This window comes from Streptomyces sp. HSS9-12, assembly GCF_054963655.1.
In genome coordinates this window covers 1-56,593 of the sequence record NZ_JBUEGC010000007.1, presented here as the reverse complement: position 1 = coordinate 56,593, position 56,593 = coordinate 1, and the positions used below count along the sequence as shown (strand labels likewise).

The window sequence follows — 56,593 nt, the reverse complement described above, 5'->3', positions numbered from 1 at the left end:
CCACCGACCACCGGTCGATGGTCCTGGTGCGGTTCGGGTTCGATGCCGGCAAGGAAGCCCCACCGCTCACGGACATGGACACCATCACCGAGGGGATCAGGCCCTTCTCGGGGAGCGGGGGTGACGCCGGCACCGGCAGAGCGGTATGAGGCCCTGTGCCCCGTGCTTGGTCTCTGCCGCGGCGTCACCGGGGGGTGTCAAAGGAAGGTGCGTCCCTCGCCGCGGTACGTCGGCACCGTCTCCACGACCCGGTCACCCTCGATCAGGTGCAGCTCCTCGAACCGCTCGCACAGCTCGCCGGCCTTCGCGTGCCGGAACCACACCTTGTCGCCGATGCGCAGATCGTCGGCGGCGGAGCCCAGCAGCGGGGTCTGCACCTCGCCCGCACCCTCCTGCGGGTCGTAGCTCAGGCCCTGCGGAAGGTACGGCTCCGGCAGCCGGTCAGCGCCCGCCGCGCCCGACGCCGGATAGCCACCGCCGAGCACCGTCACCACTCCCGCCCGGCGTCCCCCACCGCGCTTCCACGGCGTCCCCGACTCCGGGCGGCGTACCACGGGCTGTGCGAACAGCGCGGACGGCCGGCCCCGGAACGAGGTGTAGTTGTCGAACAGCCGCGGCAGGAACAGGCCCGAGCCCGCGGCGATCTCCGTCACCACCTCCTCCGCGGCCGTGTGCTGCACGCTGCCTGTGCCGCCGCCGTTGACGAACTCCAGCTCCGGCGCCACGGCCCGTACAGCGCGTACCGCCTCCGCGCGCCGGGCGGCCAGTTGGCGCTTCGCCGTCGACTGCATCAGCCGGATCGCCCGTGAGCGCAGCGGCTGCCCCGCTATGGCGTCGCCGACCCCGGCGATATGGCCCTCGTATGCCATGATCCCGACGAGCCGGAAGCCCGGACGCTGCACGATCACGCGGGCCAGCGCGGCGAGTTGGGCGGGCAGGCGCAGCGGCGAGCGGCGCGCCCCGATCCGCAGCCGGCCGCGGAGCAGATACAGCGAGGTGTCGAGCTCCAGGCAGACCCGGACCTCCTCGGTCCCCCTGCGGGCGGCGTCGATGAGGTCGAGCTGGGCGGGATCGTCCACCATGACCGTCACGGCGGCGGCGAGCTTCGGGTCGGCGGTCAGCTCGCCGAACCGCTCCCGGTCCGCGGACGGGTATGCCAGCAGGACGTCGTCGAAACCCGAGCGGGCCAGCCACAGCGATTCGGCCAGTGTGAACGACATGACACCCGAGAAGCCGTCGCGCGCCAACACCCGCTCCAGCAGGGCCCGGCAACGCACCGACTTGCTCGCCACCCGGATCGGCTTGCCCTGTGCGCGCCGTAAGAGATCAGCGGCGTTGGCGTCGAAGGCACCGAGGTCCACCACGGCAAGCGGCGCGTCGAGGTGCGCGGTGGCCTGATCGAAGCGAGCCCGTTCGGCTGCGGCATCGGACATGGGCCCACCTTGCCAGAACGGCATTACCGCTGGGTAGAGGGCTGGTTGGGGCAAACCGGCCAGCTGTCCGGGTGGGTTGTCGCTCTCCCCGTACCAGCCCGTAGAGTGACGCGAACGCCGCGACCAGCCGGTCGTCGGCGCCATGTCCACATACCGGCCTGCCCGAAAAAGGCGATGGGCGGCACGGCGAGCATGACGCGAGGGGGGCGGATGAGCGCCGAAGCGCCGCGCGTGTCGGACGTACCAGCGGCCCGCCCCCCGGTCCCCCCGCCGCCTGCTCACCCGCCCATGCCCCTGCACCCGCCGGCGGCTGCGCCTCCCGCCCCGACCACCCCGCCGGCTCAGCCGCGCCCCCCGGCCGTACCGGCGCCGAACGCCGCAGGACCGAGCCGGCCAACGGGCCCGGCGCCGCGCACTGTTGACGCCATGGCCGCGTTCGGTGGCGGACCGGGCTCTCCGCTCAGCGCGGCGGCCGCACCGGGCAACGGCACGGCTTCGGGCGGGAGCCCTGAGAGGCCCCCGGCGGCGGGCGGTTCACCGCGTCCGGGCGGTTCCCGGGGTGCGGCCCCGGCATCCGATGCCTCCGCTGGAACGTCGGCCTCCGCGGCCGCCGGCCGTGTCAGGAGCGCAGGTGCATCGGGTGGCGGTACGGGCGCTCACGTCCCTCTTCCGCCGGCTGTGCCCGGCCGGCGTCCGACCCCGGTGACGGACCCCAAGACGATGCAGCTGACGCGGGGCCGCTCCGGCGGCTCCTCGGGGCCGTCCGCGCCAAGTACGGGCGCGCAGCCGCCCGTCGGCGGCTCGTGGGGACCGCCCGCGCCGGCCCCCGCCCCCTGGGCCCGGTTCGTCCCCGGGACCGCAGCCCGGCCCGGCCCGTCCCTGGGCTTCGGCGGGCAGATACGGCCGCCCGTGCGCGCCGCCGCCATCGCCGCCTGCCTCGTCCTCGGTCTGGGGCTCCTCGGCGGTGCCGCCGCGGGCAGCTGGCTCTCCGACGACTCCGACGACTCGCCCGCGGCCGGCGCCTCCTTCGGCGCGGCGCGCGATCTGTGGCACAGCATCCCCGTCGACAAGATCTTCCCTCCCACCCTGCGGGGCGAGGGCGCGGGCCCGGGCGGCGCCGACCGGACCTGGACGCGGATCGCCGTCGCGCCGGACAGCGGATGCCGCGACGCCTTCGACCCGCTGCTAACCAAGGCGCTCTCCCCGGTCGGCTGCAAGCGGCTGCTGCGCGCCACGTACATCGACGCGACGACGAGCAGCGTCACCACCGTCGGTCTGGTGGTCACCAAGGCCGACGTCACCAGGATGCGCGCGCTGCGCAAGCGATTCGCCACCGACGGTCTCGCCGAGCGCAGCGACCTCATGCCCCGGCCGTACGCCGCGGGCGGCACGGCCGCGGCCGGCTTCGGCACCGCACAGCGCGCGAGCTGGGTGGTGGATGTGCTGACCGATGTCCCGGCGGTCGTCTACGCCGTCACCGGCTTCGCCGACGGCCGCGCCGTCACCGCACCCGAGCCCGCGCAGCGGGCCATGGCCGACGGTGCCACCTCGGCCCCCGCGCAGGCCGGACTCGGCCATGACGCCCACGGCATCGCGGACCGTATCGAACGCGGCTTCCGCAAGGCCGTCGACGCGGCGGCGGAGGACGCGTCATGACCCTCGCTCCGCCGGTGCCCCGCCGCCGCGCCCGGACCCTCGTCGTCAGTGCCGCCGCTGCCGCCCTCGCCCTGATGCCGTCCCTGTCGACGCCTGCCCGCGCCGATGTCGCACGCAATCAGGAGTGGGCCCTGGACGCCCTCCACATTGAGCAGGCCTGGCAGACGACGAAGGGCAAGGGCATCACCGTCGCGGTCCTCGACACCGGGGTCGACGATCAGCACCCGGACCTGAAAGGCCAGGTCCTGGCCGGCAAGGACATGATCGGCTTCGGCGCGGGCCGTGGCGAGCGGGCCTGGGCGCGGCACGGTACCGCCATGGCCGGCATCATCGCGGGGCATGGCCACGGGCCCGGCGGGACCGACGGTGTACTCGGAGTCGCCCCGGAGGTGAAGATCCTTCCGGTGCGGGTGATCCTCGAGGACAGCGATCCCGCACGCAAGAAGGCCCGTACCTCCCGCGGCAACGCGCTCGCCGAAGGGATCCGCTGGGCCGCCGACCACGGCGCCGACGTCATCAACCTCTCGCTCGGCGACGACAGCAAGTCCGCCCACCCCGAGCGCATGGAGGACGCCGCGATCCAGTACGCCCTGGGCAAGGGCGCCGTGGTCGTCGCGTCGGCCGGCAACGGCGGCGAGGACGGCGACCGGGCGTCGTACCCGGCGGCGTACCCCGGCGTGATCGCGGTGACTGCCGTCGACCGCTACGGCAACCACGCTTCCTTCTCCACCCGCCGCTGGTACGCCACCGTGTCCGCACCCGGTGTCGACGTGGTCATCGCCGATCCCGACCGCCGCTACTACGAGGGCTGGGGCACCAGCGCGGCCGCGGCGTTCGTCTCGGGCTCCGTCGCCCTGGTACGCGCCGCGCACCCCGATCTCAGCCCCGTGCAGATCAAGAAGCTGCTCGCGGACACCGCCCGCGAAAAGCCGGACGGCGGGCGCAGCGACGAGCGGGGGGCCGGGCTGATCGACCCGCCGGCGGCCATCAAGGCGGCGGCGGTGCTGCGGCCACGGCCGCAGCGGCCGAGCCCGGCGCCGTACGAGCGTCGCTACTTCGGCGCGGGACCGACGGAGGGGGCTGGTGACGGGAGTGGCGCCGGCGTGCTCGCGCCCATCGCGGGCGTGGCCGGAGCGTTGCTGCTGGCCGCGGCGGTAGCCCTCTGGCGTGGCGGCCGCCGCCCCAGCCACCCGATTCACCCGCCCCGGCCGTTGTGACCGCGCCCCGGGCCGCGGGAGCCGTGCGGAAGGCGCGTAAAACCGGCGGGCAGCGCCGGTCCGGGCGCGGACATCGGGCCGTACCCGCAGGCCGATACCCTCGTCGGGTGGCGCTCAAGAACATCCCGGATCCCGGCTTCTCCGACGACGACGGCTCCGCCGACCCCCAACTCGCGGCGGCGCTCGCCGCGTACGGCGACGACCGCTCCGCCGAGCCGCAGGTTCTGCAAGCCCTGGCCGGCGCGCGCCTGCTCGTACCCGTGGTCGCCGTGCTCGGCGAGGAAGAGACCGGCGCCGACGGACTGCGCCGGGAGAAGAGCAGCGACATGGCCGTGCCGACCCTGCGGGCGCCCGGCGGGCGACGGGCCCTGCCGGCCTTCACCTCCACCGCGTCCCTCGCCCGTTGGGACCCGGAGGCCCGGCCCGTGGCGGTGCCGCTGCACCAGGCCCTGCAAGCCGCCGCCCATGAGAAGGCCGACACCGTCGTCATCGATCTGGCCGGACCCGTGCCGTACGAGCTGAGGGGCCCGGCGCTGCTGGCCCTCGCCGAGGGGCGTGAGAGCGCCGATCCGCTGGCCGCCCCGGCCGTCGGCCAAGCCGTACGAGAGGTGCTGGCCGAGGAGGCCGGTGTCGTACGGGCCCATCTCGTCCCCGGCGGCGACGCAGACGGCATCCTCGCTCTCGCCCTCGCTCCCGGCGCCGCGGCCCGCGAGGTGGCTCAGCGTGTGGCGACGGCACTGGCCGCCGACGAGGTGCTGCGGGCCCGCCTCATCAACGGACTCGATCTCGCGCTGCTCCCCGAGGGCACCGCGGTCCCGGGGGAGCCCATCTACGCCCGACGGGCGTAACGCCCTCGTCCGCCCCACAATGCAAGGAGACGCGATCTTTGCAAGGAGGGCGGCATGGAGGCGGACGACAGCAGGCCGGCCGGGACCGAGCGCAGGCCCGGGACCCTCACGATCGGGTCGACGACGGTCGAGACGCGCACAGTCGCCTCCGAGTTCCTCGGGGTCGCGCTGCTCGTGTTCTTCGCGGTCGGCTCCGCGGTCATGGGCGCCGAGTACATCGGCACGGTGGGCATCTCCCTGGCCTTCGGCTTCACGCTGCTGGCGCTCGCCTATGCCCTGGGGCCGGTCTCCGGCTGCCATCTCAACCCGGCGGTCACCCTGGGCATGCTGCTCGCCCGCCGTATCCCGGTGCGCACGGCCGTCGAGTACTGGGTCGCGCAGCTGCTCGGCGGCATCGTGGGCGCCGCGCTGCTGGCGCTCGTGGCCGAGCAGATCCCCGGGCTGACCAGGAGCGGGGCGTTCGGAAGCAACGGATTCGGCAGCCGCTCAGCGGTCGGCATCAACACCTTCGGCGCGTTCGTCGCCGAGATCCTGCTGACCTTCCTGCTGGTCTACGTCTATCTCGCGGTGACCGAGGGGTTCGCGGTGGTCGGATTCGCCGGGTTGGCGATCGGCCTGGCCTACGCGGTGGTCAACCTGATCGGCATCCCGCTCACGGGCGCCTCGGTGAACCCGGCGCGCAGCCTCGGTCCGGCGATCCTCGCGGCGCACGGCGCGCTCTCGCAGCTGTGGCTGTTTCTGATCGCGCCGCTGGTCGGCGGGGTGCTCGCCGCGGCGGTGCACCGGGTCACGCACCCCGCCCTGGCGGCCGTGGCGGCGGAGGCGGGAGAGCCGGGCGCAATGGGGGAGCCGGGGCGGCCCACCTCCGCTTGAGATCTGCCCCGCCTGACCGCCCGGCCTGTCCGGGCGGTCAGCCGTAGACAGGCCCGGTGAGCTGCTCGCCCGGCCCCTGGCCGGGCTCGTCCGGCACCACCGAGGCCTCACGGAACGCCAGTTGCAGCGCCTTCAGCCCGTCCCGCAGCGGCGCCGCGTGGTATGACCCGATCTCGGTCGCGCTCGCGGTGACCAGGCCGGCCAGCGCGGTGATCAGCTTGCGGGCCTCGTCGAGGTCCTTGTGCTCATCGCCGCCCTCGGCCAGTCCCACCTTGACCGCGGCCGCGCTCATCAGGTGCACCGCGAGCGTCGTGATCACCTCGACCGCGGGGACGTCAGCGATGTCACGGGTCATGGTGGTGAAGTCGGGCGCAGTTCCCTCGGTCCCGGGCGCCGGCTGCTGCTCAGTGGGGTCGCTCATGGCTGGAGTTCTCTTTCGGGTGGACGGTTCACCTCAGCCTATGGCCCTCGTACGGACGTGTGGGGACCGGGCCCGGACGCTGCTATGCTTGGTGAACGACCGGCCGGAGATCCATCTCGACGATATTCAGCAACGATATCCAGCTCGACGATGGGGACCGGCCCACAAGTGGAGGCTCCGATCTCCCACCTGGCCGATTCACAGAGTCGGCGGGTCACCGGTCAGGCAGTGCGTGCCGGAGTGCGAGACATCGTACGGACGGCAGCACCGCCCGATGCGCCCCGCGGGGATCCGCGGCGGTGCTCCCGGTTACGAGGAGCCCCGCCTGTGTCCCGTTCGGGGCGTTTTCCACGTCCGGGTGCGGCGGTCACAAGGAAACAGACGTTACGCGGCTGTCCGCCAGACATTCGCGTGGTGCTACCGAGGAGGCCTCATCAGCGCCGAGCCCCGCATCAACGACCGGATCCGAGTCCCAGAGGTGCGACTCGTCGGTCCCAGTGGCGAGCAGGTCGGCATCGTGCCGCTTGCCAAGGCACTGGAGCTTGCCCAGGAGTACGACCTCGACCTGGTCGAGGTCGCGGCGAACGCCCGTCCGCCGGTGTGCAAGCTCATGGACTACGGCAAGTTCAAGTACGAGTCGGCCATGAAGGCCCGTGAGGCGCGCAAGAACCAGGCGCACACGGTCATCAAGGAGATGAAGCTCCGGCCGAAGATCGACCCGCACGACTATGACACCAAGAAGGGTCACGTCGTCCGGTTCCTCAAGCAGGGCGACAAGGTCAAGATCACGATCATGTTCCGTGGTCGCGAGCAGTCCCGTCCCGAGCTGGGCTACCGACTGCTGCAGCGGCTGGCGGAGGACGTCCAGGAGCTCGGCTTCGTGGAATCCAACCCGAAGCAGGACGGCCGCAACATGATCATGGTCCTCGGTCCGCACAAGAAGAAGACCGAGGCGATGGCCGAAGCCCGCGAGGCTGCCGCCGCCCGCAAGGCGGGGCGCCACGGCCAGTCCGCGACCGCGGACTCCGGGCAGGCCGCCGAGGCGTGACCGGGCCACGGGCTCCGGTTCCTTCGGGAGAAGGAGCCCGACCGGGGCAGCCGCCCCGGGACACCAACCGAACCAACTGACGCTTCCGCACGCCGGTGCACAACTCGCCGGACCGGAAGCGCCACTGACGAGGAGAGAACGGCGCTATGCCGAAGAACAAGACGCACAGCGGTGCCAGCAAGCGCTTCAAGATCACCGGCTCCGGCAAGGTGCTCCGTGAGCGCGCCGGCAAGCGCCACCTGCTCGAGCACAAGCCGTCCCGGCTGACGCGTCGCCTCACCGGCAACGCCGAGATGGCCCCGGGCGACGCCAAGAAGATCAAGAAGCTTCTCGGCAAGTGACGTGAGCGCCCCGATCGATCCGGGGCGCAAGTCGAGACCGGGACCTATTCGCATCCGGGCCGTGTGAGCATCCCGCGGCCCCGTACAAGGAGTTAACAAGTGGCACGCGTCAAGCGGGCGGTCAACGCCCACAAGAAGCGCCGGGCAATCCTCGAGCAGGCCAGCGGTTACCGCGGCCAGCGTTCCCGCCTGTACCGCAAGGCGAAGGAGCAGGTCACCCACTCCCTCGTCTACAACTACAACGACCGCAAGAAGCGCAAGGGCGACTTCCGTCAGCTGTGGATCCAGCGGATCAACGCCGCCGCCCGCGCCAACGGCCTCACCTACAACCGCTTCATCCAGGGCCTGAAGGCTGCCAACGTCGAGGTGGACCGCAAGATCCTGGCCGAGCTCGCGGTCAACGACGCCAACGCGTTCGCCGCGCTCGTCGAGGTGGCCCAGAAGGCGCTGCCGAGCGATGTCAACGCCCCGAAGGCCGCCGCCTGAGCAGCTGCCTGACAGCGTGAGCGGACCCGCAGGCCCCGCGGCCTGCGGGTCCGCCGCTTGTATGCCGCATCGCGAGTGAGCCGAAGGGCGTCCCCCAGAGCTTCGCCTGGTGGGGTACCCCCAGCGGGAGCCCGGAGGCGAACCGAGCGCCGCATCGCGAGTGAGCCAAAGGACCGCTGCTGCCGAAAGGGAGAGCGCGCGGAGGGCCCGAGGTACGAGGGCTCGAGCACGGTCGACCGTCGGGAGCAGGTCTAAGCGTCCCGAGGTGAACCGAGCGTCAAACAAAGGAAGTGAGACCGCCCCCCATGGGCACCCCCGAGCTGATCTCGCCGCGCTCTCCGCGCGTCGCCGCCGCCCGCCGGCTGGCCCGGCGCAACTTCCGCGTCAAGGAACGGCGGTTCCTCGCCGAGGGCCCCCAGGCCGTGCGCGAGGCGATCGAGCACCGCACCGGCGGCGAGCACACGCTGATCGAGCTCTTCGCGACCGCCGAGGCCGCCGAGCGGCACGCCGGCGTCATCGCCGCCGCCCGCGCCGCCGGTGTCCGCGTCCACACCGCCGCCGACGAGGTCATCGCCGACATCTCGCAGACCGTCACGCCGCAGGGGCTCGTCGGCGTCTGCCGGTTCCTCGACTCGCCGTTCCCGGACATCCTCGCGGCCCGCCCGCGGCTGGTCGCCGTCCTCGCCCACGTCCGCGACCCCGGCAACGCCGGCACCGTGCTGCGCTGCGCCGACGCCGCGGGCGCCGACGCGGTCGTCCTCACCGACGCCTCCGTGGACCTGTACAACCCCAAGTCCGTACGGGCCTCGGTCGGCAGCCTGTTCCACCTCCCCGTCGCCGTCGGCGTACCCGTCGAGCAAGCCGTACGGGGCCTGAAGGACGCCGGAGTACGGGTCGTCGCCGCCGACGGTGCGGGCGAGCGCAACCTCGACACCGAGCTCGACGAAGGGGTGCTGGGCCGCCCCACTGCCTGGATCTTCGGCAACGAGGCGTGGGGCCTGCCGGAGCAGACCCGCGCACTCGCGGACGCGGTGGTGCGCGTGCCCATCCACGGAAAGGCCGAAAGCCTCAACCTCGCCACGGCCGCTGCCGTGTGCCTGTACGCCTCGGCTCGTGCGCAGCGTGCACCCGGCGGGTGCCGCTGCGTCACCTTGAGCTAGTAGTGTTCGGCGGGGGCCGAGAGGGGGGTGCGGTATGGACGTCAGGGCGTCGGAATCGACATCCGCATCGAAGGTGAATCGATGTGCGGGGGGCGAGAGCGCACGCACGCCCACCGATGCCATGGCCGACCGAAGCCCTGGGCTCACCGCGCTCGGCATGCATCCCGACGAACTGCCCGACGGCCTGGTCATCGCCGACGAGACCGGCCGGATCGTCTGCTTCAACGCCGCGGCCACCCGGATCACCGCCATCGACTCCGCCGAAGCGCTCGGACAGCCGCTGGAGCAGGCGCTCCCGCTGGAGGACCTCGAGGGCCGCCGCTGGTGGGCCGTCACCGACCCGTACGGCGGGCTCGCCATCCGTGTAGGCCAGCCGGAGCGCAATCTGCTGCTCCCCGGGGGCCGCGAGGTGCTGGTCTCCGCCCGGTACGTCCGCCGCCGGCCCACCGGGCCCGTGCACCGGGTGGTCGTCTCGCTGCGCGGCACGGAGGCCCGGCGCCGTACGGAGCGCAGCCACGCCGAGCTGATCGCCACCGTCGCCCACGAGCTGCGTTCCCCCCTCACCTCCGTCAAGGGTTTCACCGCGACGCTGCTGGCCAAGTGGGAGCGGTTCACCGACGACCAGAAGCGGCTGATGCTGGAGACCGTCGACGCCGACGCCAACCGCGTCACCCGGCTCATCGCCGAGCTGCTCGACATCTCCCGGATCGACTCGGGCCGCCTGGAGATCCGCCGCCAGCCGGTGGACATGGCCGCGGCCGTCAAGCGGCACGTGGCCGCCCAGGCCGGCGCGGGGCACAGTGCGGGCCGCTTCGACATCCGGGCCGTGACGCCGCTGCCCGATCTGTGGGCCGACCCCGACAAGGTCGACCAGGTGCTGGCCAACCTGCTGGAAAACGCGGTGCGCCACGGCGAGGGAACTGTCACCATCGAGGTGGCACCCGCCACGACCAAGTCCCAGGCGGAGGGAACGGCAGTCACCGTGAGCGACGAGGGCCCCGGCATTCCGGAGGAGTCGATGAGCCGTGTCTTCACCCGCTTCTGGCGGGGCAGCAAGCGCGGCGGCACCGGCCTGGGCCTGTACATCGTCAAGGGCATCGTCGAGGCCCACGGCGGCACGATCGAGGTCGGCCGGGCCCCCAGTGGCGGCGCCCAGTTCCGATTTACCCTGCCCGTGGGCACCCCGGCCTTCATGGCCTGAGCGGCCCACGGGCTTCCTCGACCTCCCGCGCCCTTTAGACTCGAGCTTTGGCACCTTTGAGCCTTGTGATCGAGCGGTGCGGATGCTCGGCATCCTTGAAGGCCACACAGGAGCCGAGGCGGAGCGAAGCGCAGCCCTGGGGGCACCTCCCAGCGATAGCTGGGGGACAATCGGAAGCACGGGAAGAGATGTCGGGACCCAACAAGTCGTACGACCCGGTCGAGGTCGAGGCACTGAAACCGGAAGAGATCGCCCGGATGCGGGATGAGGCGCTCGCCGCCATCGCCGCCGCCGGCGACCTCGAGGCCCTGCGCGAGGTCAAGGTCGCGCACACCGGAGACCGCTCGCCGCTCGCTCTCGCCAACCGCGAGATCGGCGCCCTGCCTCCGCACGCCAAGGCCGACGCCGGCAAGCGCGTCGGCGGCGCCCGCGGCGAGGTCAGCCGCGCGCTCAAGGCCCGCCAGGAGGAGCTGGAGGCCGAGCGCGACGCACGCGTGCTGGTCGAGGAGGCAGTGGACGTCACCCTGCCGTACGACCGCACCCCGCCCGGCGCCCGGCACCCGCTGACGACGCTGATGGAGCGCATCGAGGACGTCTTCGTCGCCATGGGGTACGAGGTCGCGGAGGGCCCCGAGGTCGAGGCCGAGTGGTTCAACTTCGACGCCCTGAACATCGCGCCCGACCACCCTGCCCGCACCATGCAGGACACCTTCTTCGTGGCTGGCCCGAAGGGCGCTCGCACCGACGCCGGCTCGGGCGCTGGCGACTCCGGTGTCGTGCTGCGCACCCACACCTCGCCGGTGCAGATCCGCTCCCTGCTCGACCGCGAGCCGCCCGTCTACGTCATCTGCCCGGGCCGTGTCTACCGCACCGATGAGCTGGACGCCACCCATACCCCCGTCTTCCACCAGGTGGAGCTGCTCGCCGTCGACGAGGGCCTGACCATGGCGGATCTCAAGGGCACCCTGGACCACATGGTGCAGGCGCTGTTCGGCGAGGACATGCGCACCCGGCTGCGCCCCTCGTACTTCCCCTTCACCGAGCCGTCCGCCGAGATGGACATGGTGTGCTTCGCCTGCCGTGGCGAGTCCGTGGGCAACCCGGACCGCCCCTGCCGCACCTGCAGCAGCGAGGGCTGGATCGAGCTGGGTGGCTGCGGCATGGTCAATCCGCGGGTGCTGACCGCCTGCGGCGTCGACCCGGAGAAGTACAGCGGATTCGCCTTCGGGTTCGGCATCGAGCGGATGCTGATGTTCCGCCACAACGTCGAGGACATGCGAGACATGGTCGAGGGTGATGTGCGCTTCACCCGGCCGTTCGGGATGGAGATCTGATGCGGGTCCCGCTTTCGTGGCTGCGGGAGTACGTCGAGCTGCCGGCCGGTGAGTCCGGCCGTGACGTCGCGGCGAAGCTGATCGCCGCAGGGCTCGAGGTCGAGACCGTCGAGCAGCTCGGCGCCGACCTCAAAGGCCCCCTGGTCGTCGGCCATGTGCTGGCGATCGAGGAGTTGACGGGCTTCAAGAAGCCGATCCGGTACTGCCAGGTGGACGTCGGCATGGCCAACGGCACCGGGGAGCCGCAGAACATCATCTGCGGCGCCCGGAACTTCGCCGTCGGTGACAAGGTCGTCGTGGCCCTCCCCGGCGCCGTGCTCCCCGGCGACTTCGCGATCTCCGCGCGCAAGACCTACGGCAAGACCTCCGAGGGCATGATCTGTTCGGCCGCCGAACTGAACATGTCCGACGACCACGAGGGCATCATCGTGCTGCCGCCGGAGGCCGAGGTCGGCGCCGACGCCGTCGAACTGCTGGAGCTCGTCGACGAGGTGCTCGACATCGCCGTCACCCCGGACCGCGGCTACTGCCTGTCGGTGCGCGGCGTCGCCCGCGAGACCGCGACCGCCTACGGTCTGCCGCTGCGCGACCCGGCGCTGCTGGATGTGCCCGCGCCCAACAGCTACGGCTACCCCGTCGCCGTCGAGGACCCGGCCGGCTGCGACCGCTTCACCGCCCGTACGATCACGGGGCTCGACCCCATGGCGCGCTCCCCGATCTGGCTGCAGCGCCGCCTCCAGAAGGCGGGCATGCGCCCGATCTCGCTCGCGGTCGACGTCACCAACTATGTGATGCTCGAGCTCGGCCAGCCGCTGCACGCCTACGACCGGACCCGGCTCGACGGGCCGATCGGCGTCCGCCGTGCCAAGCCGGGGGAGAAGCTGATCACGCTCGACAGCGTGATGCGCGACCTCGACGCCGAGGACCTGGTGATCACCGACGACAACGGGCCCATCGGGCTCGCTGGTGTCATGGGCGGGGCCAACACCGAGATCGCCGACCCCGTCGCCGACCCCGAGACCGGTGCGGTCCAGGGCACGACCGAAATCGTCATCGAGGCCGCGCACTTCGACCCGACCGCGATCGCCCGCACCGCCCGCCGCCACAAGCTGTCCTCCGAGGCGTCCCGGCGCTTCGAGCGCGGCGTCGACCCGGAGGCCGCCGCCGCGGCGGCCCAGCGCACCGTCGACCTGCTGGTGCTGCTCGCGGGCGGCACCGCGGAGGCCGGCGTCACCGAGGTCGCCACGCCCAGCGCGCCGCGCACCATCACCATCCGCGCGGACCACCCGGACCGCGTCGCCGGTGTCGACTACGGCCGCGAGACCGTCGTCCGCCGCCTCCAGCAGATCGGCTGCGACGTCGCCGGCGCGGACGAGCTGGTCGTCACCCTGCCCAGCTGGCGGCCCGACCTCACCGACCCCAACGACCTCGCCGAAGAGGTCATCCGGCTCGAGGGGTATGACAACGTCCCCTCGTCCCTGCCGGAGCCGCCCGCCGGACGCGGCCTGACCGACCGGCAGCGGCTGCACCGCCGGGTGGGCCGCGCGCTCGCCGGCGCCGGCTACGTCGAGGCGCTCAACTACCCGTTCCTCGGCGAGGCCGTCTTCGACCAGCTCGGACTGGAGGCGGACGACCCGCGGCGCCGGGTGGTGCGCCTGGCCAACCCGCTGTCGGACACCGAGCCGGCGCTGCGTACGACACTGCTGCCCGGCCTGCTCGCCGCGCTGCGCCGCAACCACGGCCGCGGCGAACACGACCTCGCGCTCTTCGAGACGGGACTGGTGTTCCGGCCGGCCGGTGAGCAGAAGACGGCCGTCCGGCTGCCCGTCGACCGCCGGCCGACCGACGAGGAGATCGCCGAGCTGAACAGCGCGCTGCCCGCCCAGCCGCGCCGCGCCGCCGTCGTCCTCGCCGGACAGCGCGAGCAGGGCGGCTGGTGGGGCGAGGGCCGCCCCGCAACCTGGGCCGACGCCATAGAGGCGGGCCGTGCGGTCGCCCGCGAGGCCGGGGCTGAGCTGATCGTCCGCCAGGACCAGCACGCTCCCTGGCACCCGGGCCGCTGCGCCGCGCTGCTCGCTGCCGTCGACGGCGAGGAGGTGCTGGTCGGCCACGCCGGTGAGCTGCACCCGCGGGTCATCAAGGAGCTCGGGCTGCCGGAGCGCACCAGTGCGATGGAGATCGACCTGGACCGCCTTGAGGAGGCCGGCGGCGGGCCGGTGCAGGCCCCGCACGTGTCCACGTACCCGGTGGCCACCCAGGACGTGGCGCTCGTTGTGGACTCATCCGTCCCGGCGGCCGAGGTGGAGGCGGCGCTGCGCGCCGGTGCCGGTGAACTGCTGGAGTCGCTGCGGCTCTTCGATGTCTTCACCGGCGAGCAGATCGGCGAGGGCAAGAAGTCCCTGGCGTACGCGCTGCGTTTCCGCGCCCCGGACCGCACGCTGACGGTGGAGGAGGCGTCCGCCGCCCGCGATGCGGCGGTGGCGGCTGCCGCCGAACGCACCGGAGCGGTGCTGCGCGGAGCGTGACGCCGGGCGGGCTGGGCGCCCGCCGGCGTGACCTCGTGATGGGGCGCATCCCGGGATTCCCCGGGATGCGCCCCATCTTGCTTTGGGGGACCCGTGCTTCGTGCCGGCTGCTCTCGTCGAGACGGTGGCTGCGGCCGTTCAGGATCCGTACCCAGGCGCAGCCTGGTGCGCCAAGCGGCCGTTTCACTCGTTTCAGTGAAAGACACACGGTCCGTGTCCGGGTGAGTGCGGAGGGTCGCCAGAATCGAGCTGGTCGTCAAGGCCCGCAGCCCGCACATGACCATGGACCCTGCCGACCGCAACAGCCTGCCAGGGGGGTCGTCGGCATGATCCGTACTAGGCCGCGAGGTGAGGCGCGTACCAGCGCTTCCCGTATCTGGCAGTGGTTCGTCTTCGCCCTCCCCGTCCTATGGGTGCTGGGCGTCGTGCTCTGGCAGCTGTTCTGCCCCGCGACCACCCAGTTCGTCCAGCTGCTCGCCGCCGCACCCGCCATAGCGTGCGCCGGCAGCGGCCGCCGCCAGTGCGTCGTGCTGGGCGGACTCTGCGCCCTGTTCGCCCTCGTCCCGCTGGGCGTCGTCGATCGCGACCACGGCGCCGGAACCCGGATCGCCACCTCGTGCGTCATCGTCACCGTGGTCGCGGCCAGCTGTCTCACCTCGGGCCGCAGACTCCTGCTGCTCCGGGAACTGGAGCGGGTCCGCGAGGTGGCGGCCGCTACACAGGAGGTGCTGCTGCGCCCGCTCCCGCGGAAGTTGGACGGCCTGGCCGTGGCGGCGGGGCACCTGTCCGCGACCCGGGGCGCCTCCATGGGCGGCGATCTGTACGAGGCGCTGCCCACCCCGTACGGCGTGCGGTTCGTCATCGGAGACGTGCGCGGGCACGGGCTTTCGGCCATCGGCGCCGTCGCCGCGGTGCTCGGCAGCTTCCGGGAGGCCGCCCATGACGAGCCCGAACTCGCAGGCGTGCTACGGCGCTTGGAGCGGGCGCTGCAGCGGCATCTGCGGGAGCGGTCACGGCAAGAGCACCTGTCGGCGTCCTGCGGCCATCCGGAGAACCCGCACGGGGAGGAGTTCGTGACCGTCCTGCTGCTGGAAGTGCGCGAGGGCGGTGATGTCGCCGCACTCAACTGCGGGCATCCATGGCCGTATCACCTGTCCGCGCGGCCCGAAGGAGGGGCGCGGGCCGTCCCGGTCGCGGCCGACGATCCGCTGCCGCCGCTCGGACCGTTTCCGCTGCCCGCGAAGCTGCCGGAGGTGCACGGCCCGCGTCTGCTGCGCGGCGAAGCGCTCTGCCTGCACACCGATGGCGCGGAGGAGGCCCGCGACGCGGCGGGGGAGTTCTTCCCGCTGGCCCCCGCCCTCGCGGCCGCCGCATCCGGCAGCGCCGACGCGCACGGCGGCGTCATCCCTCAGGTGGTGGTCGACGGCGTGTACGCGGCTCTGCGGGACCACACCGGCGGCCGCTTCACCGACGATGTCGCGCTGGTGGTGCTTCGCAACGACCGGCAGCAGCTGCCCGGGCAGTCGGGCGGCCGCTCCCCGGAGTGCCATACCGCCGATTCGTCCTGCTCTTGGTAGGCATAGTGAGATATCGCCCGAGCCTGAGGAGAGCGCACACATGCCGACAGCGACCGGACACGGCAGCTTCCGCGCGCTCCCGGCGGCCGGGGCGGAACTGCTCGCCGTCATCGGACCGGGCGGTTCCGGGCGTAGCTCTCTGCTGCATGCCCTTGGCCAGCGGTGGGCTGGGCGGCCTGTCGTCAGCAGGGAGGCGTCCAGCGCCGACGCCAGGGGGAGCGTCGCTGTCGTCCGTACACCGCGCGAAGTCCCAGACCGTGCGGACCAGTTGTTGCTCGCACTGGCCGCCGCCCTCACCAAGGCCCCCCAAGCCGTCGTGGTCGACTCCGCTGACGACGGGCTCGACGCCGGCGGCCGCCGCCGGGTCTGGGCGCGGCTGCGCGGAGTCGCCGACTCCGGTACCACGGTCGTCGCCGCCTGCCGATCGGCCGAGACGGCCGGGGCGTACGCGCACCGGACCGTACTGCTGCCGCACCGCGGCGGACTGGGCGGCAACCCGCACCGCCCCGGCCACCACCACCCCTCCGGGCACCAACGCCCCCAGCGGAGCGCGCCGTTCGACCCCGGCGTGCCGAGCGGTCCATTACGTTGATTCCGCCGGGCACACTCGGAGGGCACGATGGAACCCAACACCCTGCTCGACGCCCTTCTCGACGAGGTGGGCTGTCAAGTCTCCGGTGGGCCATCTCGGCCGCCGCGGCAGCGGACGATGTCGCGGCGCGGGGCCGCGGTCTTCCCCCCTCCCGGACCGGCGGCCCACCGCCCCGTTCGCATGGTCATGGTGAACGGGGCGGCGCCGTGCACACCCGGCCCAGCCCGGTCGGGGCTACTCGTAGAGGTAGAAGCCGGAGCCGGTCTTGCGGCCCAGCCGGCCGGCGTCGACCATCCGCTGCAGCAGCGGGGGAGCGGCGTACAGCGGCTCCTTGAACTCCTCGTACATCGATTGGGCCACCGAGGCGACGGTGTCCAGGCCGATCAGATCGGAGAGCTTGAGCGGACCCATGGGGTGGGCGCAGCCCAGCTCCATGCCGTTGTCGATGTCCTCACGGCTGGCGATGCCCGACTCGAACATCCGGATCGCCGAGAGCAGATACGGGATGAGGAGGGCGTTGACGATGAAACCGGAGCGGTCCTGCGCCCGGATCGCGTGCTTGCCGAGCATGCTGGTGACCAGCGCCTCGGCTCGCTCGAGGGTCTTCTCGGATGTGGTCAGCGCCGGGATCAGCTCGACCAGCCGCTGCACCGGCGCCGGGTTGAAGAAGTGGATGCCGACGACCTGGTCGGGCCGGGAAGTGGCCACGGCCAGTTTGACCAGCGGGATGGAGGAGGTGTTGGAGGCGAGGACCGCGTCCGGGCGGGTCACGACCTGGTCCAGGATCTGGAAGATCTCGGTCTTGACCTGTTCGTTCTCGACGACGGCCTCGATGACCAGATCACGGTCGGCGAACTCCCCCAGGTCGGTGGTGAAGCTCAGCCGCTTCACCGTCGCGTCGCGCTCCTCTTCGGTGATCTTGCCGCGTTCGGCGGCCTTGTCCAGGGAGCTCGTCAAGCGGGTCCGGCCGAACTCCAGGGCCTCGCCGGTGGTCTCCGCGACCATGACCTCCAGGCCGGAACGGGCGCACACCTCGGCGATGCCGGCGCCCATCTGGCCGCAGCCCACCACTCCGACGCGTTCGATGTCGGTCACATCGTGCCTTTCGCTGTTCTTCGTCGACCGGCGGGCGGCCCCGTAGTGATCCGTCGCACCGCCTGCCTCGGCCACGACGTTACTCCGCGGTGCGGGATGGAGAAGGGGTCGGGGCGGGCATGCTGTGCCCAAACGGCGGGACGGGCTCACAGGGGAGGGGCGACAAATGAGACGTATCACCCGAAGAAGCTTCGCCGTGGGGGCGGCAGGGGCGCTGTCCGGGATGCTCGGGGCGGACACCGCGGTCGCGGACGGGGGACCGGACGGAGGCCGGTGCAGGCGGCAGTTCCGAGGCATGTGGCTGGCGACAGTGGCCAATCGCGACTGGCCCTCGAAGCCGGGACTTCCCGTCGCCCAGCAGCAGGCGGAGCTGACCGGCCTTCTCGACACCGCGGCCGACCGTCGGCTGAACGCGGTCGTGTTCCAGGTCCGGCCGACGGCGGACGCACTGTGGCCCTCGCCATACGAGCCCTGGGCGCAGTATCTGACCGGCGAGCAGGGCAAGGATCCGGGCTGGGACCCGCTCGGCTTCGCGGTGCGTGAGGCCCACCGGCGCGGGCTGGAACTGCACGCCTGGTTCAACCCGTACCGCATCGCCAACCACGCCGACCCCATGCGGCTGGTCCCCCAGCATCCCGCGCGCGTGCACCCGGACTGGGTCGTGCGGTACGGCGGCAAGCTCTACTACAACCCGGGGCTGCCTGAGGTGCGGCGCTTCGTGCAGCAGGCGATGCTCGACGCCGTGTACCGCTACGACGTCGACGCCGTGCACTGGGACGACTACTTCTACCCGTATCCGGTCGCCGGTCAGGTCTTCGACGACGACGCCGCGTACGCCGCCCATGGCGCGGGCTTTCCCGGCCGGGCCGCATGGCGACGGGACAACATCGACCGCCTGGTGCGCGAGGCGGCCGAGCGGGTCAGGAAGATCCGGCCGCGGGTGCGGTTCGGCATCAGCCCGTTCGCGGTCTGGCGCAACCGCGCCACCGACCCCATCGGCTCCGACACCCGCCCCGGTGTGCAGACCTACGACGACCTGTACGCCGACACCCGGCGGTGGGTGCGTGAGGCCTGGATCGACTACATCGTCCCGCAGGTCTACTGGAACATCGGATTCGCGGTCGCCGACTATGCCAAGCTCGTGCCCTGGTGGGCGGACGTCGTGGCCGGCACGGGAGTGGATCTCTACATCGGCGAGGCGCTGTACAAGGCGGGCGACCCGGCGCAGCCCGCCGCCTGGCAGGATCCGGCCGAGCTCTCCCGCCATCTCACGTTCGACCGGGACTTTCCGCAGGTGCGCGGCAATGTCTACTTCTCGGCGAAGGAAGTGGCCGTCGACCGGATCGGAGCCATGGCGCGGGTCGTGGCCGACCACTACCCGACTCGGGTGCGGCCGCCCCACGACCCGCGCGGTGCGTAATCGAGATACCTGACCGGAGTGCGCCCGGAGCTCTGCCTACTTGAAGCCTGGCTTTTCCTTGTGCCGCACCACCGAGTCGGGGCCGGGTGACACCACGGCCTCGTGTCCGTCGTCCTTGAAGCGCACGCGGTACGGCGGCTCGTCGTTGTCCCCCAAGACCTCGAGGATTTCTGCTTCCCGGTCGGCATGTCCGACGGTCCTGCCGTGGACCACCAGCTTGTCGCCCTTTTTCGCCTTCATCTGGGGTGACCTCCCCTTCGGGGATATTGCGCCTTTTCGCGGTGAACGCGGCGCTCCGTCCTCGTAAAAGTCTATGTCCGCACTGGGTTCGCGCACCCTGTGTGTATGTCCGGGTCAAGGTTCCGGTGCTCGCAACTGCTCCGCCAGCAGGTCGGTCCGGGTCCGCCAGACGGCCAGCGCGGTGGGGCGGGCGTCGGCAAGCTCATTGGGGCCCGTTTGGGTGAGCAGAAGGCGGGCGCCGTGGCCGGTTCCCGGCGACAGCTCCCACCGGACCTGGCCGCCTCGCCCCGTACCGTCGTCCGCGTGCCAGTCGTAAGCGAGCAGGTTCGGCGCCTGGACCTCGGTGATGGCACCGGCCGGAAGGCAGTCGCTGGCGAACGCGGACGGCACCGGGCCGCCCGGCCGCGGCTCGGCCGGCCCCGAGGAGCTCAGCAGGTCCCACACCGCCTCGACCGGCCGCGTCAGCTGCCGCTCGAAGCGTACGCGCCAGCCGTCCTCGGTCTCCTCGACGGCGCCCGCGCCGAGCCCGAACTCCTCGACGTACCGGTCGTGCAGCTCGGCCGACGGGGGTGAGATCTCGACCGGTGTGCCGGCCACCACCATCTCCAGCGCATCGAGGCAGACCTGCCAGCCGCTGGCATAGCTCGCTGCCGCCGGACGGTCGTCGAAGGTGTGGCTGAAGGTCAGCAGGCAGCCGTCGGCGTCATGGCGCAGCGCGAGCCGCACCAGGTCCTCGCTCTCGCGCGGCATTCCTTCCGGGGCAACCTCGCTGAAGGCGAAGAGCCGGGGCGGCTCGTAGGCGACGACCACCGCGTCCATGGTGGTTCCCCGCCCGGCGTCGAACAGGATCCGCCCGCCCACCCGCGGTTGCAGCTCCACGGCCCGGAAGGGGTACCACCGGCTGAGCAGGTCCGGGTCGGAGATCGCAGGCCAGACCTCCTCCGGCGGGTGCGGCAGTGTCCGTTCCAGCCGCAGCGCGGAACGCCCGTCCTCGGTGGTGCTCAAGGTCTCGTGCATGACTGCTCCTCGCGGTCGGTGCGTCCCGGCGGGCCCCGTACCCGTCAGGTGCCGTGAGGTGCGGGCATGAAACGTCATTGCATAAAGCTGCTATCGACCGTATAGTCATGCCATACCGGAGGAGGGTTTCGAGAGTGATACGAGCAGCAGTGGCGGGAGCAAGCGGATACGCGGGCGGAGAGCTGCTGCGTCTGCTCCTGGCGCACCCCGAGGTCCGGCTCGGCACACTGACGGGGAACTCCAACGCGGGCCAGCGGCTCGGCGCACTGCAGCCGCACCTGCTGCCGCTCGCCGACCAGGTGCTCGCGCCGACCACCGCCGATGCGCTCGCAGGCCACGACGTCGTGTTTCTCGCGCTGCCGCACGGGCAGTCCGCCGCCGTCGCCGAGGAGCTCGGCGATGACGTGCTGATCGTCGACTGCGGTGCGGACTTCCGGCTCAAGGACGCGGGGGACTGGGAGCGGTTCTACGGCTCCCCGCACGCGGGCACCTGGCCGTACGGCCTCCCCGAGCTGCCCGGGGCTCGCGATGCGCTGCAGGGGTCCAAGCGCATCGCGGTCCCAGGCTGCTACCCGACCGCCGTCAGCCTTGCGCTGTTCCCGGCGTACGCGGCCGGGCTCGCCGAGCCGGAGGCCGTGATCGTCGCCGCGTCCGGCACCTCGGGCGCCGGCAAGACGCCCAAGCCGCATCTGCTGGGCAGCGAGGTCATGGGCTCGATGAGCCCGTACGGTGTCGGCGGCGGCCACCGGCACACGCCCGAGATGGTGCAGAACCTGTCGGCCGTGGCCGGGGAGCGGGTCTCGGTGTCCTTCACCCCCACCCTCGCCCCGATGCCGCGCGGCATCCTGGCGACCTGCACGGCCAAGGCGAAGCCCTGGGTTACGGCGCCACAGGTGCGTGAGGCGTACGCGAAGGCGCTCGCCGCGGAACCGTTCATTCGTCTGTTGCCCGAGGGCCAGTGGCCGGCCACCGCCGCGGTGTACGGATCGAACGCCGCACAGCTCCAGGTCGCCTACGACGAGGCCGCCGGGCGCATCATCGCCATCAGCGCCATCGACAACCTCACCAAGGGCACCGCGGGTGCCGCGGTGCAGAGCATGAACGTCGCCCTCGGACTGCCCGAGGAGCTGGGACTGTCCACGGTCGGAGTCGCTCCGTGAGCAGGGGGGCACTCCCCCTGGCTTCGCCGGGGGAGGCCGCCCCCCTGGGCCTGACGGCCCGGGTGGTACCCCCAGGGGGAATGTGCACGGCCACCGGCCTGAAGACGACGATGACCGCGGATACGTGCTGCGCAAGCGGAGATGGCAGCAGCCTCAGTCCGAAGGCTGTGGGAGAGAACAAGGAGGCTCAGTGAGCGTCACGGCAGCACAGGGGTTCACGGCAGCGGGCATCGCCGCCGGGATCAAGGAGAACGGCAACCCGGATCTGGCGCTCGTCGTCAACAACGGGCCGCGCCTGGCGGCTGCGGGCGTCTTCACCTCCAACCGCGTCAAGGCCGCTCCGGTCCTGTGGTCCGAGCAGGTCCTCAAGGGCGGACAGGTCTCGGCCGTCGTGCTCAACTCCGGCGGTGCGAACGCCTGCACCGGCCCGCTCGGCTTCCAGGACACCCACGCCACCGCCGAGAAGGCCGCCGAGGTACTGGGGCACAACGCCGCCGAGATCGCTGTGGCGTCCACCGGCCTGATCGGCATACGCCTTCCGATGGACAAGCTTCTGCCAGGCGTCGAGAAGGCCGCGGCCGAACTCTCCGCACACGGCGGTGAGAAGGCCGCCATCGCCATCAAGACCACCGACACCGTGCACAAGACCGCCGTGGCACAGGGAGGGGGGTCCCCCCGGCCCGAGGCTGGGGGAGGCTGGACGGTCGGCGGCATGGCCAAGGGCGCGGGCATGCTCGCCCCCGGACTGGCCACCATGCTCGTCGTCCTGACCACCGACGCCGACGTCGAGGCCACGGATCTGGACCGGGCACTGCGCGCCGCGACCCGTACGACCTTCGACCGGGTCGACTCCGACGGCTGCATGTCCACCAATGACACCGTGCTGCTGCTCGCCTCCGGCGCTTCCGGGATCACCCCGGCGTACGAGGAGTTCGCCGAGGCGGTACGGACCGTCTGCGACGACCTGGCCCGCCAGCTGATCGGAGACGCCGAGGGCGCCTCCAAGGACATCCGCATCGAGGTGATCAACGCTGCGAGCGAGGACGACGCCGTCGAGGTCGGCCGCTCCATCGCCCGCAACAACCTCCTCAAGTGCGCGATTCACGGCGAGGACCCCAACTGGGGCCGGGTGCTCTCCGCGATCGGCACCACCTCCGCCGCCTTCGAGCCCGACCAGCTCAACGTCGCCATCAACGACGTCTGGGTGTGCAAGAACGGCTCGGTGGGCGAGGACCGGGAGCTGGTGGACATGCGCTACCGCGAGGTACGGATCACCGCCGACCTGGCCGCGGGCAGCGAATCCGCTGTCATCTGGGCCAATGACCTGACCGCCGACTACGTCCACGAGAACAGCGCATACAGCTCATGAGCACACGCAAGCACACCGCCCTACCGAAGGCCCAGACGTTGATCGAGGCGCTTCCGTGGCTGACCCGCCACCACGGCAAGACGGTCGTCATCAAGTTCGGCGGCAACGCCATGGTCGACGAGGAGCTGAAGGCCGCCTTCGCCCAGGACGTCGTCTTCCTGCGGCACGCCGGCCTCAAGCCCGTGGTCGTCCACGGCGGGGGCCCGCAGATCAGCGCCCAGCTCGACAGGCATGGCCTGGTCTCGGAGTTCAAGGCCGGGCTGCGTGTGACGACGCCCGAGGCCATGGACGTCGTACGGATGGTGCTGGCCGGCCAGGTGCAGCGGGAGCTGGTCAATCTGCTCAACCAGCACGGGCCGCTGGCGGTCGGCCTGACCGGCGAGGACGCCCACACCATCACCGCCACCCAGCATCTGCCGGTGATCGACGGGGAGGCCGTGGACATCGGCCGGGTGGGCGAGGTCACGGAGATAGACACCGGCGCCATCGAGGCGCTGCTGGCAGACGGCCGGATCCCGGTCATCTCCTCGATCGCACGCAGCGCCGACGACGGCCATGTCTACAACGTCAACGCGGACACGGCGGCGGCCGCACTCGCCGCGGCGCTGGGCGCGGAGACGCTGATGGTCCTCACGGATGTGGAGGGCCTGTACGAGGACTGGCCGAACAGCGACGACGTCATCAGCCGGCTCACCGCCAGCGAACTGGAGAAGCTGCTGCCGGATCTCTCCAGCGGCATGGTCCCCAAGATGCAGGGCTGCCTGTACGCCGTGCGCAATGGCGTCACCACCGCCCGCGTGATCGACGGGCGGGTCCAGCACTCGATTCTGCTGGAGATCTTCACGGACGAGGGGATCGGCACGATGGTCGTGCCGGACGCGAAGGGGGACGTATGAGCAACCAGGAGCTGACCTCGCGCTGGCAGGGCGCCATGATGAACAACTTCGGCACCCCGCGGATCCCGCTCGTCCGGGGCGAGGGCGCCAAGGTGTGGGACGCGGACGGGAAGAGTTACGTCGACTTCCTGGGCGGTATCGCGGTCAACGCCCTCGGCCATGCCCACCCTGCCGTCATCGAGGCCGTCACCGCCCAGCTGGCCACGCTCGGCCACGTCTCCAACCTCTTCATCGCCGAGCCGACCGTCGCCCTCGCCGAACGTATCCTCCAGCTCCTCGGGCGCCCCGGCCGTGTCTACTTCTCCAACTCCGGTGCCGAGGCCGTCGAGGCAGCCTTCAAGATCGGCAGGCTCACGGGCCGTACGCACATGGTGGCCACCCTCGGCGGCTTCCACGGCCGCACCATGGGCGCCCTGGCCCTGACCGGCCAGCCGAAGAAGCAGGACCCCTTCCTGCCGCTGCCGGGCGAGGTCACGCATGTTCCGTTCGGAGATGTGGACGCGCTGCGCGCCGCCGTCACGACCGACACGGCGCTGGTGGTCGTCGAGCCGATCCAGGGCGAGAACGGCGTGGTCGTGCCCCCGCCGGGCTACCTCCAGGCGGCACGGGAGATCACCAGCGCCACCGGCACCCTCCTCGTACTCGACGAGATCCAGACGGGCATCGGGCGCACCGGTCACTGGATCGAGTCCCAGGCGCAGGGCGTTGAGGCCGACATCGTCACCCTTGCCAAGGGCCTGGGCGGCGGCCTTCCCATCGGCGCGACCGTCGCCTTCGGCCCGGCCGCCGAGCTGCTCGTCCCCGGCGCGCATGGCTCGACCTTCAGCGGCAACCCGGTGGTGTGCGCCGCGTCCCTCGCCGTTCTCGACACCATCGCCGCCGACGGGATCCTCGATCACGTCAAGCGCCAGGGTGAGAAGCTTCGGCACGGCATCGAGTCCATCGGGCACCCGCTGGTGGATCATGTGCGCGGCGCCGGCCTGCTGCTGGGTATCGTGCTCACCGAGCCCCTCTCGCCGCGGGTGCAGCAGGCGGCTCAGGACGCGGGATTCCTGGTGAACGCCGCCGTGCCGGACGTGGTGCGGCTCGCTCCGCCGCTGATCATCGGTGATGACGAGGTGGAATCGTTCCTCCGGGCGTTCCCGGCCGTCCTCGAGGCCGCAGATGGGAAACGACGATCCGGAGAATGACGACGATGATGCAGGACGCCGCCGAGCACGGCGGCCCGGCCGTGCCGCACACTCGTACCGCCCGCCACCGCCGGATTGTCGACATCCTCAACCGGCAGCCGGTGCGGTCGCAGAGCCAGCTGGCGAAGCTGCTCTCCGACGATGGGCTCTCCGTCACCCAGGCGACGCTCTCCCGGGACCTCGACGAGCTGGGTGCGGTGAAGATCCGCAACACCGGTGGCGAACTGATCTACGCGGTCCCGTCCGAGGGCGGGGACCGTACGCCCCGGGCACCCCTGGGCGAGTCGGCGAGCGAGGCCCGGATGGCCCGGCTGGCCGGTGAACTGCTCATCTCGGCCGAGGCGTCGGCGAATCTGGTCGTCCTGCGGACCCCGCCCGGCGCCGCGCAGTTCTTCGCATCGGCCATCGACGCGGCGGAGGTGCACGAGATCATCGGGACCATCGCCGGGGACGACACCCTGCTGCTGATCAGCCGGGATCCGCACGGCGGCCAGGCGCTGGCCGACCACCTGCTGCGGCTGGCACAGAAGTCCCGCTGAGACTCACGAAAACGCCGAAACGGAGGCGGGGGCGCGAAGGCGCTCCCGCCGCTGGCATCTGTGCCGCCTCACGCCCCCCAAGCGGGATTGACGAAACATACGGCGGAGTGCATAGTTATACCCATCAGCGTGTGCATCGTAAGGAGAGACCTGTGACCGAGCGCGTCGTACTCGCCTACTCGGGCGGCCTGGACACCTCCGTCTGCATCGGCTGGATCGCCGAGGAGACGGGCGCCGAGGTCATCGCCGTTGCCGTGGACGTCGGCCAGGGCGGCGAGGACCTGGACGTCATCCGCAAGCGCGCGCTCGCCTGCGGTGCCGTCGAGGCGGAGGTCGCCGACGCCAAGGACGAGTTCGCCGACGAGTACTGCCTCCCGGCGATCAAGGCCAATGCTCTGTACATGGACCGCTATCCGCTGGTCTCGGCGCTCTCCCGGCCGGCGATCGTCAAGCACCTCGTCGCCGCCGCCAAGAAGCACGGCGCCACCACCGTCGCCCACGGCTGCACCGGCAAGGGCAACGACCAGGTGCGGTTCGAGGCCGGTATCTCCTCCCTCGCCCCCGACCTGAAGTGCATCGCCCCGGTCCGGGACTACGCGATGACCCGGGACAAGGCCATCGCCTTCGCCGAGAAGGCGAACCTCCCGATCGCGACCACCAAGAAGTCCCCGTACTCCATCGACCAGAACGTCTTCGGGCGGGCGGTCGAGACCGGCTTCCTCGAGGACATCTGGAACGGTCCGATCGAGGACATCTACGAGTACACCGAGAACCCGGCCACCCCGCGGGACGCCGACGAGGTGATCATCACCTTCAAGGCAGGCGTTCCGGTCGCCATCGACGGCAAGCCGGTCACCGTCCTGCAGGCCATCCAGCAGCTGAACGAGCGGGCGGGCGCCCAGGGCATCGGCCGGATCGACATGGTCGAGGACCGGCTGGTCGGCATCAAGTCCCGCGAGGTGTACGAGGCTCCCGGCGCCATCGCGCTGATCAGCGCCCACCAGGAGCTGGAGAGCGTCACCGTCGAGCGCGAGCTGGCCCGCTACAAGCGGCAGGTCGAGCAGCGGTGGGGCGAGCTGGTCTACGACGGCCTGTGGTTCTCGCCGCTCAAGCGGGCCCTGGACGGCTTCATCAACGAGGCCAACCAGCACGTCTCCGGCGACATCCGGATGACTCTGCACGGCGGCCGGGCCGTGGTCACCGGTCGGCGCTCGGAGGAGTCGCTGTACGACTTCAACCTCGCGACATACGACACGGGGGACACGTTCGACCAGTCGCTGTCGAAGGGGTTCATCGAGATCTTCGGCATGTCGAGCAAGATTGCCGCCAAGCGCGACCTGGCGTAACGCGCCACCCGGCCCTGGCCGGGTAGCCTTCCCCTCCCTGTCTTCCCCAGCGGGGGAGGGCGGGGAGGGGCATCTCAACAACCCATGAGGAGCACAGCAAGTGAGCAACGGCAGCAGCGACGACGTCCGGCTGTGGGGCGGCCGCTTCGCCGACGGACCGTCCGAGGCGCTGGCCAAGCTGTCGGCGTCGGTCCACTTCGACTGGCGGCTCGCGCCGTACGACATCGCCGGCTCCCGGGCGCACGCGCGCGTGCTGCACCAGGCCGGGCTCCTCACCGCCGACGAGCTGGAGCGGATGCTGGCCGGGCTCGACCAGCTGGAGTCCGACGTCGCCGACGGCTCGTTCACCGGCACCATCGCCGACGAGGACGTGCACACCGCGCTCGAGCGGGGGCTGCTGGAGCGGCTCGGCCCCGAGCTGGGCGGCAAGCTGCGTGCCGGCCGGTCCCGCAACGACCAGGTCGCGACCCTGTTCCGGATGTACCTGCGCGACCACGCCCGCATCATCGGCGGACTGATCGCCGACCTCCAGGAGGCGCTGATCGGCCTGGCCGAGGCCCACCCGGATGTCGCGATGCCGGGCCGTACGCACCTCCAGCACGCCCAGCCCGTCCTGTTCGCCCACCATGTCCTCGCCCATGTGCACGCGCTGAGCCGGGACGCGGAACGGCTGCGCCAGTGGGACGAGCGCACCGCCGTGTCCCCGTACGGCTCCGGCGCGCTCGCAGGCTCCTCGCTCGGCCTGGACCCCGAGGCGGTGGCGAAGGAGCTCGGCTTCGAGCGGGGTTCGTCGGGCAACTCCATCGACGGCACGGCCTCCCGCGACTTCGTCGCCGAGTTCGCTTTCATCACCGCGATGATCGGCGTCGACCTCTCCCGGCTCGCTGAGGAGATCATCATCTGGAACACGAAGGAGTTCTCCTTCGTGACCCTCCACGACGCCTTCTCCACGGGCTCGTCGATCATGCCGCAGAAGAAGAACCCGGACATCGCCGAGCTCGCGCGCGGCAAGTCGGGCCGTCTCATCGGCAACCTCACCGGGCTGCTGGCGACCCTGAAGGCGCTGCCGCTCGCGTACAACCGGGATCTGCAGGAGGACAAGGAGCCGGTCTTTGACTCCTGCGACACGCTCGAGGTCCTGCTGCCCGCCTTCACCGGCATGATGGCCACGCTGACGGTGAACCGTGAGCGCATGGAGGAACTGGCTCCGGCGGGCTTCTCGCTCGCCACCGACATCGCCGAGTGGCTGGTCAAGCAGGGCGTGCCGTTCCGGGTCGCGCATGAGGTGGCCGGCGAGTGCGTCAAGGAGTGCGAGGCCCACGGCATCGAGCTCGACCAGCTCACGGACGAGCAGTTCGCGAAGATCTCCCCGCATCTGACGCCTGAGGTCCGTACGGTCCTCAATGTGCCGGGCGCGCTCGCCTCGCGCAGCGGCCGCGGTGGAACGGCCCCGTCCGCGGTGGCCGTTCAGCTCGCCGAGGTCAAGCAGGACCTGGCCACCCAGTACGCCTGGGCCCGCGCCAAGAGCTGACCGCACAGACCGGCGGCGCTGTGACGGGTTCCCGCATCTGCCCTGAGACCCGGGGGCAGAGCGGGGACGGATACGGTGGATGATCCATCAGCCGTTCGACGCGCAGGGGTTCCGTCATGGCGCTCGCCCGCCTCGCAGAAGCCGCCACTCCCACGGCCCGCATCGGGCTCGGCCTGGCCGCCGTTGGCCGACCCGGGTACATCAACCTCGGCCGGGAGCGGGATCTTCCGGCCGAGCGCACGGTCGACGCGATGCGCGAGCGCGCGCACGAGTTGCTGGATGCGGCGTACGCACACGGCGTGCGCTACGTCGACGCGGCGCGCTCGTACGGCCGGTCGGAGGAGTTTCTCGCCGACTGGCTGCGGCGCCGCCCCGACGCTCAGGACGTGGTCGTCGGCAGCAAGTGGGGCTACACCTACACGGCGGACTGGCGTACGGACGCCGATGTGCACGAGGTCAAGGACCACAGCGTCGCGACGTACGAGCCTCAGTACGCCGAGACCCGTCAACTGCTGGGCGAGCGGCTCGATCTGTATCAGATTCACTCGGTCACCAGGGACAGTCCGGCCCTTACCGACACCGGGCTCCACCGGCGGCTGGCGCGCCTCGCCGAGGAGGGCGTGACCATCGGCCTGTCCACCAGCGGCCCTGCTCAGGCCGATGCGATTCGCTCGGCCCTGGAGATCACGGTGGACGGCAGGCCGCTGTTCGGCAGTGTGCAGGCGACGTACAACCTGTTGGAGACCTCGGCCGAGGCCGCGCTCGCCGAGGCACATGAGGCGGGCCTGTGGGTCATCGTCAAGGAGGGCATGGCCAATGGCCGCCTCGCCGCCGCGGACACCCCGCCGGTGGTGCGCCGGGTGGCTGAGGAGACCGGTGTCGGCCCTGACGCCATCGCCCTCGCGGCCGTCCTGCACCGGCCCTGGGTCGGCACTGTGCTCTCCGGAGCGGCCACCACCGGTCAGCTTGTCTCCAATTTCGCCGCCGCCGGCGTCCGACTCGACGACCAGCAGCTCGATGCCATGGCAAGCCTCGCCGAGGAGCCCGCGGCGTACTGGCGGCACCGCTCGCGTCTGCCCTGGACCTGAGGCTTTCCTCGCGCCTGCCCGCCCTCCCGGGAGGCAGCGCGGTCTCTCAAAATGAGACGTCGATGTCTCATTCGGTCTATTACGGCGCCAACTCGCCCTGCGCGCGCCCCTGCTGGACATGCGGCTCTTCCACCGCCGCGGCTTCATCGGAGCGATCCTTGCCGACCTGCTCACCATCTTCGGGCTGCCCGCACTGTCATTCCCGTTGGCGTCGCGCGGTCAGGCGGCCTTCGCCTTGGTCGCGTACATGTCCACGTACTCCTGACCCGACAGCCGCATGACCTCGCTCATGACCTCGTCGGTCACCGCGCGCAGCACATAGCGGTCCCGGTCCATGCCCTCGTAGCGGGAGAAGTCCAGGGGCTCGCCGAAACGCACGGTCACCGGCTTGATCCGCGGCATGCCCTTGCCGCCGGGCTGCACCTTGTCCGTCCCGACCACCGCGAACGGGACCACCGGGGCGCCGGTCATCAGCGCGAGCCGCGCGATCCCGGTGCGGCCGCGGTAGAGACGGCCGTCGGGGGAGCGGGTGCCCTCCGGGTAGATGCCGAAGACCTTGCCCTCCTCGAGCACCCGGCGGCCGGTCATCAGCGCCGCGACACCGCCGTGTCCGCCGTCCCGGTCGACCGGGATCATGCCGGCCGCGCCGAAGAACCACGCCATGGCGCGGCCCTTGACGCCCTTCCCGGTGACGTACTCGTCCTTGCCGATGAAGTACACCTGCCGCTTGACGATCAGCGACAGGAACATCGAGTCGATGAAGGTGACGTGGTTGCCGGCCACGATGACTGGTCCGGTGTCGGCGATGTGCTCCAGGCCCTCGACCTTCGGGCGGAACAGGACACGCATGACGAATCCGAGAATCGCCTTCAGCAGGATGCGGGACAACGGATCCTCCGGTCGTGATGGTCGGCTCAGGTGCGGCGTTCGCGGCCCAGGCGGCCGATGAGTCTGCAGGTGAGGACGATACTCGCGGGTCGGTCCTGATCGCACGCCGGGTTCGTGCAGTCGATACGCAGTGTTGACCTGTGTTGCTCCTGCGTTCCTTGTGGTGTCTCCCGTTCGAAAGGGTCAACCCCCTAGTATCGAGCGGCCGTTCGGCAGGACAGCCGGCGGCAGGAGATCACAGCAAGGAGTGCTCATGGAGCAGGAGCAGCAGCCCGGTCGGCGCGCCCTCCTGGGGGCGGCTGCCCTCGGTGCCGGAGCGGTCGTGTTCGGCGGAGCGGGTGCGGCGCGCGCGGCCGAGAGCGCGGGAAGTACCCGGCCGGACCTGCCGGTGCCCACAGTCATCGCACACCGCGGGGCCAGCGGCTATCGGCCGGAGCACACCCTGGGCTCGTACCAGCTCGCCCTCGACATGGGTGCCGATGTGATCGAGCAGGACCTGGTGCCCACCAAGGACGGGCATCTGGTCTGCCGCCACGAGAACAACATCGCCGGCACCACCGATGTCGCCGACCACCCCGAGTTCGCCGCCCGCAAGACGACGAAGACGGTGGACGGGGAGCAGATCACCGGCTGGTTCACCGAGGACTTCACCCTCGCCGAGCTCAAGACGCTCCGCGCCAAGGAGCGCATCCCGGACACCCGGCAGCACAACACCCTCTACGACGGCCGCTGGGCGGTCCCCACCTTCGAAGAGGTCCTCCAGTGGGCTGAAAAGGAGGGCCGCAAGCGGGGCCGGCCGGTGTGGCTGCACATCGAGACCAAGCACCCCAGCTACTTCCGCAAGCTGGGGCTCGGCCTCGAGGAGCGCCTCGCGACGCTGCTGCGCACGTACGGGCGGAACACCGCCGACGCCCCCAACTTCCTGCAGTCCTTCGAGCCGAGCAGCATCGAGCGGCTCGCGAAGCTCGTCGACTGCCCCAAGGTCGTTCTGCTGTGGACTGCCGACTACCGCCCCTGGGACTTCGAGGAGAGCGGCGACCCGCGCACCACCGCCGACCTCATCAAGCCTGGGGGTCTGAAGTGGATCGCCGGCTTCGCGCAGGGCATCGGCCCGGTCCTCAGCCTGATCATTCCGCAGGACGGGACCGGCAAGCTCGGCAAGCCCACCACGCTCGTACGGGACGCGCACGCGGCGGGGCTGATCCTGCACCCGTACACGATGCGCAACGAGAACAGCTTCCTGCCGGCCGACTTCCAGCGCGGGACGGACCCGAACGCGTACGGCGACGCGTTCGGCGCGTTCCAGACGTACTTCGCGACCGGGATCGACGGGATCTTCTCTGACAACGCGGACACGGCGTTGCTGGCGCGGGCCGACTTCCTCAAGCAGGGCTGAGCGGTTTCTCTCCCGCCCACCCGCCCGTGTCCGGGGGCGGGTGGGCGGGGAACAGCGTGCCGAGAGCCGTCGGCCGAGCCACCCACACGGGTGACTTACGGGCCCCTGTGAAACCGGACCGCGCGCGAGCGCTGTCCGGCCCGGTATGACATCGACCGACCTCCTCACCTCGCTGCGCCCCCTGCTCACCGCCGAAGCGGAGGCCGAGGCGTACGGGACGGGCGTCGAGCCCGCGGACCTCGAACAGGCCGTACTGCTGCGGCTGCTGGAGCGCACCCGCGCCAGCGGCCCGCCCGCCGTGCCGGCCGACTGGGTGCGCGCCGCCGTCCGTACCGAGGCGCGCTGCGCCCGCCGCCGGGCGCAGCGCGAAGTGCCGTACGAAGCGGCGGACGGCGATCCGGGGGCAGCCGTCGAGGACCGGGTGCTGGCCGCCGAGACCCGCCGCGCCCTGCGCGCCGCTGTCGCCCGGCTCCCCGGACGGTGCCCTCGATTGATGCGCGCGTTACTGTCCCCGGCCGACCCGACATACCGCGAAGTCGCAGGTGAGTTGGGAATCTCACAAGGGAGTTTGGGGCCCATACGTTCCCGCTGCCTTGGATGTTTGCGCAGAATGCTCGTGGCGGAGGTTGCGGCTCCCGAACTCCGGGGAAAGGAGCGTTAGCAGACCGGCGCCATGGCGGCTGGGGGCACTCCCATGGCTGCGCCGGGGCGTAGCTGGGGGAGCACCCCACGACGTCACCAGTCAGGGCACCACACGGCCCGGGCGCCCCTCGACACCCTCGTCGCGCCCGGGCGACCGATGAGTAGGGAGGCGTGCGCACATGGGCATGAGCGTGACCATCTCTGCGGCGAACGACCAGGACGCCGAGCAGATCCTCAAACTGCAGTACCTCTGCTACCAGAGCGAGGCGGAGCTGTACGGCGACTACACCCTCGAGCCTCTCACCCAGACGCTCGACGACCTCCGCGCCGAACTGAGCCAGGGCTGTGTGCTCGTGGCCCGGCTCGGCGAGGAGGTCGTCGGCTCGGTGCGGGGCACCGTCGACGAGGACGGCACCGCCCGGCTCGACAAGCTGATCGTGCACCCCCGGATGCAGCGGCACGGGCTCGGCGGCCGGCTGCTCGCGGCGATCGAGGAGCGGCTGGCCGCGGACCTCGCGGCCAAGCGGTACCGGCTGTTCACCGGTCACCGCAGCGACGGCAGTCTGCGGCTGTACCGCAGCCACGGCTATGCCCCCGTCGGCACCGAGCAGATCTCCCGCCGACTGAGCCTGATCACCCTGGAGAAGGGCGTGGAGAAGTACGTCACCAGCGCCTGAGCCGCCCGGCCACCCGCCTCTTGGAAGCTCTGAGAGGCGGGTGGCCGCCGATCAGGCCCGCCGGCGGGCCCGGCGCAGCCAGAAGAGCCCGGTCACGGGCAGCACGAGCGGCAGGAAGAGATACCCCATCCCGTATTCGGACCAGACGGTCTCGTCGGGGAAGGCGGACGGCTCGACCAGGGTCCAGGTGCCGACCGTCAGCACGCCGGCCAGCTCGGCGGTGCAGCACACCAGGGCCAGCCTGCGCGCCGTCTCGCCGCCGCGCACCAGCGACACCGTGATGAACGCGTACACCAGCGCGGCGACCGCCGAGAGGACGTAGGCGAGCGGCGCCTGCTCGTACTGCGTGCTCAGCTGAAAGATGGACCGCGACGCGGCCCCGACGGTGAACACCCCGTACAGCGCCAGCAGCAGCCGGCCCGGTCCCTCGCTCAGCCCGCCCGGCCGTCCGGTGGCCCGCGCATCCGCCGTCCCCGTCACGCTCGTCTCGCTCGGGCTCGTCTCACCCACCGTGACCTCCCCAGACGTCGAACAGCCGGACCTCCAGCACGGCCAGCACCACGGCGCCCGCGGCGACGGTCGCCGAACCCCAGCGGGTGCGCTCCGCGAGCGACAGGAATCCGGCCCCCGGGACGGCCGCGGCGGCGGCGATCAGATACGCCACGAACACCGCCGTACTCTCCTGCGGCCGCTCGCCCCGGGCCAACTGGACCACGCCGACCACCAGCTGGCCGAGCGCCAGCACGGTCACGACCGCCATGCCGATGAAGTGCCAGTCCTTGGTCGGCTGGTCGCGAAATGCGGCGAAACCGCACCAGGCGGCGAGCAGAAGGGCGGCCACCGATACCGTGACCGTCAGCGCGTCGAGCATGCCGTGACTCTAATGCGCCCGTTTTCTCCCGCTGCGCGCGGGGCCGCCGGGATGCGCACCGTGGCATTGGCCACAACGCACGACCGCGCGGAGCTGTCCGCCGAGGCCGTCATCACCCGCCTCTCCTCGGTATCCGCGCAGGCCACGGCCCCGAGGAGTGGAGATCACGGCAACGGACTGACCGCTGTCCATCATTCGGACAGAGGCGTCCGATATTCGGGCCGCGTTGATCGGGACCTGCCGCGGTCTGCTTTACTTGCGGCCATGACCACGACGAGCGACCGCACCCGCGCGACCGAGGCGATGATGCCGCCCGGTGCTCGTTGTATGTGTCGAATGTGTGACCGCTGAGGGCCCCTGCGCCTCGCGCCCCGAAGCGAGACCCCGCCGAGCCGTGTCCGTACACCCCATGGCGGACCGCGCCCGTCCGCGTCACGACTGCCCTCCGGGGCCGCCCCGCGCCCCTGCACCGTGCCGCGCCGAAGCACACGAATGCCCCGTGTGCGGCGGCCACCACTCCGCCGTGCACTCGACAGTGACGGAAATCCTGTGATCACCACAACAGGCCTGACCAAGGTCTACCGCTCACGAGGCCGCGAGGTCACCGCCCTGGACGGCGTCGACCTGCACGTCCGCGAAGGCGAGGTGTACGGAGTCGTCGGCCGTAGCGGAGCCGGCAAGTCCACCCTCATCCGCTGTGTGAACCTCCTGGAGCGCCCCAGCTCGGGCACGGTCACCGTCGACGGCCAGGACCTCACCGCCCTCGCCGGGCGTGGTCAGAGGGCGGGCGCCGCCCTGCGCCAGGCTCGCAGCCGCATCGGCATGGTCTTCCAGCACTTCAACCTGCTGTCCTCGCGCACCGTGCAGGGCAATGTCGAACTGCCGCTGGAGATCCTCGGTGTCTCCGGCAAGGAGCGCTCCCGCAAGGCCCTGGAACTCCTCGGCCTCGTCGGCCTGGCCGACAGGGCCAAGGCGTACCCGGCCCAGCTCTCCGGCGGCCAGAAGCAGCGTGTCGGCATCGCCCGCGCACTCGCGGGTGACCCGAAGGTGCTGCTCTCCGACGAGGCGACCAGCGCCCTCGACCCCGAGACCACCCGCTCCATCCTTCAGCTGCTGCGCGACCTCAACCAGCAGCTCGGCCTCACGGTGCTGCTCATCACGCACGAGATGGACGTCGTCAAGACGATCTGCGACTCGGCCGCGCTGATGAAGGGCGGGCGGGTCGTCGAGTCCGGCACCGTCGCGGAACTGCTGGCCACGCCCGGCTCCGAGCTGGCCCACGAGCTGTTCCCGGTCGGCGGAGAGGCGTCGGGCCCGGACCGTACGGTCGTGGACATCACCTTCCACGGCGAGGCCGCCACCCAGCCCGTGATCTCCCAGCTGTCGCGGACGTACAACATCGACATCTCGATCCTGGGTGCCGCGATGGACACCGTCGGCAGCAGGCAGATCGGCCGGATGCGCATCGAACTGCCCGGCCGCTACGAGGAGAACGTCGTGCCCATCGGCTTCCTGCGTGAGCAGGGGCTGCAGGTCGACGTGACCGACCCGGCGGCGACCACCGCCGAGCTGGTGAAGGAGGGCGCCAAATGACCTGGTCCGAGATGCAGCCGCTGCTGTCCAACGCGTGTCTGGACACCCTCTTCATGGTCTGGTGGTCCACGCTCTACGCCGTACTCGGCGGACTTCCGCTGGGCATCCTGCTGGTCCTCACCGACCGCGGTGGGCTGCTGCAGAACATCGTGATCAACAAGGTTGTCGGCGTCGTCGTGAACATCGGCCGCTCGCTGCCCTTCTTCATCCTGATGATCGTGCTGATCCCGCTCTGCCGCGTTCTCATCGGCACCTCCATCGGGCCCAGCGCGGCGGTCGTACCGCTCGCCATCGGCGCCATCCCGTTCTTCGCCCGCCTGGTGGAGACCGCGATCCGCGAGGTCGACCACGGCCTGGTCGAGGCCGTCCAGGCGATGGGCGGCGGGACCTGGACCCTGGTGTTCAAGGTGCTGCTGCCGCAGGCGCTGCCCTCGATCATCGCCGGCCTCACCACCACCGTCATCGCACTCATCGGCTACTCCGCGATGGCCGGTTCGATCGGCGGCGGAGGTCTGGGCAACCTGGCGTATGTCTACGGCTACCAGCGCTTCGAGACCGGCCTGATGCTCGTCACGGTCGTCCTGCTGATCGTCATCGTCACCCTGGTGCAGCTCCTCGGCGACCTGGCCGTACGGCAGCTCAGCCGCCGCGGCCGGTCCCAATCCACCGCACCCGTACGGCTGCTGCGCTCCCGGTTCCGTACGGCCGCCTGAACCACCCAACACCCCAGGAGCCCGGACCCTTTGCCGGGCACCCCATCCTGTGAACAAGAAAGAGGCACTCTTCGTGCGCAACACCATCAAGATCACCGCTGCCGGCGCGGCCGCCGCCGCCCTCACCCTCGGCGCCACCGCCTGCAGTGCGCCCTCCGACGCCGACCCCGGCGCCAAGCAGGGCGACAAGAACGCCGCCCTCGTGGTAGGCGCCAACCCGACGCCGCACGGCGACATCCTCAACTTCGTCAAGGACCACCTCGCGAAGAAGGCCGGACTCAAGCTCGACGTCAAGGAGTTCAGCGACTACTCGCAGCTGAACCCCGCCACCGAGAGCGGTGACGTCGACGCCAACTTCTTCCAGCACAAGCCGTTCCTGGACGACTTCAACAAGGAGAAGGGCACGCACATCGTGCCCGTGGTGAACGTTCACATCGAGCCGCTGGGCCTGTACGCCGGCAAGGTCAAGAAGCTGTCGGACCTCAAGGCCGGCAAGACCATCGCCCTGCCCAACGACGCCACCAACGAGGGCCGCGCGCTCAAGCTGCTCGCCGACAACGGCCTGATCAAGCTCAAGGACGGGGTCGGATCCCAGGCCACCCTGGGGGACATCACCGACAAGAAGGGCCTGAAGTTCACCGAGCTGGAGGCTCCCCAGATCCCGGCCCGGCTCGCCGACGTCGACGCCGCCGTGATCAACGGCAACTTCGCCATCGGCGCCAAGCTGAAGCCCGCCAAGGACGCCCTGGCCCTGGAGAAAGCGGAGAACAACCCGTACGCCAACTTCCTCGCGGTGGAGAAGGGCCACGAGAACGACCCCCGGGTGAAGAAGCTCGCGAAGCTCCTCAACTCCCCCGAGGTCAAGAAGTTCATCGAGGACAAGTTCGGCGACGGCTCGGTCATCCCGGCCTTCGGCGCCGTGAAGGGCTGACACCTGGCACAGGCCCCGCGCACCCCACGGGACTGCGCGGGGCCTGGCCGTACCCCCGCCCCGCGCTGCACTTCGCCGGCCCGATGCTGCATGCTGGGCTCCCAGACAGGTCCCCCGGTTACGGAGCGGCGCATGACATCCACCTTCCCGGACATCTCCATCAGCACGGACCGGCTGGTGCTGCGCCCGTTCGAGGAAGACGACGTGCCCGCCCTCGCGGACATGATGAACGACGAACTCGTCACGGCCTGGACCTCCGTACCCCAGCCGTACACCCTGCGCGACGCCGAGGACTGGGTCGCCCGGTTCGCCCCCGCCGAGCGCGCCGAGGGCCGGGGCATCGTCCTCGCCGTCGCGGAAGTCCTCACCGGGCGGCTGGTCGGCACCGTGCATCTGCGGAACACCAACTGGCGCTGCCGGTCCACCGAGATCGGCTATGTCACCGCTCCCTGGGCGCGGGGCGAGGGATATGCCTCCGAATCGGTGCACGCCGTGGCGCAGTGGCTGTTCCAGGACCAGAAGTTCGAACGGCTGGAGCTGCGTACGGCGGCCGACAACACCGCGTCGCAGCAGGTGGCCCAGAAGATCGGCTGCATCAGCGAAGGCGTGCTCCGCAGCGCCTGGATAGCGCGGGCCCAGACGGAGGACGGCAGCTGGACCGAGGTACGCACCGACCTGATCGTATGGAGTCTGCTTCCCGAGGACTTGGAAGACATATCGGATGGAACGGCGGATGCCGACGGCTACGCCACGTTCGCGCGCTGGAGCTGACGCCCCGCCGGATTACAGCCGCCCCAGCGCCGCGCTGTAGTACCTGCTCAGGACCAAGGGGCGCACCTCTTCGGTCTGGACCAGCCGGGGTACTGTGAACCCCGTATCCCCACATATGCTGCCCGCGCGCCCGCGGGCGCCTCGACCTGCGACATGCCCACGGGAGGCTGACAACGATGGCCGACCGGGTCACGGTGATCGGGTGGGACGGCTCGCCGCTGACCGCCGCAGCCCGCTCCGCGCTCGGCGCCGCCACCCTCGTGGCCGGCGCCCCCCACCACCTGGCGCTGCCTGAGGTGCCGCCCGGCGCGGAGCGGATCAGGCTCGGCAGCGTGGACCTCGCCGCCCGCCGGATCGCCGGGCACCGCGGCACCGCGGTCGTCGTCGCCGACGGCGACCCCGGCTTCTTCGGCGTCGTACGGACCCTGCGCGCGCCCGGGCACGGCCTGGAGGTCGAGGTGGTGCCCGCGGTCTCGTCGGTCGCCGCGGCCTTCGCCCGGGTTGGCATGCCCTGGGACGACGCCGAGGTCGTGGTCGCGCACAGCCGCGACCTTCGCCGTGCCGTCAACGTCTGCCGGGCTCACACCAAAGTCGCCGTGCTCACCTCGCCGGGCGCCGGACCGGCCGAACTCGCCCTGCTGCTCGGCAACGTGCACCGTACGTTCGTCATCTGCGAGGAGCTGGGCACCCCGCGGGAGCAGGTCACCGTCCTGACCTCGGACAAGGTCGCCGACCACACCTGGCGCGACCCCAACGTCGTCATTTCCATCGGCGGCTTCTCGCCCGGCGCCGGCCTCCAGAACACCGCCGTCGCCTGGGCAGCCGGAGCCGCAGGACCGGCGGGAGCGGCCGTGCAAGGCGGCGGCTGGATCGCCGGACGGGATCCCGTCCAGCCGGCCGGTGTGCGTGGCTGGGCCCTGCCCGCCCATGACTACGCTGCCGAGTCGTTCGGCGAGGGCGAGTCCCCCCAGCTGCGCGCCGCCCAACTCGCCCGGCTCGGGCCGCGCGTGGGCGACCTGGTCTGGGACATCGGAACGGGCCATGGAGCGGCCGCGGTAGAGGCGGCCCGGTTCGGCGCCGCCGTCATCGCCGTGGACCAGAACCCCGACGCCTGCGGGCGGGCCGCCGCCATGGCCCGCCGCTTCGGCGTCCAACTCCAGCTGGTGCACGGCATCGCACCACAGATCCTCGAGGACCTGCCCGAGCCGGACGTGGTGCGGGTCGGTGGCGGGGGAGCGCCCGTGGTTGCGGCGTGCGCCGCGCGCCGGCCTGAACGCATCGTCTCCCACGCCGCCAACCGGGACGAGGCCGAAGCCATCGGACGGGCGCTGTCCGACGGGGGATACGCCGTGGAATGCGCGCTGATCCAGTCTGTGGAGTTGGACACGTCGGCCGCGTCGGGATGGGCGGAACGGGAGCGTGACGTCGTATTTCTGCTCTGCGGACACCGCCTGCCACGTCCCTTGTGACACTCTCCCCGTGATCGAAGCGGCGCCCCGCGGAGGGTAGGCTGGCGCACCGTTGTACCGCCCCGGGACGTTCGGTGTTTTGCCGCTCAATGTCCATTCTGCGCCTCAGGGTTGAGGGCAAGCGGGGCGCGCGGTACGACGGGCGGGGGACGTACGACGTGCCGCGCGGCGCACACGCTCGTTGTTCCGAGGGGCGGGTCCGAGGGGCCGGTCGCTGCGCCGCGGCCGGGCGCGCCGGACGAGCGGTTGGAAGGAGCATTACCGATGGGCGAGGGGTACGCATGACTGACACCGGCCAGATCCCGGGCGAGGGACTGCCGGAGAACGCAGGCGGACAGCAGGAGATGCCGCACTACGCGGCTCCCTCTGCCCCTGTGGGCGGCGGCCTGTCGGAGCAGCCGGGCATCCCGGCTCAGGGTGCGTACGCGTACCACGAGCCGGCGGAGCACGCGGTCGAGGAAGACGATCTGCTGCTGATGCCGGGAGCGCAAGGGGCGTGGAGCGACCAGCAGCAAGCACAGATGCCGGTGCAGCCGCAGTACCCCGCTCAGCCGGAGGCCCATGCGCAGGCGGTGCATGTACAGCCGCAGCCGGAGCATCAGCCGGAGGCCCATGCGCAGGCGGTGCATGTACAGCCGCAGCCGGAGCATCAGCCGGAGGCGCACGCGCAGGCGGTGCACGTACAGCCGCAGCCGGAGCATCAGCCGGAGGCGCACGCGCAGGCGGTGCACGTACAGCCGCAGCCGGAGGCGGTGCACGTACAGCCGCAGCCGGAGGCGTACGGGGAGTCGCACCTGGCGGCTCACGGAGGCTACGAACACGGAATACATCAGGCCGGTGCGCACGAGACCGGTGGCCGTGACTCGGGCTCCATCGAGTACGGCGCCGTACGGATTCCGCACCCGACCACACCACAGCCCGTGGCTCCACAGCCGGTTGCGGGGCCCTCATCGGCGGCCACCGCGCCCGGGCGCCCGCGGCATCTGGGCCCGCCGGTGCCGGAGAACACCAGCGGAGTCGTACGGTCCCTCTCCGACCGGGGCCCCGCCACGCAGGCGGCTCCGCAGGCCGGACCGCCGACCACTGGCCCGGAGTACCTGGACGTGCCGGGCGAGGAAGCTCCCGCCGAGCCCGCGTACGCGGAGGCGTCTGGTGCTCCGCTGCCCGGTCCGCAGCTGGCCGAGATCCCGCCGCAAGGCGGGGCCTGGGCGCCTCAGCCCGAGCAGGTCCCGCACGGTGACGCATCCGCGGCGCCGGCCGGGCAGGGCCATGCAGTTCAGGACCACGCGGCTCAGGGCCATGGACTGCCGGATCAGGCACCGCAGGAGCACGCCCCGCAGCCGGTCGCGGCACAGCCGGTCGACCCGGTAGCCGCGCCCGGACCGGCCGAGTTCCCGCCGCAGGCCACCGAACCGGTGCCGGCGCCGGCACCGGTGGCGCCGGTCGAGCAACCGGCCGCCGATGCCACGGTTCGCGCCGCGCCGGAGCAGGTCGCCGGCCAGGCAGACGCGTTGGCAGCCGCCTCCGAGACCCCGGCCTGCCAGACCCCGGAGGCCGCTGCGGCCCCGGACGCCGGGCAGACCGCTGAGCCGGTCGCTGCCGCGACCCCCGCGGACCCACAGCAGATGCCGCCGTCCCCCGAAGCGCTGCCGGACCCTGCCGCCCAGCCGGAGACGGCGGCGGCCGAGGCTGGAGCGAACCAGATGCCGCAGCACGCTGCCGCCGAACCGTCCGCCCCGGCCGATGCCGCCGCGCAACCCTTCGAGCAGGCACCGCTTCCGCCCGCGCAGGAGCAGCCCGCCTCCGGGCCGGTCGGGCCGGAGGTCTGGCCCGCGCCCGAAGCTCAGCCCGAGGCCGTCCCCGGCCAGGGCGAGCCCGAGCCGACCGAACTCGAGCAGCTTGAGCAGCCCCTGGCGGGGCCGGAGCAGCCCGTGCAACCGGAGCAGCCCGCCGCCGCTCTCGCCGATGTAAAGGGGAACGCTGTGGAGCAGGCCCCGTTCGAGGTCCCCACGGCTGCCGCTCAGCCGGACGCCGCCGAGTCCGTAACCGAGGCAGCAGAGCCGCAGTCGGCTGACGCGTCGGAGCCGGCGCCCGAGGCGACGCCGCGGGCCGAGGCAGCCTTCCAGGAGGACCCACAGGAAGGGATGCCCGACGAGCCGGGAATGCGAGCTCCGGGGTACGACGACGCCGAACGCGCGGCCGTCCTGCGCGTCATGCGTGAGCGCCGCGACATCCGTAACGGCTTCCGCAGCGACCCGATCCCGCACGAGGTGCTGCTCCGCGTTCTGGAAGCCGCGCACACCGCGCCCAGCGTCGGGCACTCCCAGCCCTGGGACTTCGTCGTCATCCGTTCCGAGGAGACCCGGCGGACGATGCACGAGCTGGCCATGCGGCAGCGCGAGGCGTACGCCAAGTCGCTGCCCAAGAGCCGGGCGAAGCAGTTCAAGGAACTGAAGATCGAGGCGATCCTCGACACCCCGGTGAACATCGTGGTCACCGCCGACCCGACCCGTGGTGGCCGGCACACCCTCGGCCGGTACACGCAGCCGCAGATGGCGCCGTACTCCTCGGCACTCGCCGTCGAGAACCTCTGGCTCGCGGCGCGGGCCGAAGGCCTGGGTGTGGGCTGGGTCAGCTTCTTCGACGAGCGTGAGATGGTCCGGGCACTGGGTCTGCCGGAGCACCTGGAGGTCGTCGCCTACCTCTGCGTCGGTTACGTCGACGAGTTCCCGGAGGAGCCCGAGCTGATGCAGGCGGGCTGGTCCAAGCGGCGCCCGCTGTCCTGGGTCGTCCACGAGGAGACGTACGGCCGTCGGGCGCTGCCCGGCGAGCAGCCGCACGACCTGCTCGCCGAGACGCTGCAGGGGATCCGCCCGCTGGACGCGAAGGCGCTGGGCGAGGCGTGGGAGCGGCAGAAGCGGATGACGAAGCCGGCCGGTGCGCTCGGCATGCTGGAGATCATCTCCGCGCAGCTGAGCGGGCTCTCCCGGAAGTGCCCGCCGCCCGTGCCGGAGCCGGCCGCGGTGGCGATCTTCGCGGGCGACCACGGGGTGCACGCCCAGGGCGTGACCCCTTGGCCGCAGGAGGTCACCGCCCAGATGGTGGCCAACTTCCTGGGCGGCGGCGCGGTGTGCAACGCCTTCGCCCATCAAGTCGGTGCCGAGGTGTGCGTGGTCGACGTCGGCGTCGCGGGCGAACTGCCCAGCACACCCGGGCTGCTGCCCCGTAAGGTGCGGGCCGGAACGGACGACTTCACCACCGGCCCCGCGCTGTCCCGTGAGGACGTACTGCGCGCCATCGAGGTGGGCATCGAAACCGCTCGCGACCTCGTCGCCGCCGGCAACAAGGCGCTTCTGACCGGTGAGATGGGCATCGCCAACACGACGGTCTCGGCCGCATTGATCTCCGTCTACACCGGCCAGGACCCGGCGGAGGTCACCGGGCGGGGCACGGGCATCAACGACGAGACGCATGCCCGCAAGGTGGACGTGGTGCGCCGGGCCCTCGAACTGCACCGGCCGGACCCGGCGGACCCGATCGGCGTCCTGGCAGCGGTCGGTGGCCTGGAGCACGCGGCGATCGTCGGCCTCCTGCTCGGCGGCGCGTCGCTGCGTACGCCGGTCATCCTGGACGGTGTCAGCGCCGGCGCGGCCGCGCTGGTGGCGCGGGCGATCGCCCCGGAGGTGCTGGCGGCGTGCATCGCCGGCCACCGGAGCGCGGAGCCCGGGCATGTCGCCGCCCTCACCAAGCTGGGTCTGCGTCCGCTGATCGACCTCGACCTGCGGCTCGGCGAGGGTACGGGCGCGCTGCTGGCGCTGCCCGTGGTGCAGAGCGCTGCGCGGGCGATGCACGAGGTGGCGACGTTCGACTCGGCGGGCGTCACGGAAAAGGCCTGAGGCCGTACCGGGCCCCGGCCCGCTCGCCCGTGCGGGACGGGCCGGGGTGCCGCCGACGGGGCCACCGCGATCGCGCTGCAGTTGCGCGAACACCTGGCCTTGTGACTGGGGTGGCCGCCCGCCTGAGATGCGCGGCGTGACCGGGCGCACGAGCCGCGAGGCCCGCCCATGGTGCCCCACCAGGCATTCACGGCTACGTGCCGCTGTCGGCCCTTCGGCAGCTGCGGACCGGCCACGAACCGGTGGTTGCCATCAGCCAGTTCGCGGACGATCCCGCCGGCGCCGGCGATGGGAAGCGGCCGCACAGGGGTTCGCCCGTGGCACGGACATGCCTGCCCCAGGCAATGAGGCTTCAGGGCGGCAGCCGGGTGCCGGGTACGGACGGGAGGCGACGGGGTCGTAGGGATGGGGTCCTGGACGTAAAAAGCGGGTCCAGGGCCGCCAGGCCCGAGGATGCGCAGCCCGGGCTCCCCATCCCGCAGGCCCCGGCAGCGCCGCACCAGCAGCCAGGCGGCCCGACCCGCTCCGAGCCGCGCATCAAGGCGCACCAGGGCGCATCGAGCCCGCGACGAGCGGCGCCCGGGCCGGAAACCCCGGTGGCCGCGCCGGAGGCAAAGGGTGACCGGATCCCGCAGTGATCCGCAAGACAGCACGTGAGGGGCCTGGCCCCGTAGGGTGTCCGCAGGGCCCGCCGCCCGTAATGCCTCCCCGCCGCTCCAGCGCCGAAGCGGCAAGCAGCCCCCTGTTTCCCCCTTCCGCACGTACGAGGAGCCGCACGGCCATGACCGACAACGCAGCCGCGACCGCGCAGCCGCACCCCGCCTACCCCGTCGGACTGCGTCTCGCCGGGCGCCGCGTCGTCGTGCTCGGCGCGGGGCAGGTCGCTCAGCGGCGGCTGCCGGGGCTGCTCGCCGCAGGGGCCGACGTGCTGGTGATCGCCCCGTCCGCGACCCCCTCCGTCGAGGCGATGGCCGAGGCGGGCGAACTGCGCTGGGAGCGCCGCCCGTACCGGGACGGCGACCTCGCGGACGCCTGGTACGCGCTGGTCACCACCAACGACCCGGAGGCCAACGCGGCGGCTTCCGCCGAGGCCGACGCCCGCCGCGTGTGGTGCGTACGCAGCGACGACGCCGAGGAGGCCACCGCCTGGACGCCGGCCACCGGGCGCAGCGAGGGCGTGACCGTCGCCGTCCTGACCGGCCGCGACCCGCGCCGGTCCGCCGCCGTCCGCGACGCGATCGTCGAGGGCCTGCGCGACGGCACCCTCACCGCGCCCCGCCACCGCACCCGGACCCCCGGCGTCGCGCTGGTGGGCGGGGGGCCCGGCGACCCGGATCTGATCACCGTACGCGGCCGCCGTCTGCTCGCCGAGGCGGACGTCGTCATCGCCGACCGTCTGGGCCCGCGCGATCTGCTGGACGAACTCCCGCCGCACGTGGAGGTCATCGACGCGGCGAAGATCCCCTATGGCCGCTACATGGCCCAGGAGGCCATCAACAACGCGCTGATCGAGCATGCGAAGGCAGGCAAGGCGGTCGTCCGGCTCAAGGGCGGCGACCCGTTCGTCTTCGGCCGCGGCATGGAAGAGATCGAGGCGCTGGCCGAGGCGGGCATCCCCTGCACCGTCGTGCCGGGCATCTCCAGCTCCATCAGCGTCCCCGGCGCCGTGGGCATCCCGGTCACCCACCGCGGAGTCGCCCATGAGTTCACCGTCGTCAGCGGCCATGTCGCTCCCGATGACCCGCGGTCGCTCGTCGACTGGGAGGCCCTCGCCCAGCTCCGCGGCACGCTGGTGATGCTCATGGCGGTCGAGCGGATCGGTGCGATCGCCGAGGCGCTGGTCCGGTACGGCCGGGCCGCCGACACCCCCGTGGCGGTCATCCAGGAGGGCACCACGGCCGCACAGCGCCGAGTCGACGCCACGCTGGCGACCGTCGCGGAGACGGTGCGGCGGGAGGGCGTACGGCCGCCCGCGGTCGTGGTCGTCGGAGAGGTCGTCGTGGTCGGCCCCGAGCGGCCTGACCAGGGACAAGCCTGAGCGAGCGCACGCTGCCCGAGGACGGCTCTGAACGGTGATGACGGACAATGAACGTGCAAAGACCGAGGCTGACCGGGCGAGGTAACCGCCGGTAACCCCTTCCGCCCTGGGCCGGCCGGCCCGGGGCTGAGCGCCGTTGGCACCGTATCCAGGACAAGGCAGTATCACCCTGTGGCCGAACTCATCACTGTCGATGACCCCGAGGACCCCCGTCTGCGCGACTACACGGGCCTGACCGACGTGGAACTCCGCCGCAAGCGAGAGCCCGCCGAAGGCCTGTTCATCGCCGAAGGCGAGAAGGTGATCCGGCGTGCAAAGCACGCGGGATACGAGATGCGCTCGATGCTGCTCTCGGCGAAGTGGGTCGATGTGATGCGGGATGTGATCGACGAGGTTCCGGCGCCGGTCTACGCGGTCAGCCCGGAGCTCGCCGAGCAGGTGACCGGCTACCATGTGCACCGCGGTGCCCTGGCCTCCATGCAGCGCAAGCCGCTTCCGACGGCCGCCGAGCTGCTGGTCGACGCCCGCCGCGTCGTGGTCATGGAGGCCGTGAACGACCACACGAACATCGGTGCGATCTTCCGCAGCGCGGCGGCCCTTGGCATGGATGCGGTGCTGCTGTCCCCGGACTGCGCCGATCCGCTCTACCGGCGGTCGGTGAAGGTCTCGATGGGCGCCGTGTTCTCCGTCCCGTACGCACGGCTGGAAACCTGGCCGCGGGGTCTGGAGGCGGTACGCGAAGCAGGGTTCAAGCTGCTCGCCCTCACCCCGGACGAGAAGGCCACCGCCATCGACGAGGCCGCCCCGCACCGGCTGGAGCGGATGGCGCTGATGCTCGGAGCAGAGGGCGACGGGCTGTCCACGCAGGCGCTGGTGGCCGCCGACGAGTGGGTGCGCATCCCCATGGCGCACGGCGTCGACTCGCTCAATGTGGGTGCCGCGGCGGCGGTTGCCTTCTACGCGGTGGCAACGGGCCGTCAGCGGCACTGACGATGACGCTTCGTCATACTTTTGTGCTCGGTAGCGGTCGGCCCGTCACCGGCCCGGCGCTTCATCGGTCTCGAGGTTGACCGGGAGCGGGGGAGCCGGTGGCCACAGGCGTGTGCTGATCCAGCAGGGACGGCCGCGTCGGCCCTTGGCAGCCCTGAGCTGCCGCGATGCCCAGCGCCACCAGCGCGGTCACCGTGACGAAGACGATCAGCCGCTGGCGCAGCAGTCGCCGGTCGGGACCACCGCCGGGTCGTCGTCCGACCGCTGTCGTACGGGGATGCGGCCGAGCGCCCGCGCGGCCGTTCGCGCGGGGGGTGTTGCGCGCGGGGGGCGTGCGGCCCGCTGAACGCGCCCCCGGGCGGGGCTCCGGCCGCGACCCCGTACGAGGGGTGGAGGCGCGTGGCGCCTGGGAGCGGGGCACCGGGGATCCGGCCGCCTTGGAGCGGGGCGCGGAATTCCCGGCCGCGCGCCGGTCCGTGCGCTGCTGCGCGTACTCCTCAGGGAGCCGCCCGGTCGGGCGCGGAGCCGGTCCTCGGGAGTCCGTCACCGGGGAACCCGGCCGTGGGCCGGTGAGGTGTCCTTCGGCCATCCCGTGCGCCTCGCGCGCCGCGATCTCCTTGAGCCGAAGCGACAACTGCAGGGTGCTCGGCCGGTCCTCGGGATCCTTGGCGAGGCAGGCCTGGATCAGCGGCGCCAACGCGTCGGGGACGCTGTCCAACTGCGGCTCCTCGTGCACCACGCGGTAGAGCATGACCTCCGAACTGCCCTGACCGAAGGGCGAGTCGCCCGTGGCACAGTAGGCGAGGGTGGCGCCGAAAGCGAAGACATCGGTGGCCGGGGTCACGGCCGCACCACGGACCTGCTCCGGCGCGAGAAAGCCGGGCGATCCGACAGCCGTACCGACATGCGTCAGCGTGCTGGCGCCGGTCGCCCAGGCGATGCCGAAGTCGATGATGCGCGGGCCCTTGGGGGACAGCAGAATGTTCGACGGCTTCAGGTCGCGGTGCACGACACCGGCCTCGTGTACGGCCACCAGGCCCTCGGCCAGGGCCGCTCCGACCGACGCCGTCCGGGCCGCGGACAGCGGGCCCTCCTCGGCGACCTTGTCGTGCAGCGAGGGACCCGGCACGTACTGGGTGGCGAACCATGGCCGGTCGGCTTCGAGATCGGCAGCGACCAGGCGCGCCGTACAGCCGCCGCGGATCCGCCGGGCCGCCGACACCTCCCGGGCGAACCGCGACCGGAACTCCTGATCCTCCGCCAGATCCGGCCGGATCACCTTCAGCGCCACGCGCTGCCCACGCCGGTCCGAGCCGAGGTACACCACGCCCATGCCGCCGGCTCCCAGTCGCCTGTGGAGCCTGAACGAGCCGACGACACGCGGGTCCTCGCGCCGGAGCCGCATCATCGCCATGTCCCCTACCTCCGGTGGGGAGGCCCCACTCCACACTGCCGGTCGTCTGACGGGGCACAGCTTACGGATTGACGGCCCGTGGTGCTCATAGGCCGCGCATGCGTCGGCCAACGGATTGTCAGTGGCGGGTGGGATCCTCGAAGAGTGGACCGGGGGCACACCGCATCACGTGGCCTCCGGCTCCCGGCGAGAGCTCAACCATCCGGCGTAGAAGGGGGATTGAGTCGGTGAAGGGTGATCGCGTGGAGATAGTCGTTGACGCAGGGGACACGACACGGACGTACGAAGTGGTCGCGGCGCGGGCAGGGCGCCGGGTGGAGACGGCGGTGCGGAGGGGAGTGGTGGAAGTGAGCGAAGTCACCCGCAACGGCACGGTCGTGCGCACCGCGCGCTTCATGGCCAACCGTGTTCTGGCGCTGGTTGAGCAACCGATGCCCAGGACCGGAGCCGAAGGCAACGACGGTCCCCTCCGGAAAGACCCCGACGACTAGTCCCGTATTTCGCAGGTGAGGGTGGATGGGTCCAGGTACCGAGGTCTGGTCGGGTCGACGTCCAGTAGTTCGAGTAATCGGGCTTGGATGCCTTGAGGGAGGGGGACTTGTGGTGGGTCGGTGCTCGTCCCGGGGATGAGCTGGAGTCGGCCGAGGGCGGTGAAGATCAGTCGGCCGGTGGGGCGGCTGGCACGGTTGTCGGTGTGGAAGCCGCGGATTTCACGCTCGGATCCCAGGGCCTGGCGGACCTGCCGCTCGACCAGGCAGAAGATCAGCAGGGCCAGACAGATCACGGTGACCAGGGCGGCGATGCGCCGGTTGTGCTTGAGGAACATCGGCGCGACGGCGAGCGGGCCTTTGAAGTCGCCGTATCGGCGCTCGACGACCTGCTGGCCCTTGTAGCGGATCAGGGCCTCGGCTGCGTCGGCCCGGGCCGGGTCGAGGTTGGTCAGCAGTGCGTACCAGCCGTCGGCGGCGGCCTCCGCGTCGAGGGCCTGCTGGTCGAAGCTCCAGGTGAACGCGGGTCTGCCGGTTGCGGGGTCGGCGGTGACCTGGGTGTTCACCACAGTGCCGACTTTGCGGGTGCGCAGGATTTCGGTGGCGCGTTTGGCCACTGCCCCGGTGGTGGGGCGGTGCCGGGTGCCGGCGGTGCGGGCCAGGGTGTCGAGGTCCTCGGCTGCTTTGGCGAGCCTGCGGGCGCGGGCGGCCTGCTGGCCGGCGGCGTTGGCGGTGGAGTGGACCAGCACCCGGCGCAGGGGCAGCACCGGGTCGCTCTTGCGGCGTCCGGCCAGGTCCATGGTGTCTTCCAGTACGCGGTAGGCACCACGCTGTTCGGGTGGTTTGGCGGCGTCGCGGTCGGCGGTGTAGTCCACCGGCCGGGCCTGGGCGAGGTTCAAGGAGGCGAACAGCTCGGTGGGGCACAGGCTCTTGGCCAGCGGGGCGACGAACGACACCCCGGCGGCCATCATCGCGGCGACGTTGCCGTACGAGATCAGTTTGCAGTCGCCGACCAGCAGGAAGTCCCGCTCGGAAGCGATCTGCTTCAGCGCGGTCATGGCGGCGGTGACCTGGGCGACCTCGGCAGCGCCGCCGTCGTAGGCACGGTGGAAGACCGGTACCCCGCCGTCCCCGGTGACCGCAAGCCCGGTCTGTACCTGCTTCAGATCCGCGCGGCGGTCCTTGGGACGACCCCAGCGCGGAGCGGGGAAGTTCTCCTCGACGTCATCGAAAGCGCCGTGCAGGGAGATGGAGGTCATGTCCCAGTGCAGGCGGGAGACATCCAGGCCGAACGCGGCGATCGCGGCTGCGCCGACCGAGCCGGTGATGGCTTCCAGTTCCGGGGCGATGGCGTCCAGCGCACGGGCGATCCGGTCGTCATTGAGCGCCTCCGCCTGGATCCCGAAGACCTCCTCGACCGCCCACTCCTCCGCCCAGGCGGTGATGTGCTGCAAAGGCGCCGGAGCGGTGAGCCGATTGGCGACCAGCGCCTCGATCACCTCGCCGTGCGATAAACGGGCCACGTCCCTGACCGGGCAGAGCCGGTCGATGATCCCGGCGATGTCCAGCCGGCGGCAGAAGTCCGCGACCACCGGCAGCGCGGCCAGCCGCTTGGCCACCACCCGGGGCACCACCAACTCCGCCCGCCCCCGCCGAGCCCGATGCTGGGGCCGACCCGATATGACAGCCATACCCCAACCGACGAGCCAGCCCCGCGCCGGTCACCAACGGTCATCACAAAGCCATGTGCGAAGGACGGGACTAGTGGCAGATCTCCACCCAGGGGAGTACACGAGGCTCGCCGTCCTCATCCTCCGGGAGGCCGCGTGATCGATACGACGGCATGACGCCGGGCCCGTGTCGCCCGCCTAGTGTTGAGGTCAAGCGGCGGGCGCCGTACTCGTCCCCCGAGGTCAAACGTCCGCCGCCCCAGATGCGGGCACTCCCGGAGGCGTCTGTGAAGGCACCTTCGGGAGGAACCTTCGGGGGCACCTCGCAGCGAAAGCCGGGGGAGACAACGGGGAAGCGGGAGCGGGGTCATGGCGGGCATGGCGCGGCGAGCGGTCATACGGGCGTCGCGGCGGGGCAAGGCGGTTGCCGCGTTCGGCGTCCGGCGGTCCGGTACGCGTCACCCACTGGTCGCGGCCGCGATGGTGCTGCCTCTGGCGGCTCTGTTCGCGGTTGCCTTCGGCGGCTGGGATGCCGTTGTCACACAGGCGTCGTCCGTGGCCGGAATGCTGGGGCACTGAACGTCGCCCCAGGCCCGGGAGAGCGGCCCGGGTTGAGGACACCCCGGACCCCAGCAGCAGCTGGGGGACAGCTGGGGAGCCTCCGGCCATCAACCCCGTGGGGACGGGGGTACGGCGGACGGACGGCACGAATGCCCGGACAGCTGGGGAGCTGTCCGGGCTTCGCCTGCCCGGCTGCGGCTACGGGCAGGGCCCGGCTGCGCATCGGGCCGTGCGCCGCTGTTGTTCGCTCCCGGGCCACGGCCGCCCGGGACCGCGCCCGGTGTGGGCGGGCGCGTACGATCCGTCCCGGCGCGCGGACAGCGGCCCGGGTGGATCGCCCGTACAACCCAGGGGGACCCATGACCGCTTCGCTCACCGGCCGGCTGGCGGTGCTCGCCGGCATGGCGGTGCACGGCCGCGAGCCGGCCCTCCGCCGCTCGGCGCCGAGCGGCCGCATCCCCGCGCAAAGCGGCCCGGCCGGCGAGGCCGTCGTGCTCGCCGACCGGAACGACTCCACCGTCGTCCGCGTCGGCTCCATCGTCTCCAAGGCCCACGCGCCTGGCACCGATCCGGCCCAGCTGGCCGCCCGCCTCCGCGTGGCCGCGCATCCGCTCCTCGACGGCATCTTCCTGCCGCCCCTGCCGCTGTCCGCCGACGGCAGCCTCCTCGACGCGCTCCACGACGGCCGGTCGGCGACCCTGTGGCCGCTCGGCAAGCCCGTCGCACCCGACGACCCGGGCGCGGCCCCCTGGGAGCCTGCGGCGGCTCTCCTCGCCCGGCTGCACGCCGTATGCCTGGCTGAGCTTCCCGGGCCGCTGCCGCCCATGCGCGGCCCGGCCAAGGTCGCCCGGGCCGCCGCCCGCCTGCGCGCGGCAGGTGAGCCGACGGCAGCAGCGCGGACCGTCCTGCGTGCGTGGTCCAGCCTGCCGCCCTGGGCCCGCGGGGAGGGCGATCCGCCGCCCGGCGAGGTGCTCTGCCACGGCGATCTGCATCTCGGACAGCTCGTCAGGCACCCATGTCCCGACGGCCCGTGGCTGCTGATCGACGTTGACGATCTCGGCCCCGGCAACCCGGCGTGGGACCTCGCGCGGCCGGCCGCCTGGTACGCGGCGGGCCTGCTCGCCCCCGACGCCTGGGCGCGTTTCCTCGCCGCCTACCGGGCTGCCGGCGGCCGCGCCGTACCCCCCGACGGCGACCCCTGGGACGCCCTCGACATTCCCGCCCGCGCGCTGACCGTCCAGTCCGCCGCGCTCGCGCTCGCCAGGGCGGCCGCCGAGCGCCGCGCGCCCGACGAGGTCGACCAAGCGCTGGTCGACGCATGTTCTCGTATCGTCCGGCTCCCATCCGGCAACACCCGACAGATAGGGTGAACTCCCGCGCTGGGCAGTATTTCCCGGCGTTGCCGACGTCACGGGCAAGGAGCTGAACCGACGATGCAGTGTCCCAAGTGCCATGCGCCGATGCACACGTACAACCGCAGCGGTGTCCAGATAGAACAGTGCAGCGGCTGCCGGGGCATCTTCCTGGACTACGGGGAGCTGGAGTCGCTGACCCGCCTCGAGGCGCAGTGGGGGCAGCAGGCTCCCCCGCCCCCGGCCGCGCCGCAGGCCTACCCGGCCGCGCCCGCCTGGGGCGCCTCGCACCACGGCCACCATGGCCATCACCACGGTCACAAGGGCTTCGGCCGGTTGCTCTTCTCCTCGTGACAGGCCGAAGGACGAACGGCGGAGGGCCGGAGCTGATCGCTCCGGCCCTCCGGCTTTCGGTGTGGACGATACTGGGATTGAACCAGTGACCTCTTCCGTGTCAGGGAAGCGCTCTCCCGCTGAGCTAATCGTCCTCTGTGCTGCTGCACGTAGTGCGGCTGTCGCGTGCGCGATACTGGGATTGAACCAGTGACCTCTTCCGTGTCAGGGAAGCGCTCTCCCGCTGAGCTAATCGCGCTGGGCCCCCTGTACCAAGGGCCAGGGGAAGGTCCTCGCGGACCCCAGTGGACGATACTGGGATTGAACCAGTGACCTCTTCCGTGTCAGGGAAGCGCTCTCCCGCTGAGCTAATCGTCCATGGAGGTGGAGACGGGATTTGAACCCGTGTAGACGGCTTTGCAGGCCGTTGCCTCGCCTCTCGGCCACTCCACCATTGCGGGGGACGAATCCCCCACGTCGAGCGGACGACGAGATTCGAACTCGCGACCCTCACCTTGGCAAGGTGATGCTCTACCAACTGAGCCACGTCCGCAGGTGCCCCTCCGAGGCGCTTCCGCGTCCCGGCGACGTTTGAACTTTAGCGGATTCCTGGGCCAGCTCAAATTCCGTTTACCCAGCGTGCTGCCCCACCAGCCACTTGTGTCCCATCGAGCGACCTCGCCCAGACCCTGTCCGAGGGGACGCTCAGCACGCTGTGTCCACCCGCATCCGCCCTGGCGAAAGATCAACGGGCTCGGCCGAGGGTGACCGTCGCGCTCTGCCGCGCCCGTCGCCCGTCCTAGACTCGCAGCCGTGCAGGACCTCGCCCCCATGGCCCGCTTCGGTGACCTCGTCGCAGCTGATCTGCGCGACGTCACCAGTGACCCCGCAGCTCTGGACTCCGCCGGCTTCTGGGCGGTGGTGGCCGACTTCGAGGGCCGTCTGGTGTGCGCCCGCTTCGGGGACGTGCGCCGCGAGCCGGTGCCCGAGCCCCTACCCGGAGCCTGGCGCGGCCCCGCAGCCGACGCCTGGACGTCGTCCCTGGACCGGGCCGCCTACACCGCGGGCGTACGGCGTATCCGTGAGCACATCGCGGCGGGCGAGGTGTACCAGGCCAACCTCTGCCGTGTGCTCTCCGCGCCGCTGCCCGACCCCGAGCGGGCCGACGTCGACGCCCTGACCGCGCTGCTGGCCCGCGGCAACCCGGCCCCGTACGCCGGTACGGTCCGGCTCCCGGCCCACGGGGTCGAGGTCGCCACCGCCTCTCCCGAGCTCTTTCTGCGGCGCAACGGCCGGACGGTCGAGTCCGGGCCGATCAAGGGCACCGGGCGCACGCCCGAGGACCTGCTGGAGAAGGACCACGCCGAGAACGTGATGATCGTCGACCTGGTCCGCAACGACCTGGGGCGGGTGTGTGCGACCGGTTCCGTGACCGTCCCCGCACTGTGCGCGATCGAAGAGCATCCGGGCCTGGTGCACCTGGTGTCCACCGTCCGCGGTGAACTGGCGCCGGGCGCGGGCTGGCCCGAGCTCCTCGTCGGAACGTTTCCTCCCGGCTCGGTGACGGGTGCGCCGAAGTCCAGCGCACTGAGCATCATCGAGGCGCTGGAGACCGCGCCCCGCGGCCCGTACTGCGGCGGCATCGGCTGGGTCGACGCCGACCGTGGCACGGGCGAGCTGGCCGTGGGCATACGCACCTTCTGGATCGACCGCGCCGGCCTGGAGTCCCCTCTGCCGCGGGGCCGCGGAGGCCCGGTGCTGCGCTTCGGTACGGGCGCGGGCATCACCTGGGGCTCCGACCCGGAGCGGGAGTGGGCCGAGACCGAACTGAAGGCATCCCGGCTGCTCGCGGTAGCGTCGGGGGCATATCAGGTGAGTGGAGGAGTCCAACGGTGAAGATCTGGCTCGACGGGGCGCTGCGGGACATCGACGCGGCACGGGTCTCCGTGCTCGACCACGGCCTCACGGTCGGCGACGGTGTCTTCGAGACGATCAAGGCCACCGAGGGCCGTGCCTTCGCCCTGACCCGGCATCTGGAGCGGCTGGCCCGCTCGGCGCGCGGCCTCGGGCTGCCCGAGCCCGACCTCGACGAGGTGCGGCGGGCCTGCGACGCGGTGCTCGAGGCCAACCCCATGGCGCTCGGCCGGCTGCGGATCACCTACACCGGCGGGCTCTCGCCGCTCGGCTCGGACCGCGGCACCGCGCACCCCACGCTGGTCGTCGCGCTGGGCAAGACCACGCGGCGGCCTGACACCACCGCGGTCGTGACCGTGCCCTGGACCCGTAACGAGCGCGGCGCGCTGGCCGGCCTGAAGACCACCTCGTACGGGGAGAACGTCGTCGCACTCGCCCGCGCACGGGAGCACGGCGCCACCGAGGCGCTGCTGGCCAACACCGTCGGGCAGCTGTGCGAGGGCACCGGGTCCAACGTGTTCGTCGTCCTCGACGGCGAGCTGTACACCCCGCCGCTGGCATCCGGCTGCCTCGCCGGCATCACCCGTGCGCTCGTGATCGAGTGGGGCGGCGCACAGGAAGTCGACCTGCCGCTGGAGGTGCTGGAGCGCGCCGACGAGGTGTTCTTGACCTCCACGCTGCGCGATGTGCAGGGCGTGCACCGCATCGGTCCGGCGGACACCGGCCGTGAGCTGCCTGGCGCCCCCGGCCCGGTCACTGCCAAGGTGATGCGGATCTTCGACGAGCGGTCCGCCACCAACCTCGACCCGCACTGAGCCCACGCACAGAGCCCGCCCGTGCAAAACGGGTGACGGGGGAGGCGGGGAGTCGGTACAACACCTCTGATGACCACCACCCTGCGGCCCACTGGGCCGGAACAGCACGGCCCGGACGGACTGCGGTCCCGCTCGTACGACGTGTGTCTCAACAGCCGGCCCGTCGGCACGATCCACCTCAGTACGGACCAGCGGTTCGGCCCGTCCGTGGGCCGCATCGTCCGGCTCGGCATCGACGAGCCGGACCGCAAGCGCGGACGCGGGACCGTGGCCGCGCTCGCCGCGGAGGAGGTGCTGCGCGGCTGGGGCTGCCGGCGGATCGAGGTGACCGTACCGGCAGGTGCGGTGGTGGCCCGGCAGCTTGCGGAAGCCCTCGGCTACGCCGAGAGCAACCACACCATGGTCAAGCGCCTCCCCGACCAGCCGCCGGCGCTCCCCGCGGGCAGCGAGAGCCGCCCGATGAACGAGGTGGAGTTCTCGGCCTGGCTGGAGACGGCGAAGGTCTCGTACGCGCAGACCTGGATCGAGCGCGGCGTCCCGGAGGAACAGGCGCGGGCCAAGTCCGAGGCCGACCACGCGAGCCTGCTGCCGGACGGCCTCCGTACGCCCGACGCCGTGCTGCGGATCCTCTCGCACCGGGGCATCGATGTGGGCATCCTGTGGCTCTCGCTGGCCGCGCTGCTGCCGGACGACGACCTCGACGCCTTCGTGTTGAACATCGGAGTTGCGGCCGAGCACCGAGGGCAGGGCCACGGCCGCTCGCTGATGCTGGTCGCCGAGCAGCAGTGCCGGGCCGCCGGCGGCGAACGGATGGGCCTCAACGTCTTCGCCGGCAACACCCCGGCGCTCCGGCTGTACGAGTCCCTGGGCTACGAGGCGACCCAGCACCACCTGTTCAAACAGCTGCTCTGACCGGGCATACGGGCGGAGCGGAACCGGGTCAGCTCTCCCGGCCCAGCAGCCGGTCCGCGATCTGTTCGATCCGTGCGCGCAGGCCCTCCTGGCTCTTCCCGCCGTCGAGCCGCTCACCGCCGATGACGTACGTCGGGGTGCCCGTCACCCCGATCGCCTTCCCCTCCGCCTGGTCGGCGTCCACGACCAGCATGTGCCGGCCGTCGATCAGCGCGGTGTCCATCTCCTCGGCATCCAGGCCGAGTTCCTTGGCGACCTCCACCAGCAGCGGCTCACCCCGCGCGGCCAGCTCCGTCGTACGCTCCAGGACCGCCTCCACGTAGGCCCAGCCCCTGCCCTGCTCGGCCGCCTCCTCGGCGGCCTGCGCGGCGGCATAGGCGTGCCGGTGCTTCTCCAGCGGGAAGTGCCGCAGGCGCAGCTCCAGCGCGTCGCCGTAGCGCTCGCGCAGGGCGCGCAGGTCTCTCAGTGCGGTGTGGCAGTCGGGGCACTGCAGCTCGCACCAGACGTCGAGCACGGTGCGGTCGGCGGTGGTGTCGCTCATGGTGACAGTCTCCCAGCCCGCGCGCCCTCGCTCGAACCAGGATCGACGGGGATCGCCGGGGGGATCGACGGGGATCGCCGACCATGCCAGTCGATGCGGGGGCGAAGGCTTCGGT

General features: G+C 71.6%; 52 protein-coding genes and 5 tRNA genes (1 of these 57 cut by a window edge). 41 read left to right on the top strand and 16 right to left on the bottom strand.

From position 1 onward, the window contains the following. Nucleotides 1-149 carry the final stretch of a DUF2510 domain-containing protein gene (locus tag ACY34J_RS05775; protein ID WP_462725558.1) on the top strand. The gene continues 835 nt to the left of window position 1, outside the view, so only the last 149 of its 984 coding nucleotides appear in the window; its start codon lies off the left edge, out of view; its stop codon occupies nt 147-149. 48 nt (nt 150-197) lie between these two features. Here ACY34J_RS05775 and ACY34J_RS05770 read toward each other — a convergent pair whose 3' ends face one another. Further along, nucleotides 198-1,433: an amino acid deaminase/aldolase gene (locus ACY34J_RS05770; protein WP_462725559.1), complete on the bottom strand. Its 1,236-nt coding sequence runs from the start codon at nt 1,431-1,433 to the stop codon at nt 198-200. Nucleotides 1,434-2,153: 720 nt separating this feature from the next. On the opposite strand from ACY34J_RS05770, the gene ACY34J_RS05765 reads away from it, so the two are divergent. The 4 genes from ACY34J_RS05765 (at nt 2,154) to ACY34J_RS05750 (ending at nt 6,027) form a co-directional block, all read left to right on the top strand. Continuing rightward, on the top strand, nt 2,154-3,089 hold the full coding sequence (locus tag ACY34J_RS05765) for a hypothetical protein (protein ID WP_462725560.1): 936 nt from the start codon (nt 2,154-2,156) through the stop codon (nt 3,087-3,089). Continuing rightward, the gene (mycP, locus tag ACY34J_RS05760) at nt 3,086-4,306 is read left to right on the top strand and encodes a type VII secretion-associated serine protease mycosin (RefSeq protein ID WP_462725561.1); all 1,221 of its coding nucleotides are present in this window, start codon (nt 3,086-3,088) and stop codon (nt 4,304-4,306) included. The genes ACY34J_RS05765 and mycP overlap by 4 nt, the downstream gene beginning before the upstream one ends. Before the next feature lie 107 nt (nt 4,307-4,413). Then, nucleotides 4,414-5,154, top strand: coding sequence for an SseB family protein (locus tag ACY34J_RS05755; protein ID WP_462725562.1), 741 nt, complete (start codon nt 4,414-4,416; stop codon nt 5,152-5,154). A 54-nt stretch (nt 5,155-5,208) separates the two neighbouring features. Next, complete coding sequence (locus ACY34J_RS05750; protein WP_462725563.1) at nt 5,209-6,027, top strand: aquaporin; 819 nt, start codon at nt 5,209-5,211, stop codon at nt 6,025-6,027. A 37-nt stretch (nt 6,028-6,064) separates the two neighbouring features. Here ACY34J_RS05750 and ACY34J_RS05745 read toward each other — a convergent pair whose 3' ends face one another. Continuing rightward, nucleotides 6,065-6,448, bottom strand: a complete 384-nt coding sequence (locus ACY34J_RS05745; RefSeq protein WP_462725564.1) for a DUF1844 domain-containing protein — start codon at nt 6,446-6,448, stop codon at nt 6,065-6,067. Between the two features lie 358 nt (nt 6,449-6,806). Between ACY34J_RS05745 and infC the strand changes: the two genes are divergently transcribed. The 9 genes from infC to ACY34J_RS05700 all read left to right on the top strand — a co-directional run bounded on the left by infC (nt 6,807) and on the right by ACY34J_RS05700 (nt 16,712). Further along, nucleotides 6,807-7,496, top strand: a complete 690-nt coding sequence (infC, locus tag ACY34J_RS05740; protein WP_462725565.1) for a translation initiation factor IF-3 — start codon at nt 6,807-6,809, stop codon at nt 7,494-7,496. A gap of 146 nt (nt 7,497-7,642) precedes the next feature. After that, the gene (gene rpmI, locus ACY34J_RS05735; protein ID WP_462725566.1) at nt 7,643-7,837 is read left to right on the top strand and encodes a 50S ribosomal protein L35; all 195 of its coding nucleotides are present in this window, start codon (nt 7,643-7,645) and stop codon (nt 7,835-7,837) included. Between the two features lie 99 nt (nt 7,838-7,936). Then, nucleotides 7,937-8,323, top strand: coding sequence for a 50S ribosomal protein L20 (rplT, locus tag ACY34J_RS05730; protein WP_462725567.1), 387 nt, complete (start codon nt 7,937-7,939; stop codon nt 8,321-8,323). 305 nt (nt 8,324-8,628) lie between these two features. Continuing rightward, entirely contained in the window at nt 8,629-9,483 is an 855-nt protein-coding gene (locus tag ACY34J_RS05725) for a TrmH family RNA methyltransferase (RefSeq protein ID WP_462725568.1), read from the top strand. Nucleotides 9,484-9,604: 121 nt separating this feature from the next. Continuing rightward, nucleotides 9,605-10,684, top strand: a complete 1,080-nt coding sequence (locus ACY34J_RS05720; RefSeq protein ID WP_462725569.1) for a sensor histidine kinase — start codon at nt 9,605-9,607, stop codon at nt 10,682-10,684. Nucleotides 10,685-10,872: 188 nt separating this feature from the next. After that, nucleotides 10,873-12,018, top strand: a complete 1,146-nt coding sequence (gene pheS / locus ACY34J_RS05715; RefSeq protein ID WP_462725570.1) for a phenylalanine--tRNA ligase subunit alpha — start codon at nt 10,873-10,875, stop codon at nt 12,016-12,018. Beyond that, on the top strand, nt 12,018-14,543 hold the full coding sequence (gene pheT, locus ACY34J_RS05710) for a phenylalanine--tRNA ligase subunit beta (RefSeq protein ID WP_462725571.1): 2,526 nt from the start codon (nt 12,018-12,020) through the stop codon (nt 14,541-14,543). The genes pheS and pheT overlap by 1 nt, the downstream gene beginning before the upstream one ends. 326 nt (nt 14,544-14,869) lie before the next feature. Then, the gene (locus ACY34J_RS05705; protein ID WP_462725572.1) at nt 14,870-16,120 is read left to right on the top strand and encodes a PP2C family protein-serine/threonine phosphatase; all 1,251 of its coding nucleotides are present in this window, start codon (nt 14,870-14,872) and stop codon (nt 16,118-16,120) included. Between the two features lie 40 nt (nt 16,121-16,160). Then, nucleotides 16,161-16,712 (top strand): hypothetical protein, encoded by a 552-nt coding sequence (locus ACY34J_RS05700; RefSeq protein ID WP_462725573.1) that lies wholly within the window; start codon nt 16,161-16,163, stop codon nt 16,710-16,712. A 234-nt stretch (nt 16,713-16,946) separates the two neighbouring features. Here ACY34J_RS05700 and ACY34J_RS05695 read toward each other — a convergent pair whose 3' ends face one another. Further along, a complete protein-coding gene (locus tag ACY34J_RS05695; RefSeq protein ID WP_462725611.1) occupies nt 16,947-17,807 on the bottom strand; it encodes a 3-hydroxybutyryl-CoA dehydrogenase in 861 nt (286 codons plus the stop codon). Between the two features lie 166 nt (nt 17,808-17,973). Between ACY34J_RS05695 and ACY34J_RS05690 the strand changes: the two genes are divergently transcribed. After that, nucleotides 17,974-19,227, top strand: a complete 1,254-nt coding sequence (locus ACY34J_RS05690; protein ID WP_462725574.1) for a glycoside hydrolase family 10 protein — start codon at nt 17,974-17,976, stop codon at nt 19,225-19,227. 36 nt (nt 19,228-19,263) lie between these two features. On the opposite strand, the gene ACY34J_RS05685 is transcribed toward ACY34J_RS05690, so the two are convergent. After that, nucleotides 19,264-19,467 (bottom strand): DUF1918 domain-containing protein, encoded by a 204-nt coding sequence (locus tag ACY34J_RS05685; RefSeq protein ID WP_462725575.1) that lies wholly within the window; start codon nt 19,465-19,467, stop codon nt 19,264-19,266. A gap of 114 nt (nt 19,468-19,581) precedes the next feature. Beyond that, nucleotides 19,582-20,484, bottom strand: a complete 903-nt coding sequence (locus ACY34J_RS05680) for an SRPBCC family protein (RefSeq protein ID WP_462725576.1) — start codon at nt 20,482-20,484, stop codon at nt 19,582-19,584. Between the two features lie 134 nt (nt 20,485-20,618). Here ACY34J_RS05680 and argC point away from each other — a divergent pair, with 134 nt between their 5' ends. The 8 genes from argC to ACY34J_RS05640 all read left to right on the top strand — a co-directional run bounded on the left by argC (nt 20,619) and on the right by ACY34J_RS05640 (nt 29,603). Next, nucleotides 20,619-21,644 (top strand): N-acetyl-gamma-glutamyl-phosphate reductase, encoded by a 1,026-nt coding sequence (gene argC / locus ACY34J_RS05675; RefSeq protein WP_462761938.1) that lies wholly within the window; start codon nt 20,619-20,621, stop codon nt 21,642-21,644. A 190-nt stretch (nt 21,645-21,834) separates the two neighbouring features. Further along, nucleotides 21,835-23,013 (top strand): bifunctional glutamate N-acetyltransferase/amino-acid acetyltransferase ArgJ, encoded by a 1,179-nt coding sequence (gene argJ, locus ACY34J_RS05670; protein ID WP_462725578.1) that lies wholly within the window; start codon nt 21,835-21,837, stop codon nt 23,011-23,013. Continuing rightward, nucleotides 23,010-23,909, top strand: coding sequence for an acetylglutamate kinase (argB, locus tag ACY34J_RS05665; protein WP_462725579.1), 900 nt, complete (start codon nt 23,010-23,012; stop codon nt 23,907-23,909). The genes argJ and argB overlap by 4 nt, the downstream gene beginning before the upstream one ends. Next, entirely contained in the window at nt 23,906-25,099 is a 1,194-nt protein-coding gene (locus ACY34J_RS05660) for an acetylornithine transaminase (RefSeq protein WP_462725580.1), read from the top strand. The genes argB and ACY34J_RS05660 overlap by 4 nt, the downstream gene beginning before the upstream one ends. Beyond that, the gene (locus ACY34J_RS05655; RefSeq protein WP_462725581.1) at nt 25,096-25,638 is read left to right on the top strand and encodes an arginine repressor; all 543 of its coding nucleotides are present in this window, start codon (nt 25,096-25,098) and stop codon (nt 25,636-25,638) included. The genes ACY34J_RS05660 and ACY34J_RS05655 overlap by 4 nt, the downstream gene beginning before the upstream one ends. 152 nt (nt 25,639-25,790) lie before the next feature. Beyond that, nucleotides 25,791-26,984, top strand: coding sequence for an argininosuccinate synthase (locus ACY34J_RS05650; protein WP_462725582.1), 1,194 nt, complete (start codon nt 25,791-25,793; stop codon nt 26,982-26,984). A gap of 100 nt (nt 26,985-27,084) precedes the next feature. Next, the gene (gene argH / locus ACY34J_RS05645) at nt 27,085-28,515 is read left to right on the top strand and encodes an argininosuccinate lyase (protein WP_462725583.1); all 1,431 of its coding nucleotides are present in this window, start codon (nt 27,085-27,087) and stop codon (nt 28,513-28,515) included. Nucleotides 28,516-28,631: 116 nt separating this feature from the next. Then, nucleotides 28,632-29,603, top strand: coding sequence for an aldo/keto reductase (locus tag ACY34J_RS05640; protein WP_462725584.1), 972 nt, complete (start codon nt 28,632-28,634; stop codon nt 29,601-29,603). A gap of 219 nt (nt 29,604-29,822) precedes the next feature. Here the strand turns inward: ACY34J_RS05640 and ACY34J_RS05635 are convergent, their stop codons facing one another. Next, a complete protein-coding gene (locus tag ACY34J_RS05635) occupies nt 29,823-30,491 on the bottom strand; it encodes a lysophospholipid acyltransferase family protein (protein ID WP_462725585.1) in 669 nt (222 codons plus the stop codon). A gap of 253 nt (nt 30,492-30,744) precedes the next feature. On the opposite strand from ACY34J_RS05635, the gene ACY34J_RS05630 reads away from it, so the two are divergent. The 3 genes from ACY34J_RS05630 to ACY34J_RS05620 all read left to right on the top strand — a co-directional run bounded on the left by ACY34J_RS05630 (nt 30,745) and on the right by ACY34J_RS05620 (nt 33,206). After that, nucleotides 30,745-31,887 carry a glycerophosphodiester phosphodiesterase gene (locus tag ACY34J_RS05630; RefSeq protein WP_462725586.1) on the top strand — a complete coding sequence of 381 codons (1,143 nt, stop codon included), beginning with the start codon at nt 30,745-30,747 and terminating at the stop codon, nt 31,885-31,887. Nucleotides 31,888-32,032: 145 nt separating this feature from the next. Then, nucleotides 32,033-32,548, top strand: a complete 516-nt coding sequence (locus tag ACY34J_RS05625; protein ID WP_462725587.1) for a sigma-70 family RNA polymerase sigma factor — start codon at nt 32,033-32,035, stop codon at nt 32,546-32,548. Between the two features lie 160 nt (nt 32,549-32,708). After that, on the top strand, nt 32,709-33,206 hold the full coding sequence (locus ACY34J_RS05620) for a GNAT family N-acetyltransferase (RefSeq protein WP_462725588.1): 498 nt from the start codon (nt 32,709-32,711) through the stop codon (nt 33,204-33,206). Nucleotides 33,207-33,257: 51 nt separating this feature from the next. On the opposite strand, the gene ACY34J_RS05615 is transcribed toward ACY34J_RS05620, so the two are convergent. Further along, entirely contained in the window at nt 33,258-33,686 is a 429-nt protein-coding gene (locus ACY34J_RS05615) for a hypothetical protein (protein WP_462725612.1), read from the bottom strand. A gap of 22 nt (nt 33,687-33,708) precedes the next feature. Next, nucleotides 33,709-34,077 carry a hypothetical protein gene (locus ACY34J_RS05610; protein ID WP_462725589.1) on the bottom strand — a complete coding sequence of 123 codons (369 nt, stop codon included), beginning with the start codon at nt 34,075-34,077 and terminating at the stop codon, nt 33,709-33,711. Between the two features lie 549 nt (nt 34,078-34,626). Between ACY34J_RS05610 and ACY34J_RS05605 the strand changes: the two genes are divergently transcribed. The 8 genes from ACY34J_RS05605 to ACY34J_RS05570 all read left to right on the top strand — a co-directional run bounded on the left by ACY34J_RS05605 (nt 34,627) and on the right by ACY34J_RS05570 (nt 46,478). Further along, nucleotides 34,627-35,670 carry a methionine ABC transporter ATP-binding protein gene (locus ACY34J_RS05605; protein ID WP_462725590.1) on the top strand — a complete coding sequence of 348 codons (1,044 nt, stop codon included), beginning with the start codon at nt 34,627-34,629 and terminating at the stop codon, nt 35,668-35,670. Further along, entirely contained in the window at nt 35,667-36,383 is a 717-nt protein-coding gene (locus ACY34J_RS05600; RefSeq protein WP_462725591.1) for a methionine ABC transporter permease, read from the top strand. The genes ACY34J_RS05605 and ACY34J_RS05600 overlap by 4 nt, the downstream gene beginning before the upstream one ends. A 73-nt stretch (nt 36,384-36,456) precedes the next feature. Further along, on the top strand, nt 36,457-37,314 hold the full coding sequence (locus ACY34J_RS05595) for a MetQ/NlpA family ABC transporter substrate-binding protein (RefSeq protein WP_462725592.1): 858 nt from the start codon (nt 36,457-36,459) through the stop codon (nt 37,312-37,314). A 132-nt stretch (nt 37,315-37,446) separates the two neighbouring features. Continuing rightward, nucleotides 37,447-38,085 (top strand): GNAT family N-acetyltransferase, encoded by a 639-nt coding sequence (locus tag ACY34J_RS05590; RefSeq protein WP_462725593.1) that lies wholly within the window; start codon nt 37,447-37,449, stop codon nt 38,083-38,085. Between the two features lie 176 nt (nt 38,086-38,261). Then, a complete protein-coding gene (gene cbiE, locus ACY34J_RS05585; RefSeq protein ID WP_462725594.1) occupies nt 38,262-39,554 on the top strand; it encodes a precorrin-6y C5,15-methyltransferase (decarboxylating) subunit CbiE in 1,293 nt (430 codons plus the stop codon). A gap of 281 nt (nt 39,555-39,835) precedes the next feature. Next, nucleotides 39,836-43,450, top strand: coding sequence for a nicotinate-nucleotide--dimethylbenzimidazole phosphoribosyltransferase (cobT, locus tag ACY34J_RS05580; protein ID WP_462725595.1), 3,615 nt, complete (start codon nt 39,836-39,838; stop codon nt 43,448-43,450). A 781-nt stretch (nt 43,451-44,231) separates the two neighbouring features. Beyond that, the gene (cobA, locus tag ACY34J_RS05575; protein WP_462725596.1) at nt 44,232-45,488 is read left to right on the top strand and encodes a uroporphyrinogen-III C-methyltransferase; all 1,257 of its coding nucleotides are present in this window, start codon (nt 44,232-44,234) and stop codon (nt 45,486-45,488) included. Nucleotides 45,489-45,659: 171 nt separating this feature from the next. Next, nucleotides 45,660-46,478, top strand: coding sequence for a TrmH family RNA methyltransferase (locus tag ACY34J_RS05570; RefSeq protein ID WP_462725597.1), 819 nt, complete (start codon nt 45,660-45,662; stop codon nt 46,476-46,478). A 61-nt stretch (nt 46,479-46,539) separates the two neighbouring features. Here ACY34J_RS05570 and ACY34J_RS05565 read toward each other — a convergent pair whose 3' ends face one another. After that, nucleotides 46,540-47,892, bottom strand: coding sequence for a serine/threonine-protein kinase (locus tag ACY34J_RS05565; protein WP_462725598.1), 1,353 nt, complete (start codon nt 47,890-47,892; stop codon nt 46,540-46,542). Nucleotides 47,893-48,119: 227 nt separating this feature from the next. On the opposite strand from ACY34J_RS05565, the gene ACY34J_RS05560 reads away from it, so the two are divergent. After that, the gene (locus tag ACY34J_RS05560) at nt 48,120-48,383 is read left to right on the top strand and encodes a hypothetical protein (protein ID WP_462725599.1); all 264 of its coding nucleotides are present in this window, start codon (nt 48,120-48,122) and stop codon (nt 48,381-48,383) included. Here the strand turns inward: ACY34J_RS05560 and ACY34J_RS05555 are convergent. Beyond that, the gene (locus ACY34J_RS05555; RefSeq protein ID WP_462725600.1) at nt 48,380-50,011 is read right to left on the bottom strand and encodes an IS1634 family transposase; all 1,632 of its coding nucleotides are present in this window, start codon (nt 50,009-50,011) and stop codon (nt 48,380-48,382) included. The two genes, ACY34J_RS05560 and ACY34J_RS05555, sit on opposite strands and share 4 nt — an antisense overlap. A gap of 408 nt (nt 50,012-50,419) precedes the next feature. Between ACY34J_RS05555 and ACY34J_RS05550 the strand changes: the two genes are divergently transcribed. The 3 genes from ACY34J_RS05550 to ACY34J_RS05540 all read left to right on the top strand — a co-directional run bounded on the left by ACY34J_RS05550 (nt 50,420) and on the right by ACY34J_RS05540 (nt 52,317). Further along, a complete protein-coding gene (locus tag ACY34J_RS05550) occupies nt 50,420-50,629 on the top strand; it encodes a hypothetical protein (protein ID WP_462725601.1) in 210 nt (69 codons plus the stop codon). 341 nt (nt 50,630-50,970) lie between these two features. Next, complete coding sequence (locus ACY34J_RS05545; protein ID WP_462725602.1) at nt 50,971-51,981, top strand: phosphotransferase; 1,011 nt, start codon at nt 50,971-50,973, stop codon at nt 51,979-51,981. 63 nt (nt 51,982-52,044) lie between these two features. After that, nucleotides 52,045-52,317 carry a TFIIB-type zinc ribbon-containing protein gene (locus tag ACY34J_RS05540; protein ID WP_462725603.1) on the top strand — a complete coding sequence of 91 codons (273 nt, stop codon included), beginning with the start codon at nt 52,045-52,047 and terminating at the stop codon, nt 52,315-52,317. 62 nt (nt 52,318-52,379) lie between these two features. Here the strand turns inward: ACY34J_RS05540 and ACY34J_RS05535 are convergent. The 5 genes from ACY34J_RS05535 to ACY34J_RS05515 form a co-directional block, all read right to left on the bottom strand. Next, nucleotides 52,380-52,451, bottom strand: a tRNA-Val gene (locus tag ACY34J_RS05535). Nucleotides 52,452-52,483: 32 nt separating this feature from the next. Beyond that, a tRNA-Val gene (locus tag ACY34J_RS05530) sits at nt 52,484-52,555 on the bottom strand. Between the two features lie 47 nt (nt 52,556-52,602). After that, nucleotides 52,603-52,674 (bottom strand) — tRNA-Val (locus ACY34J_RS05525). Nucleotide 52,675: 1 nt separating this feature from the next. Then, nucleotides 52,676-52,749, bottom strand: a tRNA-Cys gene (locus ACY34J_RS05520). A 27-nt stretch (nt 52,750-52,776) separates the two neighbouring features. After that, nucleotides 52,777-52,849, bottom strand: a tRNA-Gly gene (locus tag ACY34J_RS05515). A gap of 260 nt (nt 52,850-53,109) precedes the next feature. Here ACY34J_RS05515 and ACY34J_RS05510 point away from each other — a divergent pair. The 3 genes from ACY34J_RS05510 (at nt 53,110) to ACY34J_RS05500 (ending at nt 55,937) form a co-directional block, all read left to right on the top strand. After that, on the top strand, nt 53,110-54,192 hold the full coding sequence (locus ACY34J_RS05510; RefSeq protein WP_462725604.1) for a chorismate-binding protein: 1,083 nt from the start codon (nt 53,110-53,112) through the stop codon (nt 54,190-54,192). Further along, nucleotides 54,189-55,025: an aminotransferase class IV gene (locus ACY34J_RS05505; protein ID WP_462725605.1), complete on the top strand. Its 837-nt coding sequence runs from the start codon at nt 54,189-54,191 to the stop codon at nt 55,023-55,025. Before ACY34J_RS05510 ends, ACY34J_RS05505 begins: the two co-directional genes overlap by 4 nt. Before the next feature lie 69 nt (nt 55,026-55,094). After that, nucleotides 55,095-55,937 carry a GNAT family N-acetyltransferase gene (locus ACY34J_RS05500; RefSeq protein WP_462725606.1) on the top strand — a complete coding sequence of 281 codons (843 nt, stop codon included), beginning with the start codon at nt 55,095-55,097 and terminating at the stop codon, nt 55,935-55,937. A gap of 28 nt (nt 55,938-55,965) precedes the next feature. Here ACY34J_RS05500 and ACY34J_RS05495 read toward each other — a convergent pair whose 3' ends face one another. Beyond that, on the bottom strand, nt 55,966-56,478 hold the full coding sequence (locus ACY34J_RS05495; RefSeq protein ID WP_462725607.1) for a DsbA family protein: 513 nt from the start codon (nt 56,476-56,478) through the stop codon (nt 55,966-55,968). Between the last annotated feature and the right edge of the window lie 115 nt (nt 56,479-56,593).

Coding starts and splice junctions, on each gene's coding strand:
- ACY34J_RS05545 (WP_462725602.1), top strand. CDS start 50,971: ATGACCGCTTCGCTCACCGGCCGGCTGGCGGTGCTCGCCGGCATGGCG.
- ACY34J_RS05700 (WP_462725573.1), top strand. CDS start 16,161: ATGCCGACAGCGACCGGACACGGCAGCTTCCGCGCGCTCCCGGCGGCC.
- ACY34J_RS05550 (WP_462725601.1), top strand. CDS start 50,420: ATGGCGGGCATGGCGCGGCGAGCGGTCATACGGGCGTCGCGGCGGGGC.
- ACY34J_RS05625 (WP_462725587.1), top strand. CDS start 32,033: ATGACATCGACCGACCTCCTCACCTCGCTGCGCCCCCTGCTCACCGCC.
- ACY34J_RS05690 (WP_462725574.1), top strand. CDS start 17,974: ATGAGACGTATCACCCGAAGAAGCTTCGCCGTGGGGGCGGCAGGGGCG.
- ACY34J_RS05750 (WP_462725563.1), top strand. CDS start 5,209: ATGGAGGCGGACGACAGCAGGCCGGCCGGGACCGAGCGCAGGCCCGGG.
- ACY34J_RS05540 (WP_462725603.1), top strand. CDS start 52,045: ATGCAGTGTCCCAAGTGCCATGCGCCGATGCACACGTACAACCGCAGC.
- argB (WP_462725579.1), top strand. CDS start 23,010: ATGAGCACACGCAAGCACACCGCCCTACCGAAGGCCCAGACGTTGATC.
- ACY34J_RS05745 (WP_462725564.1), bottom strand. CDS start 6,448: ATGAGCGACCCCACTGAGCAGCAGCCGGCGCCCGGGACCGAGGGAACT.
- pheT (WP_462725571.1), top strand. CDS start 12,018: ATGCGGGTCCCGCTTTCGTGGCTGCGGGAGTACGTCGAGCTGCCGGCC.
- ACY34J_RS05630 (WP_462725586.1), top strand. CDS start 30,745: ATGGAGCAGGAGCAGCAGCCCGGTCGGCGCGCCCTCCTGGGGGCGGCT.
- ACY34J_RS05495 (WP_462725607.1), bottom strand. CDS start 56,478: ATGAGCGACACCACCGCCGACCGCACCGTGCTCGACGTCTGGTGCGAG.
- ACY34J_RS05590 (WP_462725593.1), top strand. CDS start 37,447: ATGACATCCACCTTCCCGGACATCTCCATCAGCACGGACCGGCTGGTG.
- ACY34J_RS05500 (WP_462725606.1), top strand. CDS start 55,095: ATGACCACCACCCTGCGGCCCACTGGGCCGGAACAGCACGGCCCGGAC.
- ACY34J_RS05720 (WP_462725569.1), top strand. CDS start 9,605: ATGGCCGACCGAAGCCCTGGGCTCACCGCGCTCGGCATGCATCCCGAC.
- ACY34J_RS05655 (WP_462725581.1), top strand. CDS start 25,096: ATGACGACGATGATGCAGGACGCCGCCGAGCACGGCGGCCCGGCCGTG.
- ACY34J_RS05565 (WP_462725598.1), bottom strand. CDS start 47,892: ATGGCGATGATGCGGCTCCGGCGCGAGGACCCGCGTGTCGTCGGCTCG.
- ACY34J_RS05640 (WP_462725584.1), top strand. CDS start 28,632: ATGGCGCTCGCCCGCCTCGCAGAAGCCGCCACTCCCACGGCCCGCATC.
- ACY34J_RS05600 (WP_462725591.1), top strand. CDS start 35,667: ATGACCTGGTCCGAGATGCAGCCGCTGCTGTCCAACGCGTGTCTGGAC.
- ACY34J_RS05770 (WP_462725559.1), bottom strand. CDS start 1,433: ATGTCCGATGCCGCAGCCGAACGGGCTCGCTTCGATCAGGCCACCGCG.
- cbiE (WP_462725594.1), top strand. CDS start 38,262: ATGGCCGACCGGGTCACGGTGATCGGGTGGGACGGCTCGCCGCTGACC.
- ACY34J_RS05765 (WP_462725560.1), top strand. CDS start 2,154: ATGCAGCTGACGCGGGGCCGCTCCGGCGGCTCCTCGGGGCCGTCCGCG.
- rpmI (WP_462725566.1), top strand. CDS start 7,643: ATGCCGAAGAACAAGACGCACAGCGGTGCCAGCAAGCGCTTCAAGATC.
- ACY34J_RS05660 (WP_462725580.1), top strand. CDS start 23,906: ATGAGCAACCAGGAGCTGACCTCGCGCTGGCAGGGCGCCATGATGAAC.
- cobT (WP_462725595.1), top strand. CDS start 39,836: ATGACTGACACCGGCCAGATCCCGGGCGAGGGACTGCCGGAGAACGCA.
- ACY34J_RS05680 (WP_462725576.1), bottom strand. CDS start 20,484: ATGCACGAGACCTTGAGCACCACCGAGGACGGGCGTTCCGCGCTGCGG.
- pheS (WP_462725570.1), top strand. CDS start 10,873: ATGTCGGGACCCAACAAGTCGTACGACCCGGTCGAGGTCGAGGCACTG.
- ACY34J_RS05610 (WP_462725589.1), bottom strand. CDS start 34,077: ATGCTCGACGCGCTGACGGTCACGGTATCGGTGGCCGCCCTTCTGCTC.
- ACY34J_RS05685 (WP_462725575.1), bottom strand. CDS start 19,467: ATGAAGGCGAAAAAGGGCGACAAGCTGGTGGTCCACGGCAGGACCGTC.
- ACY34J_RS05705 (WP_462725572.1), top strand. CDS start 14,870: ATGATCCGTACTAGGCCGCGAGGTGAGGCGCGTACCAGCGCTTCCCGT.
- mycP (WP_462725561.1), top strand. CDS start 3,086: ATGACCCTCGCTCCGCCGGTGCCCCGCCGCCGCGCCCGGACCCTCGTC.
- cobA (WP_462725596.1), top strand. CDS start 44,232: ATGACCGACAACGCAGCCGCGACCGCGCAGCCGCACCCCGCCTACCCC.
- ACY34J_RS05725 (WP_462725568.1), top strand. CDS start 8,629: ATGGGCACCCCCGAGCTGATCTCGCCGCGCTCTCCGCGCGTCGCCGCC.
- ACY34J_RS05620 (WP_462725588.1), top strand. CDS start 32,709: ATGGGCATGAGCGTGACCATCTCTGCGGCGAACGACCAGGACGCCGAG.